Here is a 57671-nt window from a genome sequence, read left to right as displayed (position 1 = left end):
ATCCAGCAAGCCGGCTAATCAGGAGGTCATATGTTTCGTTTTTTCCTCGCACTGATCATCATTAGTCTGTGTGCCGTTACCGGTTACTTTATTAAGACTTTTCCGGCTGTTGTTGCCCTGCGTCTACCGGATTACACTATAACGACCAATTTAATCATTTGGTGTATTCTTTCTCTTATTGCAGCATGGGTTATCACGCTGATCGTTCGCCTATTCGTCTTTTTGTGGCGCTCACCACAGTACTTCAGCCGTTCAGCAGAAGTACGCAAGCGCAAAAAAGCGCATGACTATCTACAAAACGGACTTGCAGAGCTGATCAGTGGCCACTACAGCAAAGCAGAAAAATATTTTGTGCGCGGTGGCGACTTGGCTGATGAGATTGGTGAGTCCAGTGTGATCTATTTTGAAAATGCTGCCATTGCAGCGGATTACCTTAATGCTGACGAACGCCGTGAGCGCTATTTGCTCAATGCCCGTCAGCACGCCCACAGCAAACAACATACAGCCCTGACTAGACTCAATGAAGCTGAAATGCATATCGACCACGGCGATCATGACAAAGCCATTCCTCTACTGGAAGAAATTCGAGATCAGGAAAGCAAAAACGTCAAAGTATTGTCATTGCTCGAACAAGCATATGCTGACACAGGTGATTGGGAAAGCGGTTGGAGAATCTTGCCTAAGCTCAAAGGCTATATGAAAGAAGATGATTACAAGGCTCGCCAAAAATTCTACGCCAAAGGCCTACTTAAAGACACACCTTCAATCGAAAGTGTTTACGAGCTTGAAACTGCTTGGCGTGCATTACCAGCCGATATGCGTAAAGAACAGGAAATGGTTTTGTTGTATGCCAGTGCTCTGGCTGAAAATGGCCATAACGATGCCGCTGAGCACTTCCTCAATCAGGAAATTAAGCGCTCACAAAATTTAGATCTGATTCAGGCCTACAGTCAAATGCGCAGTGGTAACTTCAAAGCCCAACTTGCCAACATGCAACGCTGGGAAAAAGAGCATCCAAATGACGCAGTATTCTTATATGCTAAAGCATTAATTGCCTATAAAGCGAACGACTACGATACAGCTGGTCAGGCGATTGAAGAATCAATAAAGCGCCACCCTTCAAAAGAGGCTTTTGCACTCTGGGCTCAAATTCTCGAAGCAAAAGACCAACCTGAAGCCGCACTTGCCGCATACCGACAAAGCGTGGTCTCTGTAGCGGTTGATGAGACGCTTTCGGGTGATCTATTGCCTGCCACTCAAGATCAAAAAGCCATTTCTTCCTGATTTACCAGGAACACCATAATATTTGCGCATGAACGCTATTTTTTCACCGATTCAGCGCTTTTTGCGCAATCCATCGCTCGTCGGCCTAGTGCTTTTTGCACTAGGTTTGACGCTTATTTTTTACTTTCTCGGGCAATGGTTATTGCCCGTCATCATTGCGATCGTTATAGCCTATCTTCTTGAGGGCGTAATCGCCAAGCTAGAACGGCTCGGCATAAAACGGATAATGGCCGTCACGCTAGTTTATTTGGCATTCAGTATTTTCATTACTTATTTGATGATTGCGCTCATCCCGACCGTTATTCATCAGGCTAAAAATCTTATTTCAGCTTTACCCGAATACTTCGTGATAGGACAACAGAAATTACTGCTACTACCCGAGCGTTTTCCAAATATATTTAAAGACAGCGATATCCAATCACTACTCGCAACCATTAACAGCGAGCTGTCAAACTTCAGTAAAGATATCTTCTCACGCAAGCTGTTCGCTTCTCTACTCACAGCAATTACTGTGATTGTTTACGCTATTCTCATCCCCATACTGGTCTTTTTCTTTTTGAAAGATAAAAACCGTATCCTGATTTGGCTTGGCCGATTTTTGCCTCAAAATAAACAAATTCTGCAGGAAATATGGCAAGAAATGGATCAACAAATAGGTAATTACATTCGTGGTAAATTTATCGAAATCTTGGTTATTTGGGTCATGTGCTTTATACCATTCCACTATTTCAATCTAGAATACGGTCTATTGCTCAGCCTAATGGTTGGTTTGTCTGTATTGGTACCATATATTGGTGCGAGTATTGTCACAATTCCAGTGCTGGTAGTGGCCTATGTCCAATTTGGTATTACTTCTGATTTTTGGTGGGTAATTTCGATTTATTTGGTTATACAGCTGCTTGATGGCAATGTACTTGTTCCGCTGATTTTTTCTGAGGCTGTGAACATTCACCCCGTCGCTATTATTATTGCCGTATTGATATTTGGTGGTTTATGGGGGTTCTGGGGCATATTTTTTGCAATTCCATTGGCAACTTTGGTGAAAGCCGTCATTGAAGCATGGCGGCGCTACGCAGCCCGCGATTCTTTTACCACCTTTATTCCACCTTCTAACTCCCATTCAAAATAATATGCTTAGCTACAGACACGCCTTCCATGCCGGCAATCATGCTGATCTACTGAAACATTTGGTATTAATTAAGGTTCTTGAATACTATAACCGCAAGGATAAGCCTTATATTTATATCGACACTCATGCCGGCGCAGGCAGTTATGATTTGGAAGGTGACTACGCCCAAAAAACTGCTGAGCACCGTGCTGCTATTGGTGTGTTACGTGCAACCATGGATCAACTTTCTGAGCCACTACAAGATTTTCTTGAGTCCATAAACCAATGCACGGGTGGTGATGACCATCTCTACCCTGGGTCACCTGTCATCGCTTCAACACTTATGCGCAAGAAGGACTATATCCGCCTTTGCGAATTACACCCTACTGATGTAAAAATTCTTGAATTGACGATGGCACATTTAAAGAGCAACGTCCGCTACAGTATCAGCCATCAAGATGGTCTCAAAGCAGCCTTGGGCTGGCTTCCTCCCCCTAACCGCCGTGCGGTGGTTCTCACCGATCCATCCTACGAGGTTAAAAGTGATTATGACCACGCCCCTGATGCATTTCTGACCATGCATCAGCGCTGCCGTGAAGCTTGCTTAATGCTGTGGTATCCACTTTTACCCCGCCGTTCTGTATTTGAGATGCGCGATCGGCTCAAAACCATTTTTGCTGACAAATATTTATCCGCTGAATTGACTGTACAAGCTGCTAATGAACATGGCATGTATGGCAGTGGGATGTTTATCGTCAATCCACCATATATTCTCAAAGATCAGCTCAATGATGTATTACCCAACCTGGTATCTCTACTGGCACAAGACTCTTCAGCAAATTACAAAATAGAGCAAGCCTAAAGCAATTGTTGCGAGTATCAATCATATCGCCTATTATCTTTAACTTGAGCTTCACACGGCGAATAACCTAGGCTATGTACAATCACCATATCAACAGATAGAGAGATACCACTATGACCCGTCTATACATCGTAGCAGCTAAAAGAACCGCCATTGGCGCATTTCAGGGCAGTCTTGCTGGTCTGTCTGCAATTGAGCTCGGTGCCGCAGCCGCAAAGGCAGCACTTAAGCAAAGTGGCATTGACAAAGATGATATCGATGAGGTCATCGTAGGTAATGTATTGTCCGCTGGTTTGGGTATGGGTGTTGGTCGCCAAGTTTCGATCGCGACAGGTCTGTCTCACGATATCCCAGCCTATACGCTGAATATGATTTGTGGCTCGGGCATGAAAGCCGTCCTTGAAGCTTGCGCACACATTAAAGCAGGTGATGCTGACGTTATCCTTACCGTCGGTACTGAATCGATGAGTAATGCAGGTTTTGTCCAATCAGGTAACTTGCGGCGTGGCCAGAAAATGGGTCATATTGAAAGTAAGGATCTTATTCTCAGCGATGGGCTCACTGACGCTTTCCATAATTATCATATGGGGATCACAGCTGAGAATATCGCCAAGCGATACGAAATTACTCGTGAAGCGCAAGATGAATTTGCCCTCAGCTCACAGCAAAAAGCACAATCTGCCAAAGAAAATGGCTTATTTGATGCCGAAATTGTCCCTGTAGAAATTAAACAGCGCCGCGAGACCATCTCATTCAGTGATGATGAACACATTCGCAGTGATGCCAATATAGAGCGTTTAAGCAAGCTCAAACCAGCCTTCGATAAAGAAGGAAGCGTTACTGCGGGTAATGCATCCGGACTCAATGATGGCGCCTCAGCTATTCTCATCGTCTCTGAAGAAGCATTGAAGCGCTACAATCTTAACCCACTTGCTGAAATTATTAGCTATGGTCAAGGCGGTGTAGCACCGGAAATCATGGGGCTCGGGCCAGTACCAGCTATTGCACAAGCACTTGAGCGTAGCAACTATCGTTTAGCTGATATAGAGCGCATCGAACTTAATGAAGCTTTTGCATCGCAATCTATTGGTGTCATAAAAGAGCTGGCACAACAACACGAATGTGATTATGCGCACCTCAATACAATCACCAACCCAACGGGTGGTGCTATTGCTTTAGGTCACCCTATTGGTTGTTCCGGCAACAGGATTATCACAACGCTGGTATATGGCCTGCTCAGAGATAAGCAATCTTTAGGCTTAGCCTCTCTGTGTATTGGAGGGGGAATGGGTACTGCACTATTGATCAGAGCAATGGATAATTAATGGTGGTATGAGTAATAACAGGCTCGCCTTTATTTTGCACAATCCCCAAGGCAGTAGTGGATTGATTGGTGAATTACTCGGTGCGCAAGGCTACGAAATAACTTACTACTGTCCGCTAAATGGCGATACTTTGCCTGATCAAGCCTCTTTTGATGCAGCAGTTGTCTTTGGCGGAAAGATGAGTGCTAACGATCACAATGATTTACCAGAATTACTACAAGAGTTATTGTGGATACGTGAAACTGTCGAGCTAGGCAAGCCCTTTCTTGGCATATGCCTAGGCGCACAGCTGCTCGCGATGACGTTTGGCGGGAAGGTTACTCGCCACCCTCAGCGTATTACCGAAATTGGCTACTATAGAATTTACCCAACAATTGCTGGCTATAGTGATATTTTTACACAAATCCCTGAGCGTTTTTTCCAATGGCACAATGAAGGTTTTACTATTCCTGAATGTGGCGTCAAACTCGCAGAATCGGATCTATATCCAAATCAGGCTTTTCGTATAGGCAATTGTGCATATGGTTTTCAATTCCATCCTGAAGCAACTGCTGCACAAATAGAGCACTGGCATACGCGTGACAGCGAAGAGCTCAGCCACCCCGGTGCGCAGACAGTTGCAGCTCAAGCACGCTACTTTAAAGAGCTTAGCCCAGTTATTAGCAAGTGGCTAAACACCTTTTTACAACATTGGCTGCACAAAGCACCTTCAACCCAACATAGGCAAAGCTAATTATGGCGCTCTGCAAACGTATTATTCCATGCCTGGACGTCGATAACGGCCGCGTCGTCAAAGGCACTAATTTCGTCAACATTCGCGACGCCGGAGACCCGGTAGAAACCGCTAAGCGCTATAACGACGAAGGCGCCGATGAGCTGACTTTTCTTGATATCACTGCTTCATCTGATAACCGCGACACGACACTAGCAATGGTAGAAGCAGTTGCAGCGCAGGTATTTATCCCGCTAACGGTCGGAGGCGGCGTTAGAAGTCTTGGAGATATTCGTCGCCTCCTCAATGCTGGTGCGGATAAGGTCGCCATTAACAGCGCAGCTGTACACAACCCGGAATTTGTCAGAGAAGCCGCACAACACTTCGGAAACCAATGTATTGTTGTTGCAATAGATGCGAAACAAACAGCTGAAAATACATGGCATATTTTCACTCACGGTGGGCGCAAACAAACTGACATCAACGCCGTCAAGTGGGCTGAGCGTATGGCGGAATACGGAGCTGGTGAATTACTCGTCACCAGTATGGATCGGGATGGTACGCGTCAGGGCTTTGATCATCTGCTTCTCAGAAGTATCAACAAGTGCACCAATGTTCCTGTCATTGCATCAGGAGGCGTTGGCAATCTTGATCACCTCGTTGAAGGTGTAACAAAAGGCCACTGTGACGCCGTCCTCGCGGCCAGTATTTTCCACTTTGGCGAATACACCATTGCACAAGCCAAAGCTTATCTGCAAAAACACGGTATCAACACACGCATCTAATTTTCAAGCTACTGATTACAGGCTTGTATCTCAATCGAGATAGCTAAAACAGCAGTTTATCTTCAAGTCAAATAAAGCCTTCAAAATAACTGGCTTAGCGGCTTGAAATTATGTTATTCGGCATAAATTTAGCAAGGTGTAAAATCCAGCCTTGGAAAGTTTGATACAACTACGCGTCACTGTATATAATAGGATAAGTTAAGCTTATTTTAACTAATGAAAATAATTTCCGGGAGTAAGCATGGATAAAACGTTTCCCAATGCAAAAGAAGCATTGCAAGATGTCATTACAGATGGCGCTACGATTGCAGTTGGCGGCTTTGGCTTGTGTGGTATTCCTGAAGCACTGATTGATGCCCTACGCGATACCAATGCATCCGATTTGACCTGTATCAGTAACAACGCAGGCGTTGATGGTTTTGGCCTTGGCGTTCTTCTAGAAAGCAAGCAAGTCAAAAAGATGATTTCTTCCTATGTTGGTGAAAACAAAGAGTTTGAACGCCAATATCTCTCAGGCGAATTGGAAGTAGAATTGACTCCACAAGGCACATTAGCAGAAAAATTGCGCGCTACGGGTGCTGGTATTGCTGCGTTCTATACCCGTACAGGTGTTGGTACAAAAGTTGCCGAAGGTAAAGAAACTCGTGTTTTTGGTGAGCATGAATATTTGCTTGAGCACGCTTTTGAGCATGTAGATGTTGCATTAGTTAAAGCCTGGAAGGCAGACCGCAGTGGCAACCTCATCTTCCGTAAGACCGCACGCAACTTTAATCCTGACTGTGCCATGGCTGGGAAAATAACCATCGCGGAAGTCGAAGAAATAGTTGAAATTGGTGATATCGATCCTGATGAAGTTCATCTCTCAGGTATATATGTCCAACGGCTGGTCGTCAACACACATCCGGAAAAACGTATCGAACAGCGCACAACACGCTCAGGAGAATAACCATGGCATGGAATAGAGAACAAATGGCTCAACGTGCAGCCAAAGAACTGCAAAGCGGCTTTTACGTCAATCTCGGCATTGGCTTGCCTACACTTGTTGCTAACTATATTCCTGAAGGAATGGACGTCGTTCTACAATCAGAAAATGGACTACTAGGTATTGGTGCATTCCCAACCGAAGCAGAAATTGACGCTGATCTAATTAATGCCGGCAAACAAACTGTCACCGCCACCAAAGGCGCAAGCTACTTCTCTAGTAGTGAATCGTTTGCCATGATCCGCGGTGGTCATGTAAACCTTGCAATTCTGGGCGCTATGGAAGTCACTGATAAAGGCGATCTGGCTAACTGGATGATCCCCGGCAAAATGGTTAAAGGCATGGGTGGTGCGATGGATCTGGTTGTCGGAGTACAACGCGTCATAGTACTGATGGAGCATGCCACCAAGAAAGGTCAACCAAAGATTGTTCCTGAATGTTCCTTACCTCTTACTGCAACTGGTGTCGTCAATAGAATCATTACAGACCAAGGGGTTTTTGATGTCCATGAATCTGGCTTAAAAGTCGTTGAACTGGCTGACGGAGTCACACTCTCAGACGCGCAATCCATTACTGGTGTACCACTCATCAGTGATTAATCTTTCCCCATCAAATGGGTAATTGAGCTAGCATTTCCACAATATCCCGCGCAACAACTGCGCGGGCATTTTTTTGCCGGATCACCAAGTCAGCGGCCAAACCGTGATAGTAAACGGCCATAGTTGCTGCAACTTCCGGATTATACCCCTGAGCAAGATAGCCTGCGATCATACCGGTCAATACGTCACCACTACCGCCTTTAGCAAGCGCACTATTGCCCGTTGGATTAATCCAGACATTCCCTTCCTTACTGGCAATCACGCTATATTTTCCTTTCAGTACAACCGTTACATCCCACTTCATTGCATACTCACGGGCTTGCTGAATACGGTCATCGTTTTCTGGTATCGCTTCTCCTGTCAAGCGCGAAAACTCCACAGGATGTGGTGTCAATATCGTATTATCGGGTAGTTTATGTAAGTTCATTGGTAGCTGGGCAAGCAAATTCAAGGCATCTGCATCAACTACTCTGGCCCTGCATGGGGCAGCTAGCCATTCAGTTAATTGTCTCTCGCGCTCACTGCTTTGCCCCCAACCAGGTCCCATCGCCAGAACGTCTGCATTGACAGGAGGTTTCGCTTCTTGAGACAACATCACTTCCGGTAATGCCGCATGTATTGCAGCATGTAGATTTTCTGTAATGTGTAACGTACTTAACCCTGTGCCGCTGCGCAAACAAGCCGCTGCAGACATAATCGCTGCACCAGCCATACCATGCCCTCCTGCTGCTATGGATACACGCCCAAAGCTGCCTTTATGAGCGAAACGTTGCTGCGCCGGATGCTGCGCTGTAATCCATTCAGATGTTAACCACTGAGGAGAAGCTGACCAGGCATTTAGGGCAGTTTGTGCTGAGGCTAAGGGCAATACATGTAAATTACCAATATATCGCTCATGGCACGCCCATAATTGATTGTGCTTGGGTACACATAGCGATAGTGTAGCATCAGCTTGAACAACAAGCTGATCAGCATTTGCTCCATCATCTGTGAGGCCTGATGGCATATCAATGGCAATACATTCCTTCGCCTGCATTGAGTTGATACGACGTATATATTCACCGTAAGGCGCACGGATAGAACCGCGTAAACCTACACCAAATAAGGCATCAATAACCACTTCATCACGCTGCTCAAACCACGCTTCACCCAAGTGGCCAATTGGTAAAAGCTTTTTTGTACGTTGGTATTGCTGTAGCTGCAATGACCCCGTTTTTCCTTGCTCAGAAAAGACGCGAACACGATAGCCAGCCATGAATAACCTACGCGCAATAGCCAAGCCGTCCCCACCATTATTACCAGCTCCACATAAGACAAGAAAAGCAGTCTTCCTATCATGGCGATTGATCAGCCAATCAGTGCAAGCAGCTGCTGCTTCCTCCATCAGCATTGCATGACTGATACTTTGCGTTTTAAGAATTAATGTATCAATTTGCGCAATATCGACACCATTAACGATGGGCAGCGTAAGTAGCATTACCACAATCCCCCTTGATCCAATACGAATGGAGGCAAATTGAACTCACTTTCATACTGCGCATCAACAAAATACAATCCGTGTGCTGGAGCAGTAATACCAGCTTCACGACGATCCCGGCTTTGCAAAACTGCATTAACCCACAGTGGATCCTGCTTGCCGGAACCAACAGGAAGCAAGGTACCAACAATATTACGAATCATATGGTGTAAAAAGGCATTACCACAGACATCTACCCATAACCAATCGCCATCACCATGAATGCTAATTGATTCAATGAACCGGTTTGGCGTCTGAGCCTGACATTCAGCTGCACGAAAGGCACTAAAATCGTGTTCACCGATTAAATACTGAGCCCCTTCACGCATCGCTTCAATATCTAGAGGGTAGCGGTGCCAATAACAGCGCATACGCCATAGTGCCGATGGTTGATGCCTAGTACGGATTAGATAGCGATAACGGCGACGTTTGGCGCTGTAACGCGCATGGAATTCATCATTGACGCAATGTACCCATTGTAGGCGAATATCTGCAGGCAAATAGCGATTACAACCAGCAAGCCATGCATAAGTATCACGAGCAGCATCACTGTCAAAATGTATAATCTGCTGTAAAGCATGAACTCCTGCATCTGTACGGCCAGCACAGACAACTTCAACAGGATGGTTCGCAACCTTACTTAGTGCCTGTTCAACTTGTTCTTGAATTGTTTGCGCAAAAAAGGGCTGGCGCTGCCAGCCCGAGTAATGCGTACCATCGTATTCAACAGCTACTGCATAGCGCATCATGCACCACGTACTTTATCCATCAGTGCTTTTGCGCGTGCTTTTTGCTCATCTGTGCCCACTTCAAGTACCTCTTCAAGCCATATGATTGCTCGCTCTCCATGACCTGTTGCAATAAATGACACTGCAAGATCCAAATTGATCTCCATTTCTGCAGTATTAACTGCTACAGCTGGCTCAGCACTGTCTGCTAATACCTCATCAGCGACAAAAGGCACCTCTACTTCCAATTTCTTTTGATCTGTACTCGTACTACTTTCGCTAGCATTCTCTTGCTCAAAATTGCTATCACTAATAAACAAATCATCAAGATCATTTTCTTCATCTAACCAAGCCAAATCACCTTTCTCTGATGGATCCTCATTCAAAATAGGATTTAACTCAACAGCCTCATTATTAGGCTTCTCACTAAAGAAGTCTAAATTATCTTCTTCTGACAAATTTTCCAGATCTGCTGTCGTACCGAAATTTCTTTCCAAACTTCCGAGGTCAATATCAAAATTAAGGTCCTTTTCGATATGAGAATACTCAGATTTCCTCGTTTCAGCCACTTCTTCATTTTCAGCAAGGAAGAAATCATAATCTTCCTTTTCAACAGCGATATCAGGATCCCTTTCACTAGAACCCTCCCAGCCTTCTGTTGCTTTATCATGCTGATCAGTTTCGTAATCATCTAACTCATCAAGAGCAATCTCATTTTTCCACTCTGATTGTTCAATATTATTATTTTCAAAATCAGGATAGCTATCGAGTTCCGTTAGCATTGGTTTAGCGCTAACATTTTCATGACCATCCTCTCTTTCCAGTGCATTTATTTTTGCTAACACTGCATCCATTTCATCTTCATCTAGCGTGTCATACGCATCTACTTCATGTTTCTTACGCTGCCTAAACAGTAATAACGCAATTGATGCCAATAATAAAGCGCCAATAACCAGCCATTGCCACATTGGCAAGAAAGCATAAGTAGTGCTAAGGAAGCTTTGTGACGCTTGTTTATCAACAGAACGTTCCTCCTCAATGACTAAATCAGATGTAGATAATTCAGGATTAGCTACGGAAGCAGTTGTCGTAGCAGCTCCTTCAGCTGCACCATCATTTGAACTCTGCTGTGCGTTGCCCGATACTACTGTATTGTCATGCTCTTCTACAGTATTATCCATATTAGCCAAGACTACATTTTCCTGACTTTCAGTAGCAATACTTCCATCGGTTCGCTGTATTCGATCCGACATTTCAACCGCTTCAGACTCAAATTCGCCCTCGACTGACTCAGGATTTAAATTACTTAAAGCTGTCAGGTTAGGTTTTTCACTTTGATCTACTTCACTGTCAGTATTATGTAAAACTGACCCAACATTACTTTCCTCACTATTAGAAGCAAAATCTGCTGAATCACCACTTGCTACAACATCAAGAGAAATACTACCTTCTTCTATTTTCTGACCATCTGAATTATCATCCTGACCCGCTTTTTCATTTACATCATTGACCTCTTGTACTTGTACTACTGATGTATCTGAAGCTACATTTGCTGCCTCAGAATTTATAGGTGCAGCCTGTTTTATAGATTTAGCCGTAGAAGCTGTAGATTTTGCTGTGTCGGCAGGCAGCGGTACTAGCTCTTTGGTAAAAACAGGGATTGATAAGCGATATCCGGCCATTAAACTACTAAGCTGATTGCTGTTAAAAGCACTTGGATTTTCTCGGTAAATTTGGCGCATAATTGTCTGAATTGGATAGTCAGGTGATGGCCTCACTTTTTCCGCAATAGAAAAAAGTGTTTCCCCTTTTTTAACTGGACCATAACTACGTCCTTGCCAATTGTCTTTCTTTATACGATCACTGGCTGACTCTATAGGCTTAGATGGCTTACCTTGCCAACCATTTGATGTAGCTGCAGCCGGCTGGTTAACAAGTAATTTAATTTTACTTGATGCATCTGAAGCTCCTTCTGCAGGATCAATATCGTTTTTTGCAGGAGAAGTGATAGATGGAATAGCCAAGCCATCCGTTGCAGGATCCAAGAAAACTGTATACTCTCGCAAGGTTTCTTTACCGTTATGCTTCACACTCAACACAAAGGTAATGAATGGTTCGCGCACTATATTAGGCGTTGAGATATTGATATAGTGCCCTGTTGCGGAAGACTGTAAGGATACTCTTAATTGCTCATGGCTAGGCAGTTTTTCAATACCACGACTGCGATATGCTTCACTGCCAGCAACACTCACTACAGTGTTACCCTTTTGACTAGCATCAAGATCAGTGACGTTAATTGTCGCTCGCAGTGGTTCTCCTAAATGGGAGTTTACCGTAATAGGACCTAGGCCAAAAGCATGAGCAAATTGCAACAATCCAGCGGCGAATACGCCAACGATTATGGTGCGAATTGACTTACTGTCAGTAGCGTACATATGACTTCCTTATGCAATGTTCAGAGAGCGCTTGGCTCTTAGTGATTAAGCTAATTTTTCCCAGTATAACAGGCTCATTATCTCAATTAAATGTTTGCTAATAAGCTAGTTTACAATTGTTCTACAATCTTATCACCGAGTTCATCCGTCGAAAGGGGCTGCTGTGTTCCAGAAACTAAATCTGCACTCAATAAGCCTGCATCAAGCACATTTGAAACAGCCACTTCAATACATTCTGCCATTTGTGGCTGCGCTAAACTATGACGTAGCATCAAGGCAACAGACAAGATCATCGCCAATGGATTGGCTTTACCACTACCAGCAATATCAGGCGCTGAGCCGTGGATAGGCTCAAACAAACCCACACCATCACCACGCAAAGATGCAGATGGCAATAAGCCAATCGAGCCGGATAGCATCGATGCCTGATCGGACAAAATATCGCCAAACAAATTGCTGGTGAGAATAACGTCAAATTGCTTTGGCGCGCGCACCAGCTGCATGGCGGCATTATCAACCAGCATATGCGACAGCGTCACCGACGGATAGTCTTTAGCCACTTCTTCAACCACTTCGCGCCACAACTGCGAAGCTTCAAGTACATTCATTTTATCGACCGAGCACAACTGCCCAGAGCGCCCCGCTGCTGCTTCAAATGCAACACGAGCAATACGGCGTACTTCCTCTTCGTTATAGCGTAAAGTATTAAAGCCTTCACGCAGCCCATCATCTGTATTTCCCAAGCCACGTGGTTGACCAAAATAAATACCGCCAGTGAGTTCGCGTACAATTAACAAATCCAATCCTGCCACATACTCACGTTTGAGGCTCGAACGATCCGCTAATGCCGGAAAAACATTGACTGGACGTAGGTTGGCAAATAACCCCAAGTCCTTACGAATAGCGAGCAAGCCACTTTCAGGGCGTAAATGGCGCGCTTCTGTGTCCCATTTAGGACCACCAACCGCACCGAGCAATACCGCACTGGCATTATTCGCTTTTCTACGTGTTTCTTCCGGATACGGATCGCCATGCTTATCAACAGCACAGCCGCCAAGGTCACCGTATTCCAGCTCGATCTCTAATCCTTCGTCCATCAAGGCACGCAATACCTTCTCAGCTTGCGCCATGATTTCTGGACCAATACCGTCCCCCGGTAGTAATAATACTTTGTTCATTTATTCCCCTCCTGAAATTCGCTGAATAGCCATGGAAAATGCTGCCGGTGCTGCGCTTCAAATGCAGCAATATCCTCTCGGTGCTTTAAAGTTTGTCCGATGTCGTCTAACCCTTGTAGCAAGGCATGGCGGCGGAAGCCATCAATACTGAATGGCCAACTGTCCTCACCCTGATGAACAAGCTGTGCTTCAAGATCGACTTTGAGTTCCAGCGTCTCTTGCTGGTCACAACGTGCAAAGAGGATGTCCACCGCATCTGCAGCAAGTATCACTGGCAATAGACCATTTTTGAAACAATTATTGTAAAAAATATCGGCAAAACTCGGCGCAATGACTGCGCGAAAGCCATAATCAGCAAGCGCCCACACGGCATGTTCGCGCGAGGAGCCACAGCCAAAATTTTCACCAGCCAGTAAAAATTTTGCACTGCGGTAACGCGGCTCATTGAGGACGAAATCAGGATTATCACTGCGATCAGGCAGGTAGCGCCAATCATCAAACAAATATTGCCCAAAGCCGCTGCGGCTGATCAGCTTCAAGTACTGCTTCGGTAAGATCGCATCAGTATCGACATTGCTACGCGGCAAAGGCATCACGATACCTCTTTCTTGTACAAATGGCTGCATTATGACACCGTCCGAATATCTACAAAATGCCCCGCTACTGCCGCAGCAGCAGCCATTGCAGGGCTGACTAAATGGGTACGGCTACCCTGACCTTGGCGACCTTCGAAATTGCGGTTGGACGTGGAAGCACAACGCATTTTGGGTGGTAATTTGTCGGCATTCATCGCCAGGCACATCGAGCACCCTGGTGAACGCCACTCAAATCCTGCAGCAGTAAAAATCTTATCCAAACCTTCTGCTTCTGCCTGGCGTTTGACTAATCCTGAGCCTGGTACCACCATCGCCATTTTAATTTGAGGCGCTACGCGTTTGCCACCGAGGAAAGCCGCTGCCTCACGCAAATCCTGTATTCTGCCATTGGTACACGAGCCAATAAATACCGCATCAATATCTATATCGTGGATAGGCATACCCGCTTGTAGCCCCATGTATTCCAAGGCACGACGCTGATTAGCGTCGTCGGCAGCAGTGACGGGAATTTGTCCGTCAACCCCGCACACCATTTCTGGCGACGTACCCCAGCTGACTTGCGGTGCTATGTCAGCAGCATCGAGCCACACTTCAGCATCAAACACCGCATCATCATCACTGACCAGTGTGCGCCAATACGCTTCCGCTTTATCCCACATCTCACCTTGAGGTGCACTGGGGCGCTGACGCAAATAATCCAATGTTGTGTCATCTACGGCGACCAATCCCGCACGCGCACCCGCTTCGATCGCCATATTACACATGGTCATCCGACCTTCCATCGACAGTGCCTTCACAGCTTCGCCAGCAAGCTCCAACGTATAGCCCGTACCCCCTGCCGTACCAATGTGACTGATCACCGCCAGCATCAGGTCTTTGGCGTACACGCCTTTACCCGGCTGCCCGTCAATCGTGATGCGCATGCGCTTGGTCTTTTTCTGCGGCAAAGTTTGCGTCGCCATGACATGCTCAACCTCAGACGTCCCGATACCAAACGCTAACGCAGCAAAAGCACCATGCGTCGCTGTATGTGAATCACCACAAACCAACGTCATACCTGGCAAAGTCAAGCCCTGCTCAGGCCCTACCACATGCACAATACCTTGGCGAATATCGTTGAGATCAAAAAGCTTTACCCCGTGGCTCAAGCAATTCTTTTGCAAGGTTTCAACCTGAATCTTTGCAATCGGGTCGACGATGCCTTGCTCTGGATGCAAAGTTGGCACGTTGTGGTCAGGAACGGCCTGCATGGATTCTTTACGCCACAACTTACGCCCCGCCAACTCCAAACCTTCAAAAGCTTGTGCTGACGTCACCTCATGAATTAAATGGCGATCAATATAAAGCAAGGTTTGCCCATCTTCTTCGCGTACTGCATGGGCATGCCAAATTTTATCGTAGAGTGTCTGTCCACTCATCCAAGCAGCTCCACTTCTTGCGCAATCAGGTCATCAAAGGTTTGCCGCTTGCGCACCAAACGTGCTTCACCATTGATGATCAGCACTTCAGCTGCTTTAGGACGTGTATTGTAATCACCGCTCATCGCCATGCCATATGCGCCAACACCCGCAATGGCGATAATATCACCACGCTTTGCGGTCAAAGGATAGCCACGCGCAAATGTATCACCTGTCTCACATACCGGACCAACAATCTCACTGCGTACCTCAGTATCACTTGCCTGACTGAGATTACGGAATGCAGGACGCACCTGATACAGTGCTGGACGAATGTAATCGTTCATCCCTGCATCGAGCATGATGAAGTTGTGACCCGACTGTTCTTTCGTACCAACCACGCAACTCAGCAAATAACCTGCATTGCCAATCAAGGAGCGCCCTGGTTCCATATGCAGTGCGTATGGGCTATCTTGCAGTTTATCGAGTAATGCCGCAGATAAATCTTGTGGACGTTGCACGTCAGTTTGTTCTGGCGTCATAATGCCCAGCCCCCCACCAATGTCGAGATGCTGCAAGGTAATACCTGCATCAGCCAACTTTTTGGCAAGTTCAAGCATGTTGTCCAGTGCATCGAGAAATGGCTGCATAATTGTAATCTGCGAGCCAATGTGGCTACTCATGCCGATGATCTCAATACCATCCAACTGCGCCGCATGCTGATACAGCGGCAATGCTTCATCCATGGAAATACCGAATTTATTTTCTTTAAGACCGGTCGAGATATAGGGATGCGTCTGTGGATCAACATCAGGGTTAACACGCAAAGCAATTCTTGCAGTCTTGCCTGCATTGACTGCCAGCTGCGACAAGCGCTGCAATTCCTCACCTGATTCAATATTAAAACAGCCAATATCAGCCTCTAAAGCCGCATTAAGCTCATCATCAGTTTTCGCTACACCGGAAAACACAATGTTTTCAGCACTACCGCCGGCTTTTAAAACCCGCGCCAGTTCACCGCCAGAGACAATATCAAAGCCAGCGCCCGCCTCAGCGAGTAAGCGCAAGATCGACAAATTACTGTTGGCTTTGACCGCATAATGCACACTCAATTCTGTTGAGCGACCGTGCTCATGGTAAGCGTGGTACTGATTTAATATATGTTCACCACTGTACACATACAACGGCGAACCATAGCGCTCGACTAATGGAGCAAGTGCCACACCATCACAAACCCAATCATTATTTTCTTCGTGCAAATGTGCCCAAACGCCGCGTTTATCCATTGTTCTGCTCCTGCGCCACATCATCCTTTGGCAAGTACAAAGGACCTTTTTGTCCACAGCCAACCAACACCAAACCGCCCAGCATGATTATCATTGCCCAGTATTTCATTTACACTACATATTTCTAATTGGAAAGGAGAGCGATTATGACACAGCTCGAACAAATCATCCATCCATCACAGGGTTGCCCTGAGCGTACGATTATCTGGCTACACGGGCTTGGTGCTGATGGCAATGACTTTATGCCGATTGTCCCGATGCTCAATCTGCAACCATCTACAGAAATCATTTTTCCTAATGCCCCCGTACGCCCTATCACCATAAATGGCGGAATGGGTATGCGCGGCTGGTACGATATTACAGACTTTGCCCTACGCGGCCATGATCGTGAGGGTATAGCTGATAGTGCGCAAGCTATCCAAGCCATATATAACGCAAAAATTGCTCAAGGCATCAGCCCTGAGAACATCATTTTTGCCGGTTTTTCACAAGGCGGCGCAATGGCTTTACATTGTGGCACCCGTAACCCATGTGGCGGCATTCTTGCATTGTCGTGCTATCTACTCAATCCACAAGAGACGCCAAATGCAGAGAACACTGCGCCACCAATCATGATGATGCACGGCACTCAAGATCCTATTGTTACCTATACTCTCGGCGAATCTTCATATACCACGCTACAGGAGAGAGGCTACAATATTACTTGGAAGAACTACCCTATCGGACATGAAGTCAGCCTGCCGGAAATTCAGGATATCTCCGAGTGGCTAAAATTACGCGGTTTCTAAACGCCAACAAAAAGGCAGCCATACTAACGGCTGCCTCAATATTATTGTGATGGTAAAGCCAACTTCCCATCACAACAAAATCATCCAGTGATAAACCTAATCAACTTCTGCTTCCTTAAGCACTTCAAGCAAGCGCAAAGTAGTTTGATTAACCGTCTTTACCTCACGTGAAATGGTTTGGCGTTCCTGTAATAAATCGAATGCCATTTGCAACCCACCCATGACAATCAGTCGATCATGCGGCAACTTTGGGTTGGCACTACGCAAATCCTGCAAGTGCCCATTGAGCAACTCAGCCGCTTCGATGAGCAAATTCCGCTCATGTGCCTCGCACATCAAAGGATAGTTATTATCCAGAATACTCAACGTAACTTTGATTTTTTCGCGACTCATTCTGCTACTCCCAGCACACGGCTACTCAACGCATCTTTTACTTTTCTCACTTGGTCCAGCTCTCTGGTAAGAGCCTGCTCTTTGCGCTCCATCTCTAAACGTAGCTCACTGAGCTCATTTTGGTGGGCATCGTTTGTCTCGCGAAGTTGCGTTTCATGCGCCGCAATGGTTTCATCATATTTCTGCTGCCAGCGGCGTCCTTCATCTGAAACGGCTGATTCCAGTGCCAACTGTGCAGCTTCTTTAGCTTCACTATGCTGCTGCTCAAGCTCCGCCAATTTTTCTTGATGTCGTGATTTCACTCGTGCCATTTCTTCATTCAAAATTGCATATTTCTCTTCAAGCTGAGTATGACTCTTGGTCAATTTCTGCCACGACTTAACCAGCGTATTAACTTGTTTTTCAATACGTTTCATCTCATCAATGTGCAAACGTTCCTGCATAATAAATCAACCTTGTTGTGAGTTTGCGTTGGAGGCAGACAAATTTTGCCTACTAAAATACCGTATAAGGCTTCAAAGTCCCCATATTGAAGCCTCAATAAAGTTATATATACTAACCCTTTTTAGCAAGGGAATCACCCATGACAGATACGCTTGATTACGCAGCCATGCAAATGCTCATTGAGCACCAAGACTGGTGGTTTGCACCAGCCGAAGCACATGGCATGCTGACAGCACTTGTCGCAGGCAATCACGCTGATGACTGGCAGATACTGCTCTTTCCTGGTACAAATATCGACGATACTGCAAAAAAAACAATGCAAGCATTAGTCGCACACATTGATCAAGCACTAGCAAAGAACGACCTACGCTTCCAACTGATGCTACCGGAAGAAGCAACACCAGCAGAACGTGCTGAAGCCCTGACATTTTGGGTACAAGGATTCAAAATAGCCATCACCTCATTGCGTGAACGCAGTTTGGTCAACCTTGATGAAGATTGCCTTGAATTTATTGCCGACCTTGATGCATTTGCTGAACTCGACACCCAGCTCCCCGACAGTGATGAAAATTTACTACTACTTGCAGAACTTGAAGAACATTGCCGCATGGGCGCATTGATGATCTACGCCTATGTCAGAACTCCAAAACAATCAGCTAAATAAGCGGCATGGGCATGTTATTTCATGCCCAACATACAAATCTCAAAAAAGTCTTGAATAGCTCGTTGCTATATCTTCAAAAAAGATAGCGGTGTACGTCGTTCAAGATGACAAATGCCATAAAACTCAGCACGACAGCCTGCCCCGCTCTCATAACCCACATCATGGTTCGCTCACGCAAAGGCTTGCCACGAATCATCTCAATGGCGCTCAGCAACATATGCCCACCATCGAGCATTGGAATAGGCAATAAATTGATGGCTGCCAAAGATAAACTGACGATACCAAGAAAATTTAAGAAAATATCCCAGCCGTATTGAATGGTTTTCCCAGCGGCATCCCCAATCGTCAGCGGGCCGCCCATATTGTCGATAGAGACTTCTCCCTTGATCATTCGGGCAAACATATTGAACGTCAAACGGGTGTAGTACCACGTTTTATCAATCCCTTTACCCAAAGAGGCAAAAAAACCATAACGCTCTGTTGTGCGTAAGTCAGCAAAATCTGGTGCTTGCCAGCGTATCCCCAAGTAACCAATGGTTCTGCCTTGATATTCACGCTCACCAAGCGACCCCGTCAATTCTATCCGGTTACCACTACGCAAAACCGTAATGGTCACTTGTTCATTAGGATGCAGCGCAATCCAATCGTTGGCACGGAACAGGTCAAGATCACGCACAGCGTCTAATTCAATAATCTGATCACCAGCCTGCAAACCAATTTGCGATGCGGGTGCATCTGGCAAAACCTCTTCAATCATCGCAGGCTGCCATTCATCAGCCAAATACAATCCCGTTGTGGCTGCCATGTCTAGCTCATCGCCAGCGCGTAATCCGGATAAGTCCAAAGTCGCAGTACGAACTTGCTGGTTTGGCGTGCTGTACTGAATTTCAACAGGTGCTCTTGCCGCACTAACCAGTGCAACGTGTGCATCCATGCCCAACAGCGTTTCTTTACCATCAACACTGCGAATCACATCACCCGCTTCAATACCGGCTTGAGCTGCAATACTGTCCGGTGCGACGTAAGAAACTTGTGGCTTAATACCATCGACGCCAATCATGAATAATCCGGCAAACGCCAGTACAGCAAAAATCAGATTAACCGCAGGGCCAGCGAATGCTATCAAAAATCGCTGCCATGCAGGCTTAGCAGCAAAAGTACGCGATCTATCTACTTCAGGGATAGGCTCACGCTCATCCTCCCCGTACATTTGCACAAAGCCACCAAGCGGAATTGGCGCCAAAGTATAGAGTGTGCCGTCTTTTTTACCACGCCAGCTCAGCAGCGGCTTACCAAAGCCAAGCGAAAAGCGCAGAATTTTGACGTCAAACTTGCGCGCTACCCAAAAATGGCCATATTCGTGAATAACGACCAATATCCCAATAGTGATGACAAAACCTAAAATGCCCCACAAAATGTCAAACATGCGTTAGTACCGTTGAAAAGAAAAAAGCACTTGACCATAACACCATAGCTGGCAACCAGCTATCTATACGATCAAGTACACCACCATGCCCCGGTAAAATACGGCCACTGTCTTTAAATCCACAGCGGCGTTTCAAAATACTTTCAAATAAGTCGCCAACTGTTGCATATACCAATACCAAGGCAGTCGTCAGGAAAAAGCTGGCTGCCGAAAGCTGAGGATTGACCACAAAGTAATAGACAACAGCAACACTCATTGCGAATAGCCATCCACCCCAAAACCCTTCTTTGGTTTTTTTCGGGCTGATCGCCGCAGCCAATGGTCGCTTGCCAAAGCGACGACCGGTAAAATACGCACCAATATCAGCACACCACACCAATACAAATAACCCAAATAGCCCGACACCACCAACATGCGCACGGCATACCATCATAGCTAGCGAAAATGCGGACAAAAGTACACAGCCTATAATCGCCAATACTATATTTGGCAAAGGAATACGCCCTTTTTGAGCGTAACTACGCAACCAAAGCGGAACCAGAATCAGCCACATGAATGCGGCTAATGAGACTGTGGCGATCATGATGGGAATCGTCCAATGCCAAGTGACTAAATCAAGCGAGGCATACATCCCCAATGCGCTGATCATTGCTGTAATGATGACAAAAAAAACCGCGGAAAAACCGCGCAATCCAATCAGGCGAGCCCACTCACGAGCAGCTAAAGCAACAACTAATGCCCAGAATGCATTAAAGACCGTGTTATTTGCCCAAATAGTCACCCAAGCAAAAATAGGGCCTACGATAAGTGCTGTCAGTATTCGCTGTTTGAGCATAATTATCCTTTATTTGGTAATCCACCAAAGCGGCGATCGCGTTTGGCATAAGCTGCAAGTGCAGCATCTAAATGCTGCGCATTGAAATCTGGCCAAAGCGTATCCGTAAAGTACAACTCTGCGTACGCAAGTTCCCACAATAAAAAATTGCTGATACGCATTTCACCACTGGTACGAATCAGCAAATCAACCGGAGGTAACCGTGGCTCTGGTAAGCAAGCTTGCAAGGCTGCTTCGCTATCTAGCAAAACACCCTCGCGCTGAGCGGTGCGAGCCGCCTCAAGCATTGCCCAGCGGCCACTGTAATTAAGCGCCAAGATGAGATCCATACGTCCACAACTAGCAGTTTTTGACTCAGCAGTGGCAATTTCATTGCGCAATCCGGGCGATAACTGCTCGCGATCACCGAGTACTTGCAACCGCACTTGGTTCTCAACAAGCTTGGGCACATACTCGCGTAATGCACGGGACATAAGGTCCATAAGAATATTGACTTCATCTTTTGGCCTTTGCCAATTTTCAGTGCTGAACGCAAAAAGCGTAAGAACTGAAATACCTGCTTCCGCACAAGCTTCCACGCAACGCTCTACCGCATCACGACCAGCACGGTGCCCCAATACTCTAGGGCGTAGGCGTTTCTGCGCCCAACGACCATTGCCATCCATAATAATGGCAACATGTGCTGGGATTTCAGGAGAGGCAGACGCCATCAGACTTCCATCAATTCCTGTTCTTTTTCATTGAGCGCTGCATCGATTTTCTCAATATGCAAGTCAGTCAACTTTTGAATCTCAGCTTCTGAGCGACGCTGATCATCTTCTGAAAATTCCTTATCAGCAACCAACTGCTTGACTTGATTATTTGCATCACGGCGAATATTGCGAATAGCCACTTTGGCTTGCTCGCCTTCACCGCGCACGATTTTAACCATTTCCTTGCGGCGATCTTCCGTCAGTGGTGGCAAGTTGATATGAATAGTCTGACCAGCAGTATTTGGCGTTAAGCCCAAATCTGAATTGATCAATGCTTTTTCAATTACCTTGACCATATCCTTTTCCCAAATTTGGATGCTGAGGCTACGATAATCATTAACAGACACGTTTGCCGCCTGAGAAAGTGGCACCATTGAACCGTAGTATTCTACTTCAACGTGATCAAGCAAACTGCTGTGCGCACGTCCGGTACGAATTTTGGTCAAATCATCTTCAAAAGCTTTTACCGACTTTTCCATACGCGTTTTTGCGTCTTGTTTTATTTCATTAATCATTTAATTAAGCTCCTTAAGCGTGTACAACTGTACCAACATCATCACCGTAGACTGCGCGAACAATCTCACCTGGTTTGGTCATATCAAATACCAATAGTGGCATGTCATTATCACGACACATCACGATAGAAGTCGCGTCCATGACCTGAAGGCCATCTGTCAGAACTTGCTGGTAACTAAGGTGTTCGTATTTTACCGCATCATCGTGGCATTTTGGGTCTTTCGAATAGACGCCATCCACTTTTGTGGCCTTGAGCATCGCATCAACCTCTAGCTCAATAGCGCGCAAGCTGGCGGCTGAATCAGTCGTAAAGAACGGGTTACCAGTACCGGCTGCACAAATAACCACGCGTTTCTTTTCCAAATGTCGGATTGCACGGCGACGAATAAAGCGCTCGCATACCTGATCAATGCGCAATGCAGACATGACCCGTACTTCCACATTAATCTGCTCCATCGCGTCTTGCAATGCTAATGCATTCATGACAGTGGCGAGCATACCCATATTATCGCCAGTCACTCGCTCCATGCCTAATGCAGCAAGCTGGGCACCACGGAACAAATTACCGCCGCCAACAACGATTGCAACTTCAATCCCTGCACTACTCAGTTCTTTAACTTCTGCAGCAATACGACTGACAACTTCAGGATTAAGGCCAAAAGCCTGATCACCCATTAGGGCTTCGCCACTCATTTTCAGTAGCACACGTTTATATTTTGCTTTTTTATCGTTCATTGTTCTCTCCTAAAAGAATCAGCGGTAAAACCGCAGAATTTGCACCGGGCAACCCCTAGCCAACTGTCTAGTGTACAAGGCTTTATCTAAAAGTGGCGCAGGACACCAAAAAAAGCCGCCGTATAACGGCGGCTTGAATAACTTACCTTATGCAATTTAAGCACATATAAGTATTCGACCAATAGAAACAAACACGCCCTTTGCTGAGTTCAGCTGACGAGTGAGGTTGTTTCTCAATCATTATTAGCCTTTGGCTTGAGCCATAACTTCTGCAACGAAATCAGACTCTTCTTTTTCAATCCCTTCACCAAGTTCAAAACGAATGAAACGCTTAACTTGTGCATTCTTTTCTTTCAGCAATTGCTCGATGCTCTGATCAGGGTTCTTGACGAACTTCTGACCAAGCAACGTGACTTCACCAAAGAACTTACGCATGCTGCCTTCAATCATTTTTTCAATGATGTTGTCAGGCTTGCCACTTTGCTCAGCTTTAGCGCGGTGAATACCTTTTTCCTTCTCTACCAGCTCTGCAGACAGGCCATCGGCATCAATAGCTTGTGGGTTGCTAGCAGCAATGTGCATTGCCAAATCGCGAGCCAGCTCTTCATCTTGAGTATTGATTTCTACCAATACACCGATCTTTTGGCCGTGCAGATAAGCACCAATCACACCTTCATCAGCACGCAGGGTTTCGAAGCGGCGAATAGCCATATTCTCACCAATTTTCGCAACCAGTTCACGGCGACGCTCGTCAACGGTAACGCCATTTTGATATTCAGCTGCATTTAGTGCATCAACATCAGTAATGGCTTGTTCACGAACCATATCAGCCAAACGGCCAGCAAATGTACGGAACTCATCACCCATGGCAACGAAGTCAGTTTCACAGTTCGCTTCAAGAATGGTGGCCACTTTGGCATCATCACTGATAGAAACGACCAATGCACCTTCAGCAGCAACACGACCCGCTTTCTTTTCAGCTTTTGCCAAGCCAGTCTTACGCATATGCTCAATGGCAGCTTCGATATCGCCACCGGTTTCAGTCAATGCTTTTTTACATTCCATCATGCCTGCGCCAGTACGCTCGCGCAGCTCTTTAACTTGTTGTGCGGTAATCGCCATAATACTCTCCAGAATTTTGAATACGGAAGGCAGCGCGGACCCGCGCTGCATCATAAAAACGGAACTGCCGATAAAGCATCGGCAGTTTAAGGGATATTACTCGCCTGCTTTTTCGTCAGCAGCTTTCTCTTCAGTCTTTTCTTCAGCTTCTGCTACTTCAGCCAATGCCTCTTCAGCATTTTCTTCGCCACCGGTAGTGACAGACTTTTTGGCTTCTTCGATCGCATCAGCTACAGCTTCAACGTACAAACGGATCGCGCGAACTGAATCGTCGTTACCTGGGATGATGTAGTCGACGCCTTCAGTTTTGCCATTGGTATCAACGATACCGACGACAGGAATGCCCAGCTTGTTGGCTTCTTTGATTGCGATGTGCTCGTGACCTACGTCAACAACAAACAAGACATCTGGCAATTGACGCATATTGCGGATACCAGTCAAAGCGCGAGCCAGCTTGTCGCGTTCACGACCAAGCATGATGACTTCTTTCTTAGCCAGTTTGTCGAATGTGCCATCTTCGCCCATTTTCTCGATTTCTTCGAGGCGACGGATAGACTGACGGATGGTTTTGAAGTTAGTCATCATGCCACCGAGCCAACGGAAGTTGACGTAAGGCATGCCACAACGAGTCGCTGCTTTTTCGATTGATTCGTTAGCGCTACGCTTGGTACCAACAAACATGATACGGCCGCCATTAGCTGCAACAGTACCGATAAAATTCAACGCATCGTTGAGCATAGGAACAGTTTGCTCAAGGTTGATGATGTGAATATCGCCACGCTTGCCATAGATGTATGGCGCCATTTTAGGGTTCCAGAAACGTGTACGGTGACCAAAGTGTGCGCCTGCTTCAAACAGTTCGCGAAGACTTACTGAACTCATGTATTACTCCAAAGTATTTTTAAAGGGTTGAGCCTCCAGACACCCATTCGGACAAATGCCAACCATCTATCCCACGCCTCCACTGCCGAAGCAGCACCCGGAAGCGTGTGCCGGTGTCTGTGTGTTTTCAACATGGGCAAGACTAAAGCCGACAATGCTCGTCGACCTCCTTCCCCAAACTATATTTGCCTTTCGGCGGGGGGCTTTATACCATATCCGCTCGTTTTTGCCAAAAAAGTTTATGAACATTATCAAAAAATCCCCCGAAGCTATTGAGCATATGCGCACAGCCGGCCGCCTCGCAGCCGACGTACTCGATATGATCACTCCGTACGTTGTCACAGGCGTCACTACAGCTGAACTCGACAAACGCTGCCACGAATACATCACTGACGTACAAGGCTGCGTACCGGCCTGCCTTGGCTATGGCCACCCGCCATTCCCAGCTGCAACTTGTATCTCGGTCAATCACGTTATCTGCCATGGCATCCCGTCGGACAAAAAACTCAAAAATGGCGACATTGTCAATATAGACGTCACCGTCATCGAGCCCAACGGCTACCACGGCGACACCAGCCGCATGTTTATCGTCGGCGAAGGCAGCGTACTTGCGCAACGCCTTGTCGACATCACCTACCAAGCGATGTGGCGCGGTATTGAAATCGTCAAGCCCGGAACCACGCTTGGCGACATCGGTCACGTCATCCAGACCTTTGCCGAAGCCGAGCGCTTTTCCGTCGTGCGTGAATTCTGCGGACACGGTATCGGGCAAAATTTCCACGAAGACCCACAAGTCCTGCACTATGGCAAACCCGGACAGGGCGTTGTGCTTGAAGAAGGCATGACCTTCACCATTGAACCGATGATTAACGCTGGTAAGCCACAGCTCAAAATCCTCAAGGATCAATGGACAGCCGTTACCCGCGACCGTTCTTTATCTGCGCAATGGGAACACATGCTGGCTGTCACCGCAGACGGCTACGAAGTATTTACGCTCAGTGCCAAAGAGCGCGAAGCTGCAAAATAAGTAGCAAGGATGTGGCCGTGGTGCATTACTTCACGCACCACGGCCACATTATTGCGTATCGTAGTCGGACATACGCCAACATTGAATCACAGACTTACGCACGGAAACCATCATCATGAGACCAACCACGCTACCCGACTTTGAGCCCAGTCAATATAACAATGGTGACGATCTCGCCAACGCTGCAGCGCACTATCTCAAGACCTTACGCGCCGCACAGCAAACCCACATCGCGCGTTACTTTGACGTCATCGCCCTGCTGCTACACCAAACCGCACAACTCGATTGCATCATCAGCGCCCTGCACGCACACAATTTCCCCGACCTATCGACCACTGTTGTCGCCCTCGGTGGCTACGGACGGCGCGAACTGTTCCCCGCCTCGGACATCGACCTGCTCATCCTGCACCGCGACGGTGAACAAAACCAAGCCGCCATCGGTAACTTTATCCAGCAACTGTGGCAACTCGGTCTACCCATCGCGCAACACGTCTGTACACCCGACGAATGCCTCTCTGACGCTCGCAGTGACACCGACAAAGTCACCGCCCTGCTCGAGTCACGCCTCATCACCGGCGACTCAACCCTGTTGAGCCACATCACCGACCGACTACGCACCATTCTCACCCCGACCGACTTCATCACTGCCAAGCTCGACGAGCAAATCCACCGCGACGAAAAGCAGGAACAAATGGGGCGACTCGAACCCAACGTCAAAATAGCCCCCGGCGGCCTGCGCGACATCCACATGCTTGGCTGGCTCAATGCCTACTGCTACGGCAAACGCGACCTCAACGGCTTAGTTAAGCGACAAATCCTCAGTCAGGAAGAGCACGACGAACTGGTCAAATGCCGCGAGCGCCTATGGCGCATCCGCTTCGCCCTGCACTTATCCTGCAAAAATCACTGCGACCGCCTCACCTTCGACCAGCAAAAACACCTCACCAAACTATTCGACTACCACGACCAGCCCGAAAATCAGGCCATCGAACAATTCATGCGCTTTTACTACCGCAACAGCCGCCGTATCCGCCGCATCAACCGCCTCGCAGTCAAAATCATCGACATTGCCCACCAACCGGAACAGCCCAACATCCCCGTCGACAACCACTTTATCCGCCACCACAACCGCCTCAGCCTACGCCATCCAGAACAACTGCACCAGCACCCCGAATTCCTGCTACGCACCTACCAACACCTGCAAAATCACCCCGACATCGACGGCGTCCACCCCGACCTCGCGCGCCAACTGCACCGCCAGCGCGACCACATCATCACACAAGAATACCGCCACGATGCCGACATCCGCCGCGACTTCCTCGCCATCCTCAACCACCCCGGTAACGTCTATCGTCAACTGCGCCGCATGTTGCGCCTTGGCTTGCTCTACCGCTACATTCCCACCTTCTGGCACACCGTCGGGCGTATGCAGTACGACCTTTTCCACCAATACACCGTCGACCAGCACACCATGCGCCTGCTGCGCGTCCTCGACAGCTTCAAACAACCACAACCCGACTACCCAGACGCGCACACCATCATGCGCGACTTCCGCGAACCCGCTACTCTTTACCTTGCTGCACTCTTTCACGACATCGGCAAAGGCTATCAGGGCGACCACAGCGACATCGGCGCACAAATGGCCGCCGACTTCGCCGCAGAAAACGACGCCATCAGCAAAGAAGAAGCCGACCTGCTCACCTTCCTCGTACAGGAACACCTCACCCTGTCCATTACCGCACAGAAAAAGGACCTTTCCGACCCTGATGTCATCAGCGACTTTGCCACCAAATTTCCCAACCGTCGCTACCTAGACGCACTCTACCTTTTAACCATGGCTGACATTACCGCCACCAACCAAAGCCTGTGGAACAGCTGGCGCGCCAATCTGCTTTACACCCTCTACCACCTCGTACGCACAGCCTTAGAGCAACAACAACCCGACATCGCCACACAAATCACCCACGCACAACAACAAACCGCACCACTGCTCGCCGACCTAAACGAAACCAGCGTCCAGCACTGCTGGCAAAACCTACCCGACAGCTACTTCCTCAACGAAGACCCGACCGTCATTGCCGCCAAAACCCGCCACCTGCTCGAACACAGCAACCAAGCCGCCGTCAGCCAAACCAAAGACCACCCGCCACGCCTGTTTATCAGCGCCCCCAGCGCCAGCGACATCCTCTTTGCCCGTGCCACCCATTGCATGGAACGGCACAACCTCGACATCGTCGAGGCGCGCCTCTACCGCAGCCTCGACGACCAACTCGCCATCCAGCAATATACCTTGAACGACCGCACGCCACTCACCGACGAATCACTCGCCGCCCTGCAACACGACATCACCGGCCACGACGCCCCCAAACCACTCGCCAAGCGTCTCAGCCATGGCGCACTCAAACACTTCAACACCGATACCTGCATCGATATCGAACAGGACGTGCAACAACAGCGCACCATCCTCTACCTAACCTGCAAAGACCGCCACGGCCTCTTGTCCATCATCAGCCGTGCCTTCCTCGAACAAGGCATCCATCTCGCACACGCCAAAATCAGCACCCTCGGCGAAAAAGTCGAAGACACCTTCTACCTCACTACCGCCGACCACAAGGCGATCATCAGCCCTGACACACTCACCCAACTCAGTAACCGCTTGCATCAATTACTAGACTAATTTTTGCGACAGCAAAGAAAGCAAAAAAATCCCCCCTTGTCACAAAGGGGGATTTCATCATTGCCACGAATGAATGAGCCATTATTGCCAGCATCAGTTGATCAGTAATGGTGTAGCGATGATCTTTGCATAATCCAATAAAAAAATCATCTGCTTCAGTGCCCAAAAGTATCAATCCGTACCGATAGAAGGCGTTTCCGGCAACGTTGCACCGCCGTCGATCACCACCTGACTGCCGGTCAGGTAACTCGACTCGTCACTACCCAAAAAGGCAAACAGTTCGCCCACTTCGACAGGCTTTGCCAAGCGCTGCATCGGTACATTACGGGCAATATCTTCAATCGCACTTTCCGGATTATCGGGATTGGATTCCTGCGCCATCTTTTCGACCATTGGCGTACGCGCATAGCCAAGCTGGGTACAATTCACGCGGATATTATGCGGTGCGTATTCCACAGCCAGACATTTGGTTAACCCGACAATAGCAGCCTTGGTCATCGCATAAGCCGCTTCACCCGGGTCAGCGACAATATCACCAGTTACCGAGGAGGCAAGCACAATAGTACCTTTCCCCTGCTTGAGCATTTGCGGAATAACCGCCTGGGCTGTATTCCACGCACCCTTAATATTCACATCAATATGGAAATCGCGTAATTCGTCGCTAAACGTTTCAAATGGTGCCAAACGGCAAACACCGGCATTGCAGCACGCCACATCAAGCGCGCCAAACGTATCTACCGCAAGTGCTGCCGCCGCACGCATTGCATCACCATCAGCCACACTACCAATAAATGTCGCTACTTCTGTACCGTGTGTGCTGCGTAAACGCTCTGCGACACCCTCAACACTTGTATCTACATCGACAAGCACCAACTTAGCACCATATTTCGCATAAACTTCGGCAATACCTTCACCGAGACCAGCCGCTGCACCGGTTATCAGTGCTACTTTATCACTTAATTTTGCCATGGTTACTCCTAGCTGATTTAGCATAAATCTTGTAATAAACTATCTATATATAAACGGATTAACAATCTTGTTTAACTAACGTTAATACTATTGATTAATCACAGAATACCTATAGTGACTTCCAACAATAACCGGACTAACCATGAACCCCGACTATTGGCATAATCGCTGGCGTGAAAACCGCATCGGCTTTCACCAAGCCACAGCACACCCGATGCTCACCACCCACTACACAAAGCTTGCCTTGCCTGAACAACCGCGTATCTTCGTGCCTCTATGCGGCAAAAGCCACGACATCGGCTGGCTGCTTGAGCAAGGCGCACACGTCATTGGCTGCGAACTCAGCCCACTTGCCATCGAGCAACTGTTTACACAACTCAACCTGACGCCCACCAGCACTACCATTAATGGCAATCTCACCCACTGCCACACAGAACAACTCGACATTTTTATCGGCAACTTTTTTGACCTTAGCCCAAGCAATCTCGACCATATTGACGCCGTGTACGACCGTGCCGCACTGATCGCGTTACCGCCCGAACTGCGTCCACGCTATAGCGAACACCTGCACCACCTCACCAACAATGCCGCACAACTACTGATTACCTTCGACTACGACCAAGCGCTCATGAGTGGCCCACCATTTGCCGTCCCCGAAAAAGAAATATGCCAACACTACGCTGCAAGCCATCACATCGAACAACTCGAACAGATAACCATCCCGGACTTCAAACAAACCTGCCCCGCCACAGAGACCATCTACAAGCTTACCCCACACCGCTAATCTTTGAAAAAAGCGGCGCGTTACGCTATCTTGCCAACCACGAAATAACCAAGGACAATCTATGAACTGGACAGCCATCGGCGGCGCAGCAGTCGCCGCATTTTTTATCTGGATGATGTACCGCAACCGTGGCGGCATAAAAGAACTGATGCAGCGCAGTAAAGAAGCGCCACAGCACTGGGGCACTTACGCCATGCTGATGGGCGGCGTCATCCTGCTTGTCTATATTCTGATTAAGCTCTAACGCTATGCCGCTAAACCTCATCGATATCGGCTGCAATCTGACCAGCCAACGCCTCTATCACGATCGCGACCTCATCATTGCCGACGCGCACGCTGCGGGTGTGCACACGCAAATCCTCACCGGCACTGACCCTGACAGCAACCAGCGTGCGCTTGAGCTCGCCAATCAATACAGCGAGCTCTACGCCACCGCAGGACACCATCCACACCACGCCAATGAATGGCAACCGCATAGCCATCGCGCCGCCTTGCAAGCACTGGCCAAAGCGCCGCGCGTCGTCGCCGTCGGAGAAATGGGGCTGGACTACAACCGCAACTTTGCCACACCCGCCAACCAACGCCGCTGCTTTGAAGACCAGCTCGCCATCGCCGCTACCGTCGACAAACCCATCTTTTTGCACGAACGCGATGCCTACGATGACTTTATTTCTATTCTTGCCGACGCATTACCCGAGCTCACGGGCGCAGTTTGGCACTGTTTCACCGGCAATCAGGCACAACTCGAACGCGCCATCGAACTCGGACTATACATCGGCATCACCGGCTGGGTATGCGACCCCAAGCGTGGCGAAGACTTGCGCCGCATCGTCGCCTATATCCCCGACGATCGCCTGATGCTCGAAACCGACGCACCCTACCTCACCCCGAAAAACCTGCAACCCACCCCACGCACTAACGAGCCGCAATATCTCACTTACGTCCTCGATACTGTCGCCGAATGTCGTGAGCAAAGCCGTGAACACGTCGCAAATATCACCACAGCCAACGCACAACGCTTCTTCAACCTCAACGAAAGTAATGAACACAGCGGATAACCTCACGATCCGCCCTTATCATGACAAAGATGCCGCCATTCTCGGCGACATCTTCCACCGCTCGATCATGGCAATAGATGAACGCCTCTACAACGCCAAACAAAAGCGCGCATGGGCGGGCAACAAAACACTCGACTTCTGGCAACAACGCTTTGCGCAGACTCAGCCATTTGTTGCCTGCCTCAGCGATCAAGCCGCTGGCTTCCTCGAACTAATCTATAAAGATGCGTATATCGATTGCTGCTATGTTGATCTCGAACACCAAGGCAAAGGCATCGCCAGCGCACTTATCCGCCACGCCATCGACAGCGCCAAGGTACACAATATTGATACCTTAACCGTCCACGCCTCGGACGTTGCCCTGCCTATATTCTCCCGTCATGGCTTCACCATCATCAAACGCCAACAGCACGAAACCCAAGACACTCTCCTCGCTAATACACTAATGCGTTACAGTATTAAATAATCAAGTCTTTTCGGACGTCGATAGCAGCACTCCTGTACCAATAAATACCGTACCCGTCAGCCGGTTAAACAATTTGGCACGGCTTTTTTTCAGCAACCATGCCGATGATCGCGTCCTCCAATGTGCATAAAATAACAGCCATGATAGCTCTAATATCACAAAAGTACTGACGAACACCAGATATTGCGGTAACATCGCATTGTCAAGCTGAATAAATTGCGGGAACAACGCAGTAAAAAATAAAATTGCCTTGGGATCACTGATACCAACTATAAAGCCACTCAGATAATGCTTGCACTATCTCACTTCGCACTTACCCAATAAATTAGGCATACTAAACTCATAAGAGGTTTGCTTTGATAGCAGTGCCTTTATGCCCAAGTAAATCAAATAATACGTATCGTAAACCTATTTACCTATAGCCGATAAAAACACAGGCAATCCCAAGCACAGGTCGGTTTTTACGAATCCGAGAAGTTTTATTGGTTTAGCAACCACTAAAAAGGGCGCTTTCGCAAGCGCCCTTCAGCTCTCTAATGTTGGATTATTTATTAGGAGAAGGTTGATGCTGCTGCTCACGCTGATTGAGAATATGCTTGAGCAATAACAATCCGGCGACCATGAGGTATGAAATCATAAACATAGTCGGGCCTTCGCCACCAACTACAGGCACATGCTCGTGAATGATACCGAAATAGGCCAGTCCTGCTGCAATCAATGCTGCAATAACGCCTTTTTTCGGTTCGTTGGTGATAGCAAAGATAGCAATACATCCCCACAAGAGTGATGATAATGGCGCCCCACTACCGAGATGGTAAAGGCCCGTATAGTCCACACCACTTCGCTCGATAACATCCCAACCAACATTCATCGCATTGGTACCAGCACTCTTTAAGGTATTGCCAACCAAAGTCAGTGCCCATGCGCCAATCCATGGGAACAGGCAGACAAAGATCACTGGAACTTCCAATTTTGGTGTTTCACGTACAACCTGATTTGCAGTCACAATACCGATGAAAATCAGGATTGGTGCGATCGCTGCCATTGGAATCAGTGAAAGCAGGAATGCGCCGAGGCCGAACATACAGACGAGCAACATAACCACACCTGTAGCCAAGGTATAACCAATACCGGCACCCATTTCTTTGTATGCAGTATGGCCAACATATACGGTTACCGGGAACGGGTTACCCATCAGCGCACCGAACATACTTGAACCACCGTTAGCGATCATCACTCGGCGTGTAGGATAGGGATCACCCGCAGCATGCGCACTTTCGATGTTTTCAAGGTCAAAGACATAGTTGGCCAATGCCAGTGGGACAGCCGAAGCCAAATATGGTGCAGCGACTTTGGTTCCTTCAAGGAAACTACCGATATGTGGCGTTGGAGGATTAAATCCTGCGCTAGACAATGCACTACCTATGGCGCCAGCATCTTGCAAACCAAAAACCCATGCCAGAATAGTACCCACGATTAAAAGCAGTAATCCGGTAGGAACTTTACGGAACATTGGTGAGCGCCCAAACCAGTTGATAAAAATCAGCACCAGTACTACGAACGATACAATTGGTGTATGGAAGGCCTGTAGCATTGGGTTCATCGCCAGTAACAGCAACCCCAAACCAGCTAGGCAAGACAATAGCACTGTACGCGGTACAACACGGCGCAAAAAGTCACCCATAAAGGCACCGACAAACAGAATCAAGCCTTCGACAAAGCCCCATACAAGACCAATACGAATAGCAAATTCATAATCTTGTGTAGACTGATAGACTGGTAGCAAAACCAAAAAGGTCACGGTAAAGATAGATGGTGCACTAGGCCCGGAAGGTAGCGCAACGACGTCTTCACGTCCGGTTTTTTTGGCAAGTTGCTTGGCAAAAATAACGTAGCATACGCTGGCGCAAAATACAGCCAAACCAAAAGCTGGTGCAATGCGCCCGTAAACAACTTCAGCAGGAATACCAACGACAAGCGTCAGTAATGCAATCATGGTCAGCAAGTTTGTCAGGTTATTACTGAATAACCCGAAAAATGCCGCCCAATCACCTTTTCTCCATAATTTTGTAGTCATCACTTTTCTCCTGAATGATGTTTAGTATTGTGCTGCAATGGCTTGCATGGCTTTGGTGAATGCTTCCATTGGAGGATGAACGATACCAGCACCAATCATGCCGATACCCGCTTCTTTATGTGCTATCGCTGTATTGATTAATGGCAGTACACCACTCTCAATAACCTTGCGTACATCCACACCGGTAGGAATACCCATGAAATTCAGCGATGGAATGGTTACGTTTGGATTGAGGCCAGTTGTGATCTGGCGCATAGTTTTGCTGTAACGCATTGCATCATTAACCGTGCCGCCTACCAGCGAAACGATTGCTGGTGCTGCGGCCATGGCAAAACCACCGATACCATAGGTTTCTGTGATCGCAGAATCGCCAACATCCAAGCCAGAATCTTCCGGTTTATAGCCAGCAAACATTGGGCCGATAACCTGCTGTGCAGGGCCGGTAAACCATTGACCAGGCAACCCTGAAACACGAATACCAAACTCATAGCCATTGCGCGCCATAGTGGTCAGCACCGTAGAATGCTCAATACCTTCTGCTGCGTCCAATGCCGCTTTACAGCAGACCATCCATGTAGGGCCAGAGAAATAATCTGACGATGCAACAAAATTGAAAACGTCTTTTTTATCTTTGTTGCTAAAATCAGTTTCGAGAATATACGGAGTCAACTTCTGAATCAACAGCGTGGTACCAGCAACATTGCGGTTATGACATTCATCCCCCATATGCAGTGCCTGCGCCAGCATAAGCCGCAAATCAATACCCTCTTCGCAGAAAGTCATCGCTTGTGCAAGTATTGGCCCGAAGACATCACGCATCCAGTTGAGGCGATCTATCACGCTTTGATCATTAGCCCCCATACGCAGAATCTTTGCAAGTTGCTCAGAAAGATTAGTGAAGGCGATATTGCCGTGTGTTTTGTTTTCCACCACATGAACGTACATCGATGGGCTGGTAATACCGGTCATAGATCCAACAGCTTGATGCTCGTGGCACGGGCTGAAATTAATTTCACCACTGGCTGCCAGTTCAGCAGCTTCATCAAGATTTTTTGCCCAACGCTCAAAGACGATAGCACCGGTAACTGCGCCCCGCATCGGGCCATTCATGTTTGCCCAATCGATAGGCGGACCTGCATGCAATAGCGTTTTCCCTGTCATGCCTGGAATCACATCTTGCGCACGCCCATATCCGGTCAAGACAGGCTGAGCACTGGTAATCCGCGTTAATGCCTCTTGGTTGGCTGCATGGATTTTTTCAGCGATCTCAGGCTGTTCAACTTTAGCAAGTGCTGCGACCATTGCCGTATCACCTTTGCCCGGTGGCTGCCAGTCAAGTTGAGTCACAGTTGTCTGCTGACGCCGTAAATCCTCTGCGAATTGAGCGATACCAATATTGAGTACATTTAAAGGCTGTTCGAATAATTTTTCGGTCTGATTCATGATCAAGCTCCTTTTACAACAAATTCACGCGCCAGCAATCCAGCATTGGTCGAGCTAGATGCGATGGTGATGCCGGCAGCTTCAAGCCGTGCTACCTGGCTGGCTACATCAGGCTCATCGAGATCTGTACCGAGCACATAGGCGAGAATTTCCAAATGACGCCCAGCCGCTTCTGCTTCCTGTTTCACCGTAATCAGTGCATCCAGAGTCGTCCCAACAGGATCTGCATTAGCACCGAATCCGAGGACAAAATCGAGTAACAACACGCCCACTTCCGGATCGCGACCTTCACTGAGAATACGCTCAACGCGATAACTCGGATCGATCATTGGATGGGCGCGGCCATTGGTAAAAGCATCATCGCCAAAGTCGAGGAAGGTATGTGCTTTACTCGCATCTTTCGGCCCGATTCGGCGAGCAGGATCAGGATGGATATTGGAATAAATATCTTGATGGATTTCTGAAGCAGCAAAGAGGGCTTCATCACATAACGTGCCGCCACAGAACAGACCGCGAATATAACGCTGCTCGGGGCTAAGCTTGGCGCGCACTTCTTCAATCAGTGGCCAGTTCAAAGCATGCTTATCAATGCTGCCTTCATCAACACCCGATGCAATAACAGCGGCCATTGCTGCCGGCTTACTATGCGCAAAGAGATGAATATTTTCACTACACGATGGCTGATCCTGATAACCGAGGAACTGGATAAACACCGGCTTGTTAATTTTGCCTGCTGCCGCAAGTACTTTTTCAGCCACTTCCGTTGCTGGCGGCTTAGAGACCAGAACAATGACTTCTGTTTGCTCATCTTCAGCCAGCATATTCAAGCCGTCTAGCATCATCCTTGCACCGATATCTGCCGATAAATCTCGGCCACCAGTGCCTATCAACTGCGATACCCCCCCGCCGAATTCATGAATCCGGACGGACATTTCCTGCGCACCAGTTCCAGATGCAGCGACAATACCGATATTGCCACGGCGTACTTTATTGGCAAAACCCAGGCCCACGCCGTTAATGATCGCCGTACCGCAATCTGGGCCCATCATCAGCAAACCTTTCTTGTGCGCTAAAGCTTTCAGACGACGTTCGTCTTCAATACTGACATTATCTGAAAAGAGCATAACGTGCTTACCGAGCTGCAACGCTTGCTGCGCTTCACGGGCTGCATACGCGCCATTGACGGAAATAATGACAAAGTTACTCTCAGGAACGCCTTCAGCTGCAGCACCTAAAGTATGAAATATTTCACTGCTATCGCCCTTATCTTGCTCAGGCTTACGGGCAAGAAGCGCATCAATAGCCGCAAAAATATCATCGACATCAATGCCTTTCTCCAAGTCACAAACCACCATCAAATCTGAATTACCAGCTGCTTGGAGCGTCTCATCAAGTAGATTGAGTTCCTCAAGCACCGTTTTGTTCATTGTAGTGCCCATCGCAACCTGAGCTTGGCGAACGCCGTCAAGCTGATTGGCTGCCGTTGATACAGCCATCAAGGTAACTGAGTCAACGTAAGTATTTCGTTTCAACTGGCTATGTATGGACATAGTGCTGTACTCCTGTTGTGTAAAAAAGGTAATCCTGCCAACAAACCACTGAGCAAGTCATAACCCGAGCGATGCCCTAGATCGGTCAAGCTACTTAATGACGCCTGAACGCGTTGTTGCTCCACTGTGCTATCGTGCAAGCAATCGACAAATTCCTGCACAGTACTGCTTACCTGTGCCAGCACTGCATCGCTGATAAAAGCCGCAGAAATTACGTGCGTTTGATTGAGATAACGCTGAACTGCCGTTTGCAGTAGCGCTAAATGCTGGCTTAACGGACTGCTCTGTAAATGCATTGCCACCAGTAGTCCCGATAAAAAATCATCACCACTAGGGGTTAAGCCACCACCAAGGCCGATTAACGAACTCACCGCACTGTCTATATCATCACGGAAGGGGTGAGGATGTTGCAGTGCCGCGAGCAGAGCTACAATGGCGTGCTGTAAATGCTTTTGTATTTGTCTACTAAACGCATCTGGGGCTTCAGCCGCCGCTGCCGATAAACGCAGCCAAGCACTCTCCACTACCGATACATTGAGCGCACTTACTGGTAAGCGCAGTGCGCAACTGAACATTTGTGGCCAACTGCGGGCTATCAGGCTTCTGATAGCCTCGGCATCGGCTACAGGCAAATTACGGCATCGCAACTGGCGGGGGCCCAGCGCAATTTCCTCGTCAACCAGCGCCAAGACTTTGTCAGGGTTATTTACAGGATGAAAATTAATGACGTGACGATGAGCGGAAATCAGTATCAAATCCTGATCTAGATCTGCATAACTGCTTGCGATTTCCCGATCCATCATAGTGATCAAACCGCTCATCGATGCTACCTCTACTTATAAATATTCTTCAATGATGGCGGCAATTTCGCTGTAGCCTTTGCGCTTTGCCAAATCCAACGGACTAACACCCCATTCGTCCGTCATATTCGGATCAGCATCATGCTCTAGCAAAGTACGTACAATACGTTGCATTTTTTCTGAGCCGTCATTGAGGATGATGGCTTCAATCAATGCAGTCCAACCTACAGTATTGGTTAAATTGACATTAATATCTGTATTTTCCAGCAGATATTTAACGATCTCCTCATGCCCTTTTTCAGCTGCTGGAGTCAGTCCATTACCCCCAAAACGGGTCAGGCAAGTAACGTCTGTACCGAGTTCAACCATTAATTTGACTAGCGTCAAATCGTTATTAATACAGCCGTGAATAAACGGATTGAAAGACTTATTGTCCTGAGCATTAATATCAGCTCCCTGCTCAGCCAACCAGCGTACCAAGTCGTAATGCTTATTCTGCGCAGCGACCAAAATTGGTGTACGCTTTCCTTTATCACGGCTATTGATATCCGCACCACACTCAAGTAGCTTTTCTACCTGAGCCTGTTCACCTGATGCGACAGCTTGAAACAATTCCTGCCCACTCATAAAACACTCCTTTTTATTGCTAACTTATTGCAGCCATTGCTGCTTACACACTGGATTCCGCAAAATATCGAGCAGAAAATCCAATAACACACTTTGATGATGCAAACGCCATGCGTAATAAACGGGCACAGGCTGCTTACACTCAATAATCTGCTTGCGCACCACACTGCCATCTGCCAAAGCAGACTCGATAAAGCTATCTGGGAGGAAACCAAGGCCAATACCCTGTTGGATTAGCGTTAACACCATATTCAAATCAGCGGCATAAACGACTTTTTGGCCTTTTAATGCCCAAGTCTTTTTCGGGCTAAGTGCTACCGAAGAATCATGAACAACGATTGATGGATATGCGCGTACATCTTCGGCACTCAATACGCCATCATGATCGGCAAGTGGATGAGAAGCAGCAACTACAAAAGACCACCGAATATCACCGAGATACTCTGTAGATACCCCATCATTGTGTGGAGCACTCTGTGGTGCACCGATGACTAAATCAGCGCGGCCTTCGTATAAAGCATCCCAGCATCCGTTATATACTTCAGTACGCACGGCAAATTTGGTTGCGGGAAATTTGCTGATTAATTGCTCTAGTAATGGTGCGATTGGCTTAGGGTTGACAATATAATTCAGAGCAATAGTAAAATTGCGATCTATACCTGTGCTAATTTGTGTAGCATTGCGCTTTAATTCATTCAACCCGTGTAAAATCCAATCACTGTGTTCAATAATATATTGCGCAGCTGGTGTTGGGCGTACATTCTTTCCACTGCGATCAAACAGCGGCACCTCGAGCTCTTCTTCCATTTTTTTAACCGTATAGCTCACTGCTGATGGCACACGATGCAGAACTTTAGCGGCCTCACTAAAACTGCCTGTTTGCGCAATAATTTGCAGTACGCGAATCGTATCGGAAGAAAAGCTCATGGTTACTCACCTCAACTACTGACTTTGATAATATTGCCCCTGAAGGCGCGTACCATTTTTGCCTGCAAGTGCCTCAAGCATGGACGGCGGATCGGTAATCACACCACAACCACTCGGACAAGCCGCCACATATTGCATTAACGCCTCTACTTTTGGCTGCATTGAACCTTTACCCAACTCATCTCGATCAATGAGCTCCTGCGCTTGTTCGAGAGTCAAAGTATCAAGCCACTGCTGATTTGGCTGGCCAAAATGTATTGCAACTTTCGGCACACCGGTCGGAATCAGCAGGCAATCGGCACGCAGCTCAACGGCTATCAAGGCAGCTGTCAAATCTTTATCAATAACTGCCTCAAGACTTTGCAAATTACCGTGTTCATCTTCACAAACTGCTATACCGCCACCGCCACCAGCAATCACAATCGCGCCATTATCAATGAGCTGATGAATAATATCTTGCTCCAAAATACGGATAGGCCTTGGACTGGCAACACAACGCCGCCATCCTCGACCAGCATCTTCCATAACGCTCCAGCCCAGCTCCTTCTGAACCTTTTGTGCTTCTTCCTTATTCATAAAGCCACCAACCGGCTTACTTGGCTGAGAAAAAGCCACATCATCCTCTTTGACTAGTGCTTCAGTAACTACAGTAGCAACCTGTAAATTGAGGCCACGGCGAATAATTTCATTATTCAGAGCACGCTGGAACATAAAGCCAATCGACCCCTGAGATTCAGCAACGGCATAATCTAATGGCAGCGGACTAACTTCTGATTTGGCTATTTCAGAACGCTGTAGGGAAAAACCAACTTGTGGGCCGTTCCCATGCACAACTACCACATTCCATCCTGCTTCTTTAAGATCGACAATATGACCAACAGTTTGCGTAAGATGATCATACTGATGTGGAAAGGCTGTTTTACCCGAATCGTTAATCAAGGCATTACCACCAAAAGCCACCACCACTGTTTTTACCATACAAATCCCCTATATTTTTTTATAACTGTATAGGTTTAGCTTTTTCCGTTAAAGCGAATTAATTCGATAAAATAGAACAACTATTTTGTTATCAACTGAATTTAAAGGTAAAAATAAAGCGATAGCTGATATTTAAAATATTAAGTAAATTAATAAAAAGTTAAAAAAACCGTTAAATTTTGATTTTTTTACTAAAAGATGATAGCTGCATTATCTTAATTTGCAGCATCCTCCAAACCATCAGGGAATAATTGCATAATAATTAGTATTTTATAGAGTTATCACCTTAATTTATTAGTTTATACAATCACAAAAAGGTCATTTACCAAGCTTTTTTTGTGCGATTAGCACTGATCTAGCTTTGATAATCAAGTAGTCTATCTTTCAATATTGGTATGTTTTTTATAGCGCCGCCATTATAATTAACACCTTGACCGCAGTATATATGGAATGCACTCATGAATGACGCCGACATCGCTTATGCCGCCCAATTACAACCCATTACAGACATTGCTGCCACGCTTGGTATCGAACAAAAAGACTTGATCCCTTACGGTCATCACATCGCCAAGCTCACCCCCCCTACGCCATTCACAAAAGCACCGTCAAATCACAAGCTCATTCTCGTTACCGCGACCAATCCAACCCCGGCTGGTGAGGGCAAAACCACTGTCACCATCGGGCTGGCCGATGCTTTGCGTCAGCTCGGTAAAAATGCTGCGATTGCCATCCGCGAACCTTCGCTTGGTCCGGTATTTGGCATCAAAGGTGGCGCTGCAGGCGGCGGCTACGCGCAAGTGCTACCGATGGAAGCGATTAACCTGCATTTCACTGGCGATATTCACGCGATCAGCGCAGCCAATAACCTGCTCGCAGCAATGATCGACAACCATATCCACCACGGTAATGCACTGAACATTGACCCCAAGCGCATCACGTGGCGTCGCGCAGTAGATATGAACGACCGCCAACTGCGCCAAATTATCAGCGGTGCTGGCGGCACAGCTGATGGTGTCACCCGCCCTGACGGCTTCGACATCACCGTTGCTTCGGAAGTTATGGCAATTTTCTGTCTCGCAGAAGATCTCACCGACCTGCAGCAGCGCCTCGGCAATATTCTCATTGGCTACACCCGCGATCAGCAGCCTGTTTACGCTCGCGATCTCAATGCACACGGCGCGATGGCTGCTTTGCTTAAAGACGCACTAAAGCCCAACCTCGTGCAAACCATCGAAGGCACACCGGCATTCGTCCACGGTGGCCCATTCGCCAATATTGCCCACGGCTGCAACAGTGTCATCGCGACCAAAACCGCCATGCACTTTGCTGACTACACCGTCACCGAAGCGGGCTTTGGTGCTGACCTTGGTGCGGAGAAGTTCTGCGATATCAAATGCCGCCAAGCGGGTATTGCCCCTGATTGTGCCGTGATCGTCACCACCATCCGCGCACTGAAATACAACGGTGGCAAAGCAAAAAATGAACTCAACGATGAAGACACCTCAGCACTGGAAAATGGCTTGCCCAATCTTCGCCGCCACATTGAAAATATGCAGCGCTTTGGTGTCCCAGTCGTGGTTGCGATTAATCGCTTTAGCAGCGATAGCGATGCAGAATTGCAGACTGTCAAGCAATCATGCGCCGAAGCTGGCGTAAGCGTCGCTTTTTGCGATGTATGGGCTGAGGGTGGTAAAGGCGGCAAAGCACTCGCTGAAGCCGTGCTTGAGGCACTGCAAAACCCTGCTCAATTCGCGCCGATCTATGACAACGAACTGTCATTGACCGACAAGATCAGCACCATCGCGCAAAAAGTCTACCGCGCCAAAGATGTCGCATTCAGCAAAGCCGCGCAACAATCGTTGGCAAAGCTTGAAGAACTCGGCTTTTCAGACTTACCAGTGTGCATCGCCAAGAACCAATACTCTTTCAGCGATGATCCAAGCCAACTTGGCGCACCAGAAGGCTTTACCTTGCATATCGAAAATGCGCAGGTATCGGCTGGCGCAGGCTTCGTCGTCGCTATTGCCGGCAACATCATGAAAATGCCTGGCTTACCCAAATCACCAGCGGCCGAGCGTATTTCGGTTGATGAAGAAGGTCGGATTACCGGGCTGTTCTAAGCCATGCTGAATCGCCAACAAATTCTAAGCACCAGCATCAATAAACACTATCATTGCACCACTGCAATGATAGTGCTACTTTAGCCCTTTTTTGGACGCATCACCATGACCCAACGCATCCACAACTTCTGTGCAGGCCCTTGTACATTGCCTTTGTCCGTGCTCGAAGCAGCGCAAAATGAACTCACCAACTTTGCCGGCACCGGCATGTCGGTCATGGAAATCTCGCACCGCAGCAAGGTGTTTATGCAAGTCCATGAAGAAACATTGGCTTTGGCACAAGAACTCATCTCAGCCCCGCCACAATTCAAGCCGTTGTTATTACAAGGCGGCGCCAGCGAGCAATTTGCCATGAGTGCACAAAATCTGCTCGCCGAAGGCGGTGAAGCCGCGATCATCAACAGCGGCATTTGGGCCGGTAAAGCGCTCAGTGAAGCCAACCGCATCGCAACCATGCGCTGCATCTGGGACGGTAAAGCCAAAGACTACACCACGCTTCCCGCTGCTGAAGAACTGAGCATTGGCGACAAGGATTACCGCTACTTGCACATCACCAGCAACGAAACGATCGGCGGCATTCAATGGCGCGAATATCCAGACCTCGGCATTCCATTGGTCATCGACGCTTCATCAGACTATTACACCCGCGATATTCCGTGGGAACGCTGCGCAGTGGTTTATGGCGGCGTACAGAAAAACCTTGCTCCATCAGGTCTGGCATTGGTCTTCGTTCATGAAAATTACCTTGTCGACCACCCTGAGATTGCCAAGTTTAGCTGCTATAAAACCCACGCTGACGCCAACTCTCTCTACAATACCCCACCGACGTGGCAAATTTACATACTCAACAAAGTGCTACACTGGATGAAAGAACAAGGCGGCATCAGCCATTTCAATCAGTTTTCCGCAGAAAAATCAGCCAAACTCTACGCTGCCATCGACAGCAGCGATTTCTACTACAACCCAATTGCCCCTGAATACCGCTCGCACACCAACGTTATCTTCCGTACCCCGTCCGAAGAGTTGGATAAAGCCTTTGTCTCCGCTGCTGATGCAGCGGGACTCTCAGGGCTCAAAGGCCATCGTAGCGTTGGCGGGCTGCGCGCCAGCCTTTACAACGCTTTGGAAATGGCCAGCGTTGACGCACTCATTGACTTCATGCAGCAATTTGAACAGCAACATGTATAAACTCATCAAACCCCTGCTTTTTCGTTGTGATCCTGAAACCAGCCATAACCTGACCCTTAGCAGTTTGAGCAAGTGCCCGTGGCTTGCGCCGGAATTTAGTCACCATCAGCCAACCCAGTGCATGGGGCTAACCTTTCCAAACCGCCTCGGACTTGCAGCCGGGCTGGATAAAAATGCCATTGCTATTCCCGCATTTGCGCGTATGGGCTTTGGTTTTATTGAGGTTGGCACCGTCACGCCACGCGCCCAAGCCGGCAACCCCAAGCCACGCCTTTTCCGCTTACCTGAGCACCACGCGATCATTAACCGCATGGGCTTTAACAACAACGGCATTGAAAGCCTCTGTGCCAACGTCAGTAAAGCACGCTCTCGTCTGGCCTTGGTGCAGCATCCTCCTCTGATCGGCATCAACCTCGGCAAAAATAAAGACACAGCAAATGAATGTGCACTTGATGACTACCTGATCGGCCTCAATGCTGCTTATCCACTCGCAGACTATCTCACCATCAACATTTCCTCACCCAACACCGTAGGCCTACGTGATTTACAACACGGTAAAGCACTGGCTGATTTGCTTGGTGGGTTAAAAGCTGCACAAAGTGAGCGCCATAAGCAAAGCGGACGCTATGTGCCGTTGGTGGTTAAAATTGCGCCGGATAATAATGAAGAAGCACTGGAGCAAATGCTCGATGTGATTAAATACAGTGGCGTTGATGGCATCATCGCTACCAACACCACGCTCGATAAAAGCAGCGTTGCCAATCACCCGCATGGTGATGAACAAGGCGGCTTATCAGGCGCACCATTGAGCGAACGCAGCACAGCAATCATCGCGCAAATCCGCGAGCGCCTACCAGAGATTGCCATCATTGCCGCAGGTGGCGTCATGACCGCAGCCGACTACCGCGACAAACTCGCCGCTGGTGCTAATCTCGTGCAAATCTACAGCGGCTTTATCTATCGTGGCCCACAGCTTATTCAGGAATGCCTCAATAGCGAGCACACTTCATGATGCCGACCAGCTTTAGCGCACTGATCAAGCAGCCAATCCATTTCCTCGCTTTTGGCCTCGGTAGCGGCTTAATCACGCCAGCACCCGGCACATGGGGTACCGTTGCAGGGACTTTGTTGTTTCTGCCTTTTGCGCCATATCTGATCGGGACATGGGCTGGTGCAGCGTTATTGATCGTCAGCTTTATCATCGGCATCTATCTTTGCGGTAAAACAGCGCAGGATCTTGGCGTACACGACTTCGGCGGGATCGTCTGGGATGAATTCGTCGGCGTATGGCTGGCGCTGGTGTGCTTACCACCGGTACTCGTAGAGCGCTGGGGGTTGCTATGGTCAGCGCTCGCTGCATTCGCCCTATTCCGTCTTTTCGACATCATCAAGCCACCGCCAATCGGCTGGATTGATAAGCATGCACCTGGTGGTTTCGGCATCATGATTGACGATATCATCGCAGGTGTGTTTGCGCTAGGTGTCCTCTGGGTGATCGCGTGGATTATATGAATATGATCATCTCTGCTGACTGGGTAAATGCCTATGCTGCACTATTTGCCGTTATCTTTGCTGCATATGCCACCTACGAAGCACGACGACTGTATAAGCTCGAGCAACAGCGTGATCGCGATGCAGAAGAAGAAAAAAAGCGCGCGCAAGCAAGCAAAATCAGCGCATGGATTGGCGCAGATATCCCGCCACTAAATGCTTTGGATAAAAGCTGGAAAGGTGTGGGTGTCATTATTCAAAATCAATCGGATACACCTATCTTTGACGTCGTTATAGAATTACTCAACAGCGAAAAACAAGCTGCTTTACCGATCAATATTGATATATTGCCCCCCGGCTACTATTTTTGCTTAGCCAAGCATAAAGGTAGTTATGCTGATTTTCTAACCCCTGAGCAAGCTGAACACAACAAAGACGCATGGGAATACGCCATTCCTCTCTCACAGTATCCCGCCAAACTCAGACCAATCACTATGAGCAGAAAACGCTGTATCATCTCTATTTCTTTCACTGACAGCAATAACCATCGCTGGCAGCGGGACACGCTCGGCAAACTCACTCTTCTCGACTCATAAGGAGACATCATGACCCTATCTCTTAACTCTCTTACCGCCGTCTCAGCCGTTGATGGTCGCTATGGCGACAAAACCGCTGCACTGCGTGAACTGTTCAGCGAATACGGCTTAATTAAATACCGCTACCGCGTCGAGCTGCGTTGGCTACAAACACTCGCCAATCACGAAGGGATCAGCGAACTACAGCCACTTTCTGCTGAGGGTCAGCAATTTATCGATCAGCTTTATGATGGCTTCGACCTCGCCACTGCTGAAGCAATCAAAGACATTGAGCGCACCACTAACCACGACGTCAAAGCCGTTGAATACCAGCTCAAAAAAGACCTCGCCAATAACGACGAACTCAAAGGCAAAATCGAGTTTGTCCACTTCGCCTGCACTTCGGAAGACATCAACAACCTTTCCTACGCAATGATGCTACGCGATGGCCGCGACCTTATTTTGGCCCGCTACCAACGTATTGCAGACCTGCTCGCCGAACTTGCTGAACGCGAAGCCAATACCGCAATGCTCTCGCGCACCCACGGTCAGCCTGCTTCACCAACCACACTCGGCAAGGAAATCGCCAACGTTCATTACCGCTTGACTCGCCAGCTGAATCAGCTTGCCAAGCAAGAAATGCTCGCTAAAATCAATGGTGCGGTCGGTAACTTCAACGCACACAGCATCACTTACCCTGAAGTTGATTGGCCACAACTGGCAGAAAAATTCGTCAAAAATACCCTTGGGCTCACTTACAACCCAATGACGACGCAAATTGAACCACATGACTACGTTGCTGAACTGCTCGACAACCTCGCACGCATCAATACCATCCTGCTCGACTTTGCGCGCGACATTTGGGGCTACATCAGCTTCAACTACTTCAAGCAAAAAGTGATTGCTGGCGAAGTTGGCTCATCAACCATGCCGCACAAAGTCAACCCTATCGACTTCGAGAATGCCGAAGGCAATTTCGGTATTGCCAACGCGCTTAACCAACACCTCGCCGGCAAGCTGCCAGTATCGCGCTTCCAACGCGACCTGACCGACTCTACCGTCCTACGCAGCCTCGGCACCGCATTTGGTCATGCTCTGATTGCGCTCGCTGCGCTGGAAAAAGGCATTGGCAAGCTCGAAGTGAACCACGACGTGATTGCTGCTGACCTCGCAGCGAACCCCGAAGTCCTCGGCGAAGCCGTACAAACCGTGATGCGCCGCTACGACATCCCTGAGCCATACGAAAAGCTCAAAGCACTCACTCGTGGGCAAAAAATCACGCCAGAAAAGCTCGCTGCATTCATTGATGCTCTCGACCTACCTGACGAAGCCAAAACCCGCCTGCGCAACCTTGCGCCGAAAGATTACATCGGCTTGGCTGCTTCGCTGGCTAAGCAATCATAGCCAGTTACTTGTTCATATAACGTGGATAAATTAAGCTAGAGTAATCTTAATGGTTACTCTAGCTTTTTTATGGATAAAAATACCGCTCTCTACCTCTCGCAATTTGCCATGCTCACTGTGGCACACATACTTGCCGTGATGTCTCCCGGGCCGGATTTTGCGGTTATCGTCAACCAAAGCGTGCGCCACGGGCAACGCATTGGCATTATCACTGCACTCGGCATCGGCTGCGGTCTTTCTCTGCATGTGATTTATACCCTGTTCGGTATTGGTATCTTGCTCGTCACCCACGACTGGGCGATGACCATAGCCAAGCTTATCGGCGCTGCTTATTTATTGTGGATGGGGATAGGATTATTGCGCGCACAACCAGCCGCATCTCCCTTACACGACCCCAACATCGTTATGCCTGATACCCCAAGCGCACGCAAAGCCTTTTTGCGTGGATTTTTGACCAATGCCACAAACCCCAAGGTCACCCTGTTCTTCCTCGCAATTTTTACCACTATCGTTTCTGCAGAAACACCACTCACCATACAGGCTCTTTATGGGCTATGGTTATGCTTTAGTACCGCACTGTGGTTTACCTTCGTCGCAGTAATGCTATCGCGCCCGGCTGTACGTAAGGCTTTTTTACGCCTTGGCCATTGGTTTGAGCGCATCATGGGTGGCGTATTGATTTTATTCGCGATACGTTTGCTGTGGGATGAAGTCGATTCATGAGTGAGCGCCACGCTATTTTATTACTCATCACCGGCTGCGTTTTATTTGGCCTGGGCAGCCTGATTGTTGCATTTGTCGACGTCGGAGCGTACGCCATTGCTTTTTGGCGCTTAGCCATTGCAGCTGGTGTATTTGGCATCATTGCCGTACAACAACGTGCGGCAATGCCGACTTCGCGTATCGCTATGTTGTTTGCAGCACTTTCCGGCATCTTCCTCGCCCTAGACCTTGCCTTGTGGCATGAAAGTATTCACGCCATCGGCCCCGGAATATCGACCCTGCTCAATAGCCTACAAATATTCTTTCTCGCCGGTATCGGTATCGTTTTTTTTGCTGAACGCCTGACCCTAATTCAACTTTGCAGCCTATTACTCGCCATTACCGGCGTGGCGATGATCGGCAGCCCCGAATTTAGGCACAATGACAACGCAGCCTGGGGATTCACCAGCGGTATTATTTCCGGCTTGATGTTTGCCGCTGCGATGGCGAGTATTCGCAAAACCCACGATATTGAAATCACCAACCTGATTGCCTTGATGCTGATTTCGAGCGCCGCCGGTGCACTCGCCATTCTGCCGCTCGGATTGATTATTGATCACGGCCACTTTGTGCCAATTGGCTGGCAAGACATTGCGCTGGTAATTGTCTACGGCACCGTCATGCAATGCGTCGCGTGGGGGCTGGTTGCGTTCTCTATTCCCAAGCTCAGCCTTGCGCTCACCGGATTGATCATGCTCAGTGAACCCGTTGCCGCATTGGTCATTGATTATCTGCTACTTGATAAGCCCATCAATGCTTTGCAATGGTTCGGCGCATTCGTCACCCTCACCGCCATCTACATCGGCTCAATTGTACGCAGACCTTAAGCCCAACCACGGCTTAGCCAACAAAATATTGGCAACCATACTGACAAGCAAAATGGCTGTGGTGATATAAAACGGCATAACCAAATGATCAAACCCTAACAGTTCAGGCAATTTGGTTAATACAGCTGGTGCGGCAAGTGCGCCGATATTGCCCGCGGCCAGCGCCATACTGGTCACGAATAAAACTTTTTGAGCCGCAAACTGCTGCGTAATCAAGCAAAAAATACTCGACATCGTGCCAACAAAAGCAAGACCGATGAATATTGAGCCAAGATAAAGCAGCGCTACGCTTGAAGTTGATGCAAATAGCACATTGCCCAATGCCATGATCAAAAGCATTAACGACAACATCCAACCCTGTAAACGGCTAAATATTTGACCAAAAACAAAGCCGAGCAATGTGCCACTAATAGCCAGGACGGTGAGCATATTGCGGCTATCATCATCGCCCAAGCCGTGATAGCTGACGAGCAATGTCGGTATTTTCACCGTTGCACCGATATAGCAGACGCCGACGAGAAAAGTCAGCAGGCAAATTCCAAAGGTATTCTTACCCCACATCGCTTGGCGATTCTGCTGCTGGTGCTGTAATAATTGTGGTTCAGGTACATACAGCACGAACAATATCCACACCGGCACAACCAACACATAAACAAGAAACGTATATTCAGCGCCATAAATCAGTGCATAACCGGCAATAAAGGTCGTCAGAGCTTTGCCGATATTAAGGAACGATGTACGCAGTCCGATCATGTTGCTGCGTTGCTGACCGTGGTAAAAATCACTGAGCAAACTGATCGACAGCGCGTTATACAAGCCAATGCCAATACCGAGCAATACGCGGCTGACCATTACCCACACAAAATCCGTCAAGAAAAATGGCGCAACGCCAGCCATCAATGTTAAGCCCAAACCAAGTAACACGGTACGCTTTTTACCCAACCTTCGGGCCACCCCATCGCTGAGTAGGACAAACAAAGTAATCATTGCAGCGGGCATGGTGACGAGGCTTTCGACCGAAGCCAAGCCAATATCTGGATTCTGCTGCTGATAAAGTTGATACAACTTGGGGATCGCGGGCGCAATCGCAAGGTGCGATAGTAGAAAGATGGAGATACCAAGCAACGCGGCTTTAAACGCAATACCCTCTTGCTTACTCACGACGCAATTCACAATAAAGCTTGGCGTACGATTTCGCGGCAATGAATTTCAGTCGTGGCGAATAATGCTTTTCCACCGACCTCACGCTCAGGCAACAGTAGCGGAATTTCAGTACAGCCCAATATCACTGCTTCAGCATCAAGGTCGGCAACGATTTCACGCATCTGTGCAGCAGTCGCTTCGCTAAAATGGTTCATCACCAATTCATCAATGATGATCCTATGTACCTCTTCCTGAACCTCAAGGCTTGGCACTACTACTTCAATACCTTTGGTCGCCAATGCAGCGCGATAAAAGTTCCCTTGCATCGTCGCCTTGACCCCAAGCAAGCCAACTCGAGAGCAACCGGCTTTTTGTACTGCTTTGGCTGTCGCTTCAGCGATATTGACCAAAGTAGTGCCTTCAAGTAACGCGAGATCATCGACAAAGCGGTGCAAGCCATTGGCACAAAGCGCAACCACGCAAGCCCCACTGCCCTGAACGCGGTCAACAGCCGAGGCAATAAGCGCAGCACACTCACGCTCTTGAGGGTCGGCATGTTGTGCTGCGAGAAAACGCCCTTCATCAATACTTTCCAATGCAATATCAGCGCTGAAATGTCCACCACGCGCTTCGCGCGCCAATTCGTTGATACAGCGGTAATACTCAAGCGTAGAAACCCAACTCAAGCCGCCAACCAAGCCTATTTTTTGCATCACATCTCGCTCTTATCTGGATAGTCTTCAATACGACCTGTTGGCGTACTTTTAAAGCGACGATGTACCCAATAATACTGCGCAGGATGGGCACGGATTTCCTGCTCGAAAATGGCATTGACCCGCGTCATCAGTGCTTCATCGGTTTCACCTTCAATTGCCTCAATTTCCGGCAACACCCGCACGCTGTAGCGCCAATCATCCTCACGCCACATGAATACCGGCACCCAGTGTGCATCAGTACGTTCACGCAGCTTGGGTAAGACGTTAACCGTTGCAGCCTCGATGCCAAAGAATGGTGCAAACACACTCACTCTTGGCCCCATATCCTGATCAAAGGCATACCATAAGTTGTTGCCATCTCTAAGAAAACGCAAAATATGGCGCATATTTTGTGCCTGTACCAACTCAGTCGCGATACTGCCACGTAATTGACGCAACCAGCGATCAATCAGAGGATCATGAATAGGCTTGTATAGCCCACCTGCATCAACATACAGTCCAAGCAGACGCAACCCCAGCTCAAGCATCGTTGTATGCATACCGACCAGTATTACTGGCGTATCATCATCTTGAAGTAATGCAAGGCTATGTTCATCGCCTTCAAAATCGCAGCGACGCAATAGCTCATTGTCACGCGAAAACCAGGCCATACCCATTTCTATCACGCCACGACCGAGGTTCTTGCTAAATTCATCGAGCAGCTGTTCGCGCTCCGAGGTGGACAATTCAGGAAAAGCCTTATCAATATTGACGATACTGATCTCCCGGCGATAGCGCATCACCGCAAACATCAGCTTGCCGAGCAGGCTGCCGATCCCCATACGCAGTGAATAAGGCAGTAATACCACAAAGCGCAACAACCCGAGCAATAGCCAATGCCCCCAAAACCGTGGGTGAATCAGTTGCCAGTCAAATGTTGCGTCCTGCTCTTGTTGGTTTTTTTTTGTCATAATGTCATTCTTTTTACTTACGGTGATCTACATGCAGATTATTCTTGCATCCACTTCAATCTATCGTCGCCAATGCCTGGATACATTGCGGCTGGATTTTACCACGGCAAAGCCCGAGGTAGATGAAACTACGCAGCAAGGTGAAACGGCAGCACAATTGGTCGCACGGCTGGCCGAAGCCAAAGCACAAGCTGTAGCGGCCGATGAGAATACCTTTGTGATTGGCTCGGACCAAGTTGCCACACTTGATGGCGACATTCTTGGTAAGCCACACAGCGAAGCCAATGCCATCGCGCAATTACAGCGCTTTAGCGGCAAGCGTGTGCGCTTTCTTACTGGTCTATGCCTACGCCACGGCGATACCTGCAAAACAATCGTCGAGCCATTTGACGTCGTATTTCGTGACCTCGATGACGCAACTATCCGCCGCTATATTGCCCTTGAGCAGCCACTCAACTGCGCTGGCAGTTTCAAATCCGAAGGGCTTGGCATTCTACTATTCAGTGCATTGGAAGGCCGAGACCCCAACGCACTGATTGGTTTACCGCTGATCGCACTCAATGAATTATTTAGCGAGTACGGCGCTGACCTGTTGGTGTGTGCCAAATAGCGTATTGACCTGTTGCGTGACTTCACTCTTCAAGTCACGCGACAACTGCTGCCAAGGCGACAAAGCAGGAGAATAGAGCACCGTTTCCATATCACTGCCATAAAGCTCATCGACCAATTCACGAGTGGACGCCAATCCGTCGACCAACCCTAACTGCTTAGCTTGCTGCCCACTCCAGAATAGACCGGTAAACAAGTTATTGGCTTTGGGGTCGACCAAACGATCACCACGCCCTGCTTTCACCGCATCGATAAACTGCTGATGTACGTCAGCTAGTACGCTATCCATGTGCGCAACTTCGAACCCTTCCAAAGGCTTGGTAGGATTAAGAAAATCTTTATATTTACCCGCTTTGAACGTACGCCCCTGAATGCCGAGCTTGTCCATCAATCCTTCAACCCCAACTGATTGCGAAATCACGCCGATTGAACCGACAATACTCGCCGGATCTGCGTAAATTTCATCCGCTGCAGCGGCAATAAAATATGCACCGGACGCACCCACGTCACTAATCACCGCATAGACTTTTTTATCGTGCTTTTTCTTCAGCCGATCAATCGTGCGATACACTTGCCCGGACTGCACCGGTGAACCACCCGGGGAGTTAATTGCCAAAATCACCGCTTTAGAGTGCGTATTTTCAAAAGCATCGGTCAGTGCTTCGTTAAGATCCTCAGCACTCGCTGGCATACCCGGAGCAATAACGCCATCAACTTCAACCACAGCAACATGCTCTGAGTTGCTCGGATAAGCTTTTTCTTCTTTACTACCTACAACTGCGCGGGCAACAATAGCGAGCACAATCAGCAGCCACACCAAGCGGAAAAAAATCTTCCACCGTCTGCGCCGGCGTAATTCAATAATCGCTTCATTGGCAACCTGCGCCAATGCGCGTTCTTCATCATAAGTCATGGTCAACCTCTTCAAGTTTATCTAACAAATGTTGTGCTTTTTCAGGCAAAGGCGCCTGCGTTTGGATAACTTTATTTTTGTAAGTAAAGCGGATACTACGCGCATGTAAAAACATACCCTCAAAGCCATTCGCCGCGAACCGGCGGTTCAGCGCAAAATCACCGTATTTACCATCACCAATGATCGGATGCCCTTTCTCGGCAACTGACACGCGAATCTGATGCGTACGCCCTGTGTCGAGCAATGCTTCCAATAACGTCAGATTCTGCAAAGCGCGGATGATGAAGAACCACGTATGCGCGTCCTTACCATCATCAGCAACCACCATGCCTTCATCGCGCTTGGCAAGCTTGAGAGAAACTTCGGTGCAATTCGCATCCCATTGCCCAGCTACCAAGCACCAGTAGCGCTTTTCCACCTCATCATCCTGCATTGCTTGCTGAAATACAGCCAACGCATCCCGATGCTTACCCAGCACCAGACAGCCTGATGTCTCACGATCAAGACGGTGCGCAAGCTCTGCATAATGCTCTCCCCACTCTGATCGGACCACATCAATCACGCCAAATTCCTGCCCGCTACCACTATGCACAGCTAACCCTGCTGGCTTATTGATAATAAGGAAATCATCATCCTCGTACAGCACGTTGCTCTTTACGACTTCCTGCCAACGTGGCGGTACCCATTGCGCTTGGCGAGTACCATCAGGGATCGGAGGTAAGCGCAACATATCACCGGTTTGGATACGGTCTGTTGGCTTGATGCGCTTCTTATTGAGACGCGCTTCACCTTTACGCAACATCTGATAAATACGGCTTTTCGGCAAATTCGGATAGCGTTTACGAATAAAGTTATCAACGCGTTGCCCATCATCGGCCGCCTCGATAGTCAAAAAGTGTACGCGATCAGTGTCCATAGTCATTCCGGAGTTATACAAAGCACGGCATTCTATACCAAAGCACTTTTAGTGGCAGTATCACGGCCGCTTTTCAGTACATTATTTATTTAAAAGCTACAGGTAAAAAAGATGAAGATATGTAGGCAAGCTCATCATTGACCAAAGATCTTGCCTGAGAGGTATTCATCAACCGCGCAATGGGCAGTGTATGATTAAGTACTCTAACGACATAATAAAACATTCATCATGAGCACAATTACACAACACGATTTCATCACCAGCATTACAGATGCATTTCAATATATTAGCTACTACCACCCTCCTGACTATATTCATGCACTTAGTGAGGCTTGGGCAAAGGAAGAAAGTGAAGCTGCCAAACATGCCATGGCACAAATATTGATCAACAGCCGTATGTGTGCTGAAGGTCGCCGGCCGATATGTCAGGACACAGGGATTGCGACAGTCTTTTTAAAAATAGGCATGGACGTACACTGGAATAGCACGATGAGCATCACCGATATGATTAATGAAGGTGTTCGCCGGGCTTATACACATTCAGACAATCTCTTACGCGCTTCTGTTGTATGTGACCCAGCTGGCATCCGCAAAAACACCAAGGACAATACACCCGCCGTCATTCATACCGAAATCGTCCCCGGAGATAAAGTCGAGATAACCTGCGCAGCCAAAGGAGGTGGATCAGAAAACAAAGCCAGCTTTACCATGCTTAACCCTTCTGATTCTATTGAGGACTGGGTACTTGACCGCATTCCCCAAATGGGTGCTGGATGGTGCCCACCCGGCATCATCGGTATTGGCATTGGTGGCTCTCCTGAAAAAGCAATGCTGCTTGCGAAGGCATCACTAATGAGCCATATAGATATCCACAAGATCAAGGCAAAAGCTGCAACAGGTGCAAAACTCGATACATTGGAAGCATTGCGTTTAAAGCTTTTTGACCAGATCAATGCGCTGGGTATTGGTGCGCAAGGATTAGGAGGATTGACGACGGTACTTGACGTAAAAATTCTCGACTACCCCACACATGCTGCATCAAAACCCGTTGCGATGATTCCAAACTGCGCAGCAACGCGCCATATTACTTTCACGCTGGATGGTAGTGGCCCAGCTTACCTACCTCCACCAAATCTGAACGACTGGCCGGATATTACTCTTAACCAACAAAATGTCCGCCGCATTAACCTCAACGCACTTAAACGGGAAAATATCAAAGACTGGCAAGCTGGAGAGACTCTATTACTCAGTGGCACGCTTTATACCGGGCGTGATGCAGCACATAAACGCATGGCTGATCTGATTGAAAACAATCAACCGCTACCGGTGGATTTAAACGGAAAAATGATTTATTACGTTGGCCCCGTTGACCCGGTTAGAGATGAGGTAGTTGGTCCTGCTGGCCCTACAACAGCTTCAAGAATGGATAAGTTCACCACACAACTACTCGCCAAAACAGGCCTGCTTGGCATGATCGGAAAATCCGAGCGCAGCCCCGAAACATGCGAAGCCATCGCTAAAAATAAAGCAGTCTATCTAATTGCGGTTGGTGGAGCAGCCTATCTCGTATCGAAGGCCATCAAAAGCGCAAAGGTTATTGCATTTCCGGAACTGGGCATGGAAGCCATATACGAATTTGAAGTAGAAGATATGCCCGTTACCGTTGCTGTAGATATAAATGGCCATTCCATTCATGCTACGGCACCAAAAAAATGGCAACAAAAGATTTCCAATATTGCCGTTAAAAGCGCTCCCCTTAGCGGCCCAAAGCCAGATTAGATTACCTATTAACAAGAGGCGGCTGTGGCACATCTATCCTCTATGATAAGTAAAAGTCTACTAACGCTTGCGCTGTTATAGGGTTTTTGTGATAATCACAACATAAAACTTAACCGTGTGTAACACGGACATAATAATCCTTAATCGGAGCTTCATGATGGCAACAGTGCAACAAACCTCTATCCCGGGCTATGCCAAAACGATGATGATCATCGCATTTGTCTTTATGCCCATATTTCTTATTCTTCCCTTCTTTTTCTGGGGAAATACCGACACCTCTGTCGATATTGACCGTATCAACTTAATCGAAGCCCGTATCCTTCCGGTCGGTAAGCTAAATGTTGGCGAAGCCGCACCAGCTGTTGCTTCAAGCGCAGAAACAGCCGCATTTGATCCTCAACAGACCTACGACAGCGTTTGCGCTGCCTGCCACGCGACAACAGCACTTGGTGCACCTGTCTTTGGTAACCATGATGACTGGCAAGCACGCCTTGACCACGCAGGCTCACTCGAAACATTGGTACAAGACGGCATCAAAGGTATTGGCGCCATGCCACCAAAAGGTGGCGCACCAATTAGCGACGAACAGTTCCACGACATGGTCGTCTTCATGCTTGACCACGCGGACGTTAGCCACTAACCAACCGTCACAAACACAAAGAAGCCCTCGCATGAGGGCTTCTTTGTTATCTAGCAGCTCAACTATACCAATCCGAGTCATTTAATATTTTTTCTCATCTTATCAAATTCATATAAAATAAATGTAGGCAATGCAACAGAAACTATAGTGGCAATCAATCTAGTCTGTATAGAGATACCTGATAAATCTCCTATCAAGATGGCCAGCGCCACTTGTAGAAGTGCAATAGAAATTACAATAACATTCAAATCATCGACTTCTTTAAGTATAATTTTTCTGAACAAGCTCAGCAATCCTCCTGTTGCAATCGGCAATGAAAAAAACAACGCAAGCTCTATCCATGGGTCACGGTCACCATTAGATTGCTCTAGATTAGCTAAATTCTCATAAGCCCAAAGCTGAACACAAATTAAAAACACTGTCACCACCAACCAAAAAAGATCTTTTTTATCAAAAGATTTCAGGTACTCAATGATTTTTCTATAATTTTTAAAACCTAGAAAAGCTAACAAAAATAGCATTATCAGGAGTGATGATAATAGTCCATAACCCAAAATTTCTTTCATAAATTTCTCCTATTGATGACAATTAAAATAGCATCCATACTATATAAATAAAATATAGAAATATCAAAAATAGATACCAATATAAATGCTGATTTATAGAACTGTAAAATCAAGTCTAAACTTCCACAATCCAAATAATATTCATCAAGGAGTTACTAGTCTCCAAATAAAAGCGGTGAACATGTCACCCCTAAAAATGAAATAGTATTTGGTCAATACTATAATTTAAATCCGTACTCACGCAGATATGCACGCAGGTTTTCGTCATTAATTGTCAAGATAATCCCGATGCGTTTAAATATACTGAACCCCAGTAGTATAGCGAGAACAGAAAAGACT

At 47.9% G+C, this 57671-nt stretch carries 60 protein-coding genes (1 of these 60 running past the window's edge); 28 read left to right on the top strand and 32 right to left on the bottom strand.

Annotation, left to right across the window (positions count from 1 at the left end; all coding sequences use genetic code 11):
- The 9 genes from KRX19_03685 to KRX19_03645 form a co-directional block, all read left to right on the top strand.
- Positions 1 to 18, top strand: partial view of a uroporphyrinogen-III C-methyltransferase gene (locus tag KRX19_03685; protein MBV7434120.1) — the end only. It extends 1737 nt beyond the left edge of the window; only the last 18 of its 1755 coding nucleotides appear in the window; its start codon lies beyond the left edge, outside the window; it ends in the stop codon at positions 16 to 18.
- A gap of 12 nt (positions 19 to 30) precedes the next feature.
- The gene (locus KRX19_03680) at positions 31 to 1284 is read left to right on the top strand and encodes a heme biosynthesis protein HemY (protein MBV7434119.1); all 1254 of its coding nucleotides are present in this window, start codon (positions 31 to 33) and stop codon (positions 1282 to 1284) included.
- A 28-nt stretch (positions 1285 to 1312) separates the two neighbouring features.
- Positions 1313 to 2413 (top strand): AI-2E family transporter, encoded by a 1101-nt coding sequence (locus KRX19_03675; protein ID MBV7434118.1) that lies wholly within the window; start codon positions 1313 to 1315, stop codon positions 2411 to 2413.
- Position 2414: 1 nt separating this feature from the next.
- Positions 2415 to 3254 (top strand): 23S rRNA (adenine(2030)-N(6))-methyltransferase RlmJ, encoded by an 840-nt coding sequence (rlmJ, locus tag KRX19_03670; protein ID MBV7434117.1) that lies wholly within the window; start codon positions 2415 to 2417, stop codon positions 3252 to 3254.
- A gap of 113 nt (positions 3255 to 3367) precedes the next feature.
- On the top strand, positions 3368 to 4579 hold the full coding sequence (locus KRX19_03665; GenBank protein MBV7434116.1) for an acetyl-CoA C-acetyltransferase: 1212 nt from the start codon (positions 3368 to 3370) through the stop codon (positions 4577 to 4579).
- Between the two features lie 7 nt (positions 4580 to 4586).
- Positions 4587 to 5312 (top strand): gamma-glutamyl-gamma-aminobutyrate hydrolase family protein, encoded by a 726-nt coding sequence (locus KRX19_03660; protein MBV7434115.1) that lies wholly within the window; start codon positions 4587 to 4589, stop codon positions 5310 to 5312.
- 2 nt (positions 5313 to 5314) lie between these two features.
- Positions 5315 to 6076: an imidazole glycerol phosphate synthase subunit HisF gene (gene hisF / locus KRX19_03655; protein ID MBV7434114.1), complete on the top strand. Its 762-nt coding sequence runs from the start codon at positions 5315 to 5317 to the stop codon at positions 6074 to 6076.
- 241 nt (positions 6077 to 6317) lie between these two features.
- On the top strand, positions 6318 to 7022 hold the full coding sequence (locus KRX19_03650) for a CoA transferase subunit A (GenBank protein ID MBV7434113.1): 705 nt from the start codon (positions 6318 to 6320) through the stop codon (positions 7020 to 7022).
- 2 nt (positions 7023 to 7024) lie between these two features.
- Positions 7025 to 7657, top strand: a complete 633-nt coding sequence (locus KRX19_03645) for a CoA transferase subunit B (protein ID MBV7434112.1) — start codon at positions 7025 to 7027, stop codon at positions 7655 to 7657.
- A gap of 10 nt (positions 7658 to 7667) precedes the next feature.
- Here the strand turns inward: KRX19_03645 and KRX19_03640 are convergent, their stop codons facing one another.
- The 8 genes from KRX19_03640 to KRX19_03605 all read right to left on the bottom strand — a co-directional run bounded on the left by KRX19_03640 (position 7668) and on the right by KRX19_03605 (position 16902).
- Positions 7668 to 9134, bottom strand: a complete 1467-nt coding sequence (locus KRX19_03640) for an NAD(P)H-hydrate dehydratase (protein ID MBV7434111.1) — start codon at positions 9132 to 9134, stop codon at positions 7668 to 7670.
- Entirely contained in the window at positions 9134 to 9922 is a 789-nt protein-coding gene (truA, locus tag KRX19_03635) for a tRNA pseudouridine(38-40) synthase TruA (GenBank protein MBV7434110.1), read from the bottom strand. The genes KRX19_03640 and truA overlap by 1 nt, the downstream gene beginning before the upstream one ends.
- Positions 9919 to 12336, bottom strand: coding sequence for a hypothetical protein (locus KRX19_03630; GenBank protein ID MBV7434109.1), 2418 nt, complete (start codon positions 12334 to 12336; stop codon positions 9919 to 9921). The genes truA and KRX19_03630 overlap by 4 nt, the downstream gene beginning before the upstream one ends.
- 110 nt (positions 12337 to 12446) lie before the next feature.
- On the bottom strand, positions 12447 to 13514 hold the full coding sequence (leuB, locus tag KRX19_03625) for a 3-isopropylmalate dehydrogenase (protein MBV7434108.1): 1068 nt from the start codon (positions 13512 to 13514) through the stop codon (positions 12447 to 12449).
- Positions 13511 to 14140, bottom strand: coding sequence for a 3-isopropylmalate dehydratase small subunit (gene leuD / locus KRX19_03620; protein ID MBV7434107.1), 630 nt, complete (start codon positions 14138 to 14140; stop codon positions 13511 to 13513). Before leuD ends, leuB begins: the two co-directional genes overlap by 4 nt.
- Positions 14140 to 15528 (bottom strand): 3-isopropylmalate dehydratase large subunit, encoded by a 1389-nt coding sequence (gene leuC / locus KRX19_03615; protein MBV7434106.1) that lies wholly within the window; start codon positions 15526 to 15528, stop codon positions 14140 to 14142. The genes leuD and leuC overlap by 1 nt, the downstream gene beginning before the upstream one ends.
- The gene (gene lysA, locus KRX19_03610) at positions 15525 to 16793 is read right to left on the bottom strand and encodes a diaminopimelate decarboxylase (protein MBV7434105.1); all 1269 of its coding nucleotides are present in this window, start codon (positions 16791 to 16793) and stop codon (positions 15525 to 15527) included. The genes leuC and lysA overlap by 4 nt, the downstream gene beginning before the upstream one ends.
- Positions 16786 to 16902 (bottom strand): lipoprotein, encoded by a 117-nt coding sequence (locus tag KRX19_03605; GenBank protein ID MBV7434104.1) that lies wholly within the window; start codon positions 16900 to 16902, stop codon positions 16786 to 16788. Before KRX19_03605 ends, lysA begins: the two co-directional genes overlap by 8 nt.
- A 37-nt stretch (positions 16903 to 16939) precedes the next feature.
- On the opposite strand from KRX19_03605, the gene KRX19_03600 reads away from it, so the two are divergent.
- On the top strand, positions 16940 to 17581 hold the full coding sequence (locus KRX19_03600) for a dienelactone hydrolase family protein (GenBank protein MBV7434103.1): 642 nt from the start codon (positions 16940 to 16942) through the stop codon (positions 17579 to 17581).
- 96 nt (positions 17582 to 17677) lie between these two features.
- Here KRX19_03600 and KRX19_03595 read toward each other — a convergent pair whose 3' ends face one another.
- On the bottom strand, positions 17678 to 17974 hold the full coding sequence (locus KRX19_03595; protein ID MBV7434102.1) for a cell division protein ZapA: 297 nt from the start codon (positions 17972 to 17974) through the stop codon (positions 17678 to 17680).
- On the bottom strand, positions 17971 to 18417 hold the full coding sequence (locus KRX19_03590; protein ID MBV7434101.1) for a hypothetical protein: 447 nt from the start codon (positions 18415 to 18417) through the stop codon (positions 17971 to 17973). Before KRX19_03590 ends, KRX19_03595 begins: the two co-directional genes overlap by 4 nt.
- 140 nt (positions 18418 to 18557) lie before the next feature.
- Between KRX19_03590 and KRX19_03585 the strand changes: the two genes are divergently transcribed.
- Complete coding sequence (locus KRX19_03585; GenBank protein MBV7434100.1) at positions 18558 to 19082, top strand: UPF0149 family protein; 525 nt, start codon at positions 18558 to 18560, stop codon at positions 19080 to 19082.
- Positions 19083 to 19155: 73 nt separating this feature from the next.
- On the opposite strand, the gene rseP is transcribed toward KRX19_03585, so the two are convergent.
- The 7 genes from rseP to rpsB form a co-directional block, all read right to left on the bottom strand.
- Positions 19156 to 20508, bottom strand: coding sequence for an RIP metalloprotease RseP (gene rseP, locus KRX19_03580; GenBank protein ID MBV7434099.1), 1353 nt, complete (start codon positions 20506 to 20508; stop codon positions 19156 to 19158).
- Positions 20501 to 21343 (bottom strand): phosphatidate cytidylyltransferase, encoded by an 843-nt coding sequence (locus KRX19_03575; protein MBV7434098.1) that lies wholly within the window; start codon positions 21341 to 21343, stop codon positions 20501 to 20503. The genes rseP and KRX19_03575 overlap by 8 nt, the downstream gene beginning before the upstream one ends.
- A gap of 2 nt (positions 21344 to 21345) precedes the next feature.
- Complete coding sequence (uppS, locus tag KRX19_03570) at positions 21346 to 22053, bottom strand: di-trans,poly-cis-decaprenylcistransferase (GenBank protein ID MBV7434097.1); 708 nt, start codon at positions 22051 to 22053, stop codon at positions 21346 to 21348.
- Positions 22053 to 22610: a ribosome recycling factor gene (frr, locus tag KRX19_03565; protein ID MBV7434096.1), complete on the bottom strand. Its 558-nt coding sequence runs from the start codon at positions 22608 to 22610 to the stop codon at positions 22053 to 22055. Before frr ends, uppS begins: the two co-directional genes overlap by 1 nt.
- Positions 22611 to 22623: 13 nt before the next feature.
- Entirely contained in the window at positions 22624 to 23346 is a 723-nt protein-coding gene (pyrH, locus tag KRX19_03560) for a UMP kinase (GenBank protein ID MBV7434095.1), read from the bottom strand.
- A 243-nt stretch (positions 23347 to 23589) separates the two neighbouring features.
- Entirely contained in the window at positions 23590 to 24468 is an 879-nt protein-coding gene (tsf, locus tag KRX19_03555) for a translation elongation factor Ts (GenBank protein ID MBV7434094.1), read from the bottom strand.
- Between the two features lie 96 nt (positions 24469 to 24564).
- Positions 24565 to 25350 carry a 30S ribosomal protein S2 gene (gene rpsB, locus KRX19_03550; protein ID MBV7434093.1) on the bottom strand — a complete coding sequence of 262 codons (786 nt, stop codon included), beginning with the start codon at positions 25348 to 25350 and terminating at the stop codon, positions 24565 to 24567.
- Between the two features lie 241 nt (positions 25351 to 25591).
- Between rpsB and map the strand changes: the two genes are divergently transcribed.
- Positions 25592 to 26377, top strand: coding sequence for a type I methionyl aminopeptidase (map, locus tag KRX19_03545; GenBank protein ID MBV7434092.1), 786 nt, complete (start codon positions 25592 to 25594; stop codon positions 26375 to 26377).
- A gap of 115 nt (positions 26378 to 26492) precedes the next feature.
- A complete protein-coding gene (gene glnD, locus KRX19_03540; protein MBV7434091.1) occupies positions 26493 to 29054 on the top strand; it encodes a [protein-PII] uridylyltransferase in 2562 nt (853 codons plus the stop codon).
- Positions 29055 to 29225: 171 nt separating this feature from the next.
- On the opposite strand, the gene ucpA is transcribed toward glnD, so the two are convergent.
- Positions 29226 to 30023, bottom strand: coding sequence for an SDR family oxidoreductase UcpA (ucpA, locus tag KRX19_03535; GenBank protein MBV7434090.1), 798 nt, complete (start codon positions 30021 to 30023; stop codon positions 29226 to 29228).
- A 142-nt stretch (positions 30024 to 30165) separates the two neighbouring features.
- On the opposite strand from ucpA, the gene tmpT reads away from it, so the two are divergent.
- From tmpT to KRX19_03515, 4 genes are all read left to right on the top strand, one after another.
- Positions 30166 to 30807, top strand: a complete 642-nt coding sequence (gene tmpT, locus KRX19_03530; protein MBV7434089.1) for a thiopurine S-methyltransferase — start codon at positions 30166 to 30168, stop codon at positions 30805 to 30807.
- Between the two features lie 61 nt (positions 30808 to 30868).
- Complete coding sequence (locus KRX19_03525; GenBank protein ID MBV7434088.1) at positions 30869 to 31051, top strand: hypothetical protein; 183 nt, start codon at positions 30869 to 30871, stop codon at positions 31049 to 31051.
- Positions 31052 to 31055: 4 nt separating this feature from the next.
- The gene (locus KRX19_03520; protein ID MBV7434087.1) at positions 31056 to 31865 is read left to right on the top strand and encodes a TatD family hydrolase; all 810 of its coding nucleotides are present in this window, start codon (positions 31056 to 31058) and stop codon (positions 31863 to 31865) included.
- Positions 31849 to 32331, top strand: coding sequence for a GNAT family N-acetyltransferase (locus KRX19_03515; protein MBV7434086.1), 483 nt, complete (start codon positions 31849 to 31851; stop codon positions 32329 to 32331). The genes KRX19_03520 and KRX19_03515 overlap by 17 nt, the downstream gene beginning before the upstream one ends.
- On the opposite strand, the gene KRX19_03510 is transcribed toward KRX19_03515, so the two are convergent.
- The 8 genes from KRX19_03510 to KRX19_03475 form a co-directional block, all read right to left on the bottom strand.
- Positions 32332 to 32616, bottom strand: coding sequence for a LysE family transporter (locus KRX19_03510; protein ID MBV7434085.1), 285 nt, complete (start codon positions 32614 to 32616; stop codon positions 32332 to 32334).
- A gap of 259 nt (positions 32617 to 32875) precedes the next feature.
- The gene (locus tag KRX19_03505; GenBank protein ID MBV7434084.1) at positions 32876 to 34408 is read right to left on the bottom strand and encodes a hypothetical protein; all 1533 of its coding nucleotides are present in this window, start codon (positions 34406 to 34408) and stop codon (positions 32876 to 32878) included.
- A 21-nt stretch (positions 34409 to 34429) separates the two neighbouring features.
- Positions 34430 to 35851: a DUF1116 domain-containing protein gene (locus tag KRX19_03500; GenBank protein ID MBV7434083.1), complete on the bottom strand. Its 1422-nt coding sequence runs from the start codon at positions 35849 to 35851 to the stop codon at positions 34430 to 34432.
- 2 nt (positions 35852 to 35853) lie between these two features.
- Positions 35854 to 37401, bottom strand: a complete 1548-nt coding sequence (gene fdrA, locus KRX19_03495) for an acyl-CoA synthetase FdrA (GenBank protein ID MBV7434082.1) — start codon at positions 37399 to 37401, stop codon at positions 35854 to 35856.
- Positions 37380 to 38222 carry a DUF2877 domain-containing protein gene (locus KRX19_03490; protein MBV7434081.1) on the bottom strand — a complete coding sequence of 281 codons (843 nt, stop codon included), beginning with the start codon at positions 38220 to 38222 and terminating at the stop codon, positions 37380 to 37382. The genes fdrA and KRX19_03490 overlap by 22 nt, the downstream gene beginning before the upstream one ends.
- A 15-nt stretch (positions 38223 to 38237) precedes the next feature.
- Positions 38238 to 38828: an ankyrin repeat domain-containing protein gene (locus KRX19_03485; protein MBV7434080.1), complete on the bottom strand. Its 591-nt coding sequence runs from the start codon at positions 38826 to 38828 to the stop codon at positions 38238 to 38240.
- A gap of 24 nt (positions 38829 to 38852) precedes the next feature.
- Positions 38853 to 39755, bottom strand: coding sequence for a LysR family transcriptional regulator (locus KRX19_03480; GenBank protein MBV7434079.1), 903 nt, complete (start codon positions 39753 to 39755; stop codon positions 38853 to 38855).
- Positions 39756 to 39770: 15 nt separating this feature from the next.
- Positions 39771 to 40733: a carbamate kinase gene (locus KRX19_03475; protein MBV7434078.1), complete on the bottom strand. Its 963-nt coding sequence runs from the start codon at positions 40731 to 40733 to the stop codon at positions 39771 to 39773.
- Between the two features lie 458 nt (positions 40734 to 41191).
- Between KRX19_03475 and KRX19_03470 the strand changes: the two genes are divergently transcribed.
- The 8 genes from KRX19_03470 (at position 41192) to KRX19_03435 (ending at position 49100) form a co-directional block, all read left to right on the top strand.
- Complete coding sequence (locus tag KRX19_03470; GenBank protein ID MBV7434077.1) at positions 41192 to 42853, top strand: formate--tetrahydrofolate ligase; 1662 nt, start codon at positions 41192 to 41194, stop codon at positions 42851 to 42853.
- Between the two features lie 105 nt (positions 42854 to 42958).
- Entirely contained in the window at positions 42959 to 44041 is a 1083-nt protein-coding gene (gene serC, locus KRX19_03465) for a 3-phosphoserine/phosphohydroxythreonine transaminase (protein ID MBV7434076.1), read from the top strand.
- Entirely contained in the window at positions 44034 to 45053 is a 1020-nt protein-coding gene (locus KRX19_03460; GenBank protein MBV7434075.1) for a quinone-dependent dihydroorotate dehydrogenase, read from the top strand. Before serC ends, KRX19_03460 begins: the two co-directional genes overlap by 8 nt.
- Positions 45050 to 45553, top strand: coding sequence for a phosphatidylglycerophosphatase A (locus KRX19_03455; GenBank protein MBV7434074.1), 504 nt, complete (start codon positions 45050 to 45052; stop codon positions 45551 to 45553). The genes KRX19_03460 and KRX19_03455 overlap by 4 nt, the downstream gene beginning before the upstream one ends.
- A complete protein-coding gene (locus KRX19_03450; GenBank protein MBV7434073.1) occupies positions 45550 to 46128 on the top strand; it encodes a hypothetical protein in 579 nt (192 codons plus the stop codon). The genes KRX19_03455 and KRX19_03450 overlap by 4 nt, the downstream gene beginning before the upstream one ends.
- A 9-nt stretch (positions 46129 to 46137) precedes the next feature.
- Positions 46138 to 47511: an adenylosuccinate lyase gene (gene purB / locus KRX19_03445; GenBank protein MBV7434072.1), complete on the top strand. Its 1374-nt coding sequence runs from the start codon at positions 46138 to 46140 to the stop codon at positions 47509 to 47511.
- Between the two features lie 69 nt (positions 47512 to 47580).
- Entirely contained in the window at positions 47581 to 48234 is a 654-nt protein-coding gene (locus KRX19_03440) for a LysE family transporter (protein ID MBV7434071.1), read from the top strand.
- A 14-nt stretch (positions 48235 to 48248) separates the two neighbouring features.
- Positions 48249 to 49100 carry a DMT family transporter gene (locus KRX19_03435; protein ID MBV7434070.1) on the top strand — a complete coding sequence of 284 codons (852 nt, stop codon included), beginning with the start codon at positions 48249 to 48251 and terminating at the stop codon, positions 49098 to 49100.
- On the opposite strand, the gene KRX19_03430 is transcribed toward KRX19_03435, so the two are convergent.
- From KRX19_03430 to KRX19_03420, 3 genes are read right to left on the bottom strand one after another with little or no spacing between them, the layout of a single operon-like run.
- Complete coding sequence (locus KRX19_03430; protein ID MBV7434069.1) at positions 49080 to 50261, bottom strand: MFS transporter; 1182 nt, start codon at positions 50259 to 50261, stop codon at positions 49080 to 49082. The two genes, KRX19_03435 and KRX19_03430, sit on opposite strands and share 21 nt — an antisense overlap.
- Positions 50262 to 50269: 8 nt before the next feature.
- Entirely contained in the window at positions 50270 to 50959 is a 690-nt protein-coding gene (locus KRX19_03425; protein ID MBV7434068.1) for an amino acid racemase, read from the bottom strand.
- Positions 50956 to 51909: a lysophospholipid acyltransferase family protein gene (locus tag KRX19_03420; GenBank protein ID MBV7434067.1), complete on the bottom strand. Its 954-nt coding sequence runs from the start codon at positions 51907 to 51909 to the stop codon at positions 50956 to 50958. Before KRX19_03420 ends, KRX19_03425 begins: the two co-directional genes overlap by 4 nt.
- A gap of 31 nt (positions 51910 to 51940) precedes the next feature.
- On the opposite strand from KRX19_03420, the gene KRX19_03415 reads away from it, so the two are divergent.
- Entirely contained in the window at positions 51941 to 52519 is a 579-nt protein-coding gene (locus KRX19_03415) for a Maf family nucleotide pyrophosphatase (GenBank protein MBV7434066.1), read from the top strand.
- Here the strand turns inward: KRX19_03415 and sppA are convergent.
- Entirely contained in the window at positions 52475 to 53431 is a 957-nt protein-coding gene (sppA, locus tag KRX19_03410; protein MBV7434065.1) for a signal peptide peptidase SppA, read from the bottom strand. The two genes, KRX19_03415 and sppA, sit on opposite strands and share 45 nt — an antisense overlap.
- Positions 53421 to 54347 carry an RluA family pseudouridine synthase gene (locus KRX19_03405; protein ID MBV7434064.1) on the bottom strand — a complete coding sequence of 309 codons (927 nt, stop codon included), beginning with the start codon at positions 54345 to 54347 and terminating at the stop codon, positions 53421 to 53423. Before KRX19_03405 ends, sppA begins: the two co-directional genes overlap by 11 nt.
- 225 nt (positions 54348 to 54572) lie before the next feature.
- On the opposite strand from KRX19_03405, the gene KRX19_03400 reads away from it, so the two are divergent.
- Positions 54573 to 56126: a fumarate hydratase gene (locus tag KRX19_03400; GenBank protein MBV7434063.1), complete on the top strand. Its 1554-nt coding sequence runs from the start codon at positions 54573 to 54575 to the stop codon at positions 56124 to 56126.
- A 154-nt stretch (positions 56127 to 56280) separates the two neighbouring features.
- Complete coding sequence (locus KRX19_03395) at positions 56281 to 56766, top strand: c-type cytochrome (GenBank protein MBV7434062.1); 486 nt, start codon at positions 56281 to 56283, stop codon at positions 56764 to 56766.
- A gap of 77 nt (positions 56767 to 56843) precedes the next feature.
- On the opposite strand, the gene KRX19_03390 is transcribed toward KRX19_03395, so the two are convergent.
- Positions 56844 to 57332 (bottom strand): hypothetical protein, encoded by a 489-nt coding sequence (locus tag KRX19_03390; GenBank protein ID MBV7434061.1) that lies wholly within the window; start codon positions 57330 to 57332, stop codon positions 56844 to 56846.
- Between the last annotated feature and the right edge of the window lie 339 nt (positions 57333 to 57671).

Source organism: Cardiobacteriaceae bacterium TAE3-ERU3 (assembly GCA_019218315.1).
GTDB lineage: Bacteria > Pseudomonadota > Gammaproteobacteria > Cardiobacteriales > Cardiobacteriaceae > JAHUUI01.
Note: the sequence above shows the minus strand (reverse complement) of the source record. Positions and strands in the feature narration are given on the sequence as shown.

What these genes read in the sequence shown, in the direction of transcription:
- KRX19_03680 (MBV7434119.1), top strand. Translation starts at nt 31, where the DNA reads ATGTTTCGTTTTTTCCTCGCACTGATCATCATTAGTCTGTGTGCCGTT.
- KRX19_03675 (MBV7434118.1), top strand. Translation starts at nt 1,313, where the DNA reads ATGAACGCTATTTTTTCACCGATTCAGCGCTTTTTGCGCAATCCATCG.
- rlmJ (MBV7434117.1), top strand. Translation starts at nt 2,415, where the DNA reads ATGCTTAGCTACAGACACGCCTTCCATGCCGGCAATCATGCTGATCTA.
- KRX19_03665 (MBV7434116.1), top strand. Translation starts at nt 3,368, where the DNA reads ATGACCCGTCTATACATCGTAGCAGCTAAAAGAACCGCCATTGGCGCA.
- KRX19_03660 (MBV7434115.1), top strand. Translation starts at nt 4,587, where the DNA reads ATGAGTAATAACAGGCTCGCCTTTATTTTGCACAATCCCCAAGGCAGT.
- hisF (MBV7434114.1), top strand. Translation starts at nt 5,315, where the DNA reads ATGGCGCTCTGCAAACGTATTATTCCATGCCTGGACGTCGATAACGGC.
- KRX19_03650 (MBV7434113.1), top strand. Translation starts at nt 6,318, where the DNA reads ATGGATAAAACGTTTCCCAATGCAAAAGAAGCATTGCAAGATGTCATT.
- KRX19_03645 (MBV7434112.1), top strand. Translation starts at nt 7,025, where the DNA reads ATGGCATGGAATAGAGAACAAATGGCTCAACGTGCAGCCAAAGAACTG.
- KRX19_03640 (MBV7434111.1), bottom strand. Translation starts at nt 9,134, where the DNA reads ATGCTACTTACGCTGCCCATCGTTAATGGTGTCGATATTGCGCAAATT.
- truA (MBV7434110.1), bottom strand. Translation starts at nt 9,922, where the DNA reads ATGATGCGCTATGCAGTAGCTGTTGAATACGATGGTACGCATTACTCG.
- KRX19_03630 (MBV7434109.1), bottom strand. Translation starts at nt 12,336, where the DNA reads ATGTACGCTACTGACAGTAAGTCAATTCGCACCATAATCGTTGGCGTA.
- leuB (MBV7434108.1), bottom strand. Translation starts at nt 13,514, where the DNA reads ATGAACAAAGTATTATTACTACCGGGGGACGGTATTGGTCCAGAAATC.
- leuD (MBV7434107.1), bottom strand. Translation starts at nt 14,140, where the DNA reads ATGCAGCCATTTGTACAAGAAAGAGGTATCGTGATGCCTTTGCCGCGT.
- leuC (MBV7434106.1), bottom strand. Translation starts at nt 15,528, where the DNA reads ATGAGTGGACAGACACTCTACGATAAAATTTGGCATGCCCATGCAGTA.
- lysA (MBV7434105.1), bottom strand. Translation starts at nt 16,793, where the DNA reads ATGGATAAACGCGGCGTTTGGGCACATTTGCACGAAGAAAATAATGAT.
- KRX19_03605 (MBV7434104.1), bottom strand. Translation starts at nt 16,902, where the DNA reads ATGAAATACTGGGCAATGATAATCATGCTGGGCGGTTTGGTGTTGGTT.
- KRX19_03600 (MBV7434103.1), top strand. Translation starts at nt 16,940, where the DNA reads ATGACACAGCTCGAACAAATCATCCATCCATCACAGGGTTGCCCTGAG.
- KRX19_03595 (MBV7434102.1), bottom strand. Translation starts at nt 17,974, where the DNA reads ATGAGTCGCGAAAAAATCAAAGTTACGTTGAGTATTCTGGATAATAAC.
- KRX19_03590 (MBV7434101.1), bottom strand. Translation starts at nt 18,417, where the DNA reads ATGCAGGAACGTTTGCACATTGATGAGATGAAACGTATTGAAAAACAA.
- KRX19_03585 (MBV7434100.1), top strand. Translation starts at nt 18,558, where the DNA reads ATGACAGATACGCTTGATTACGCAGCCATGCAAATGCTCATTGAGCAC.
- rseP (MBV7434099.1), bottom strand. Translation starts at nt 20,508, where the DNA reads ATGTTTGACATTTTGTGGGGCATTTTAGGTTTTGTCATCACTATTGGG.
- KRX19_03575 (MBV7434098.1), bottom strand. Translation starts at nt 21,343, where the DNA reads ATGCTCAAACAGCGAATACTGACAGCACTTATCGTAGGCCCTATTTTT.
- uppS (MBV7434097.1), bottom strand. Translation starts at nt 22,053, where the DNA reads ATGGCGTCTGCCTCTCCTGAAATCCCAGCACATGTTGCCATTATTATG.
- frr (MBV7434096.1), bottom strand. Translation starts at nt 22,610, where the DNA reads ATGATTAATGAAATAAAACAAGACGCAAAAACGCGTATGGAAAAGTCG.
- pyrH (MBV7434095.1), bottom strand. Translation starts at nt 23,346, where the DNA reads ATGAACGATAAAAAAGCAAAATATAAACGTGTGCTACTGAAAATGAGT.
- tsf (MBV7434094.1), bottom strand. Translation starts at nt 24,468, where the DNA reads ATGGCGATTACCGCACAACAAGTTAAAGAGCTGCGCGAGCGTACTGGC.
- rpsB (MBV7434093.1), bottom strand. Translation starts at nt 25,350, where the DNA reads ATGAGTTCAGTAAGTCTTCGCGAACTGTTTGAAGCAGGCGCACACTTT.
- map (MBV7434092.1), top strand. Translation starts at nt 25,592, where the DNA reads ATGAACATTATCAAAAAATCCCCCGAAGCTATTGAGCATATGCGCACA.
- glnD (MBV7434091.1), top strand. Translation starts at nt 26,493, where the DNA reads ATGAGACCAACCACGCTACCCGACTTTGAGCCCAGTCAATATAACAAT.
- ucpA (MBV7434090.1), bottom strand. Translation starts at nt 30,023, where the DNA reads ATGGCAAAATTAAGTGATAAAGTAGCACTGATAACCGGTGCAGCGGCT.
- tmpT (MBV7434089.1), top strand. Translation starts at nt 30,166, where the DNA reads ATGAACCCCGACTATTGGCATAATCGCTGGCGTGAAAACCGCATCGGC.
- KRX19_03525 (MBV7434088.1), top strand. Translation starts at nt 30,869, where the DNA reads ATGAACTGGACAGCCATCGGCGGCGCAGCAGTCGCCGCATTTTTTATC.
- KRX19_03520 (MBV7434087.1), top strand. Translation starts at nt 31,056, where the DNA reads ATGCCGCTAAACCTCATCGATATCGGCTGCAATCTGACCAGCCAACGC.
- KRX19_03515 (MBV7434086.1), top strand. Translation starts at nt 31,849, where the DNA reads ATGAACACAGCGGATAACCTCACGATCCGCCCTTATCATGACAAAGAT.
- KRX19_03505 (MBV7434084.1), bottom strand. Translation starts at nt 34,408, where the DNA reads ATGACTACAAAATTATGGAGAAAAGGTGATTGGGCGGCATTTTTCGGG.
- KRX19_03500 (MBV7434083.1), bottom strand. Translation starts at nt 35,851, where the DNA reads ATGAATCAGACCGAAAAATTATTCGAACAGCCTTTAAATGTACTCAAT.
- fdrA (MBV7434082.1), bottom strand. Translation starts at nt 37,401, where the DNA reads ATGTCCATACATAGCCAGTTGAAACGAAATACTTACGTTGACTCAGTT.
- KRX19_03490 (MBV7434081.1), bottom strand. Translation starts at nt 38,222, where the DNA reads ATGAGCGGTTTGATCACTATGATGGATCGGGAAATCGCAAGCAGTTAT.
- KRX19_03485 (MBV7434080.1), bottom strand. Translation starts at nt 38,828, where the DNA reads ATGAGTGGGCAGGAATTGTTTCAAGCTGTCGCATCAGGTGAACAGGCT.
- KRX19_03480 (MBV7434079.1), bottom strand. Translation starts at nt 39,755, where the DNA reads ATGAGCTTTTCTTCCGATACGATTCGCGTACTGCAAATTATTGCGCAA.
- KRX19_03475 (MBV7434078.1), bottom strand. Translation starts at nt 40,733, where the DNA reads ATGGTAAAAACAGTGGTGGTGGCTTTTGGTGGTAATGCCTTGATTAAC.
- KRX19_03470 (MBV7434077.1), top strand. Translation starts at nt 41,192, where the DNA reads ATGAATGACGCCGACATCGCTTATGCCGCCCAATTACAACCCATTACA.
- serC (MBV7434076.1), top strand. Translation starts at nt 42,959, where the DNA reads ATGACCCAACGCATCCACAACTTCTGTGCAGGCCCTTGTACATTGCCT.
- KRX19_03460 (MBV7434075.1), top strand. Translation starts at nt 44,034, where the DNA reads ATGTATAAACTCATCAAACCCCTGCTTTTTCGTTGTGATCCTGAAACC.
- KRX19_03455 (MBV7434074.1), top strand. Translation starts at nt 45,050, where the DNA reads ATGATGCCGACCAGCTTTAGCGCACTGATCAAGCAGCCAATCCATTTC.
- KRX19_03450 (MBV7434073.1), top strand. Translation starts at nt 45,550, where the DNA reads ATGAATATGATCATCTCTGCTGACTGGGTAAATGCCTATGCTGCACTA.
- purB (MBV7434072.1), top strand. Translation starts at nt 46,138, where the DNA reads ATGACCCTATCTCTTAACTCTCTTACCGCCGTCTCAGCCGTTGATGGT.
- KRX19_03440 (MBV7434071.1), top strand. Translation starts at nt 47,581, where the DNA reads ATGGATAAAAATACCGCTCTCTACCTCTCGCAATTTGCCATGCTCACT.
- KRX19_03420 (MBV7434067.1), bottom strand. Translation starts at nt 51,909, where the DNA reads ATGACAAAAAAAAACCAACAAGAGCAGGACGCAACATTTGACTGGCAA.
- KRX19_03415 (MBV7434066.1), top strand. Translation starts at nt 51,941, where the DNA reads ATGCAGATTATTCTTGCATCCACTTCAATCTATCGTCGCCAATGCCTG.
- sppA (MBV7434065.1), bottom strand. Translation starts at nt 53,431, where the DNA reads ATGACTTATGATGAAGAACGCGCATTGGCGCAGGTTGCCAATGAAGCG.
- KRX19_03405 (MBV7434064.1), bottom strand. Translation starts at nt 54,347, where the DNA reads ATGGACACTGATCGCGTACACTTTTTGACTATCGAGGCGGCCGATGAT.
- KRX19_03395 (MBV7434062.1), top strand. Translation starts at nt 56,281, where the DNA reads ATGATGGCAACAGTGCAACAAACCTCTATCCCGGGCTATGCCAAAACG.
- KRX19_03390 (MBV7434061.1), bottom strand. Translation starts at nt 57,332, where the DNA reads ATGAAAGAAATTTTGGGTTATGGACTATTATCATCACTCCTGATAATG.